The sequence below is a fragment of the Streptomyces sp. NPDC059906 genome (genome assembly GCF_042730645.1).
Taxonomy (GTDB): domain Bacteria; phylum Actinomycetota; class Actinomycetes; order Streptomycetales; family Streptomycetaceae; genus Streptomyces; species Streptomyces rubrogriseus.
The window spans coordinates 1-55232 of sequence record NZ_JBHWKU010000048.1 but is presented as its reverse complement, the minus strand read 5'-3'; the positions used below and the strand labels follow the sequence as shown (position 1 = coordinate 55232).

The 55232-nt window shown below is 68.6% G+C and carries 41 protein-coding genes and 4 pseudogenes; 21 read left to right on the top strand and 24 right to left on the bottom strand.

The features are described 5' to 3' along the window. Nucleotides 1–245 precede the first annotated feature (245 nt). On the top strand, nt 246–521 hold the full coding sequence (locus ACFV9J_RS38325) for a hypothetical protein (RefSeq protein WP_385362515.1): 276 nt from the start codon (nt 246–248) through the stop codon (nt 519–521). A 141-nt stretch (nt 522–662) separates the two neighbouring features. On the opposite strand, the gene ACFV9J_RS38320 is transcribed toward ACFV9J_RS38325, so the two are convergent. Genes ACFV9J_RS38320 through ACFV9J_RS38285 form a run of 8 tightly spaced genes read right to left on the bottom strand, consistent with a single transcriptional unit; the run spans nt 663 to nt 16597 of the window. After that, nucleotides 663–791, bottom strand: coding sequence for a hypothetical protein (locus ACFV9J_RS38320; RefSeq protein WP_385362505.1), 129 nt, complete (start codon nt 789–791; stop codon nt 663–665). 31 nt (nt 792–822) lie between these two features. Continuing rightward, nucleotides 823–1422 carry a GNAT family N-acetyltransferase gene (locus ACFV9J_RS38315; RefSeq protein ID WP_385362503.1) on the bottom strand — a complete coding sequence of 200 codons (600 nt, stop codon included), beginning with the start codon at nt 1420–1422 and terminating at the stop codon, nt 823–825. 6 nt (nt 1423–1428) lie between these two features. Next, nucleotides 1429–2748 carry an MFS transporter gene (locus ACFV9J_RS38310; RefSeq protein ID WP_385362501.1) on the bottom strand — a complete coding sequence of 440 codons (1320 nt, stop codon included), beginning with the start codon at nt 2746–2748 and terminating at the stop codon, nt 1429–1431. Then, a complete protein-coding gene (locus ACFV9J_RS38305) occupies nt 2745–4313 on the bottom strand; it encodes an amino acid adenylation domain-containing protein (protein ID WP_385362499.1) in 1569 nt (522 codons plus the stop codon). Before ACFV9J_RS38305 ends, ACFV9J_RS38310 begins: the two co-directional genes overlap by 4 nt. Beyond that, the gene (locus ACFV9J_RS38300; RefSeq protein WP_385362497.1) at nt 4303–4587 is read right to left on the bottom strand and encodes a hypothetical protein; all 285 of its coding nucleotides are present in this window, start codon (nt 4585–4587) and stop codon (nt 4303–4305) included. Before ACFV9J_RS38300 ends, ACFV9J_RS38305 begins: the two co-directional genes overlap by 11 nt. A gap of 55 nt (nt 4588–4642) precedes the next feature. Then, complete coding sequence (locus ACFV9J_RS38295) at nt 4643–5626, bottom strand: TauD/TfdA family dioxygenase (protein WP_385362495.1); 984 nt, start codon at nt 5624–5626, stop codon at nt 4643–4645. 34 nt (nt 5627–5660) lie between these two features. Then, nucleotides 5661–9677 (bottom strand): amino acid adenylation domain-containing protein, encoded by a 4017-nt coding sequence (locus ACFV9J_RS38290; protein WP_385362493.1) that lies wholly within the window; start codon nt 9675–9677, stop codon nt 5661–5663. Then, nucleotides 9674–16597 carry an amino acid adenylation domain-containing protein gene (locus ACFV9J_RS38285; RefSeq protein WP_385362491.1) on the bottom strand — a complete coding sequence of 2308 codons (6924 nt, stop codon included), beginning with the start codon at nt 16595–16597 and terminating at the stop codon, nt 9674–9676. Before ACFV9J_RS38285 ends, ACFV9J_RS38290 begins: the two co-directional genes overlap by 4 nt. A gap of 515 nt (nt 16598–17112) precedes the next feature. On the opposite strand from ACFV9J_RS38285, the gene ACFV9J_RS38280 reads away from it, so the two are divergent. Genes ACFV9J_RS38280 through ACFV9J_RS38255 form a run of 6 tightly spaced genes read left to right on the top strand, consistent with a single transcriptional unit; the run spans nt 17113 to nt 27687 of the window. Then, complete coding sequence (locus tag ACFV9J_RS38280) at nt 17113–23223, top strand: amino acid adenylation domain-containing protein (protein ID WP_385362489.1); 6111 nt, start codon at nt 17113–17115, stop codon at nt 23221–23223. 2 nt (nt 23224–23225) lie between these two features. Then, nucleotides 23226–24236 (top strand): M28 family peptidase, encoded by a 1011-nt coding sequence (locus tag ACFV9J_RS38275; protein WP_385362487.1) that lies wholly within the window; start codon nt 23226–23228, stop codon nt 24234–24236. Further along, nucleotides 24233–25009, top strand: coding sequence for a thioesterase II family protein (locus ACFV9J_RS38270; RefSeq protein WP_385362485.1), 777 nt, complete (start codon nt 24233–24235; stop codon nt 25007–25009). Before ACFV9J_RS38275 ends, ACFV9J_RS38270 begins: the two co-directional genes overlap by 4 nt. Beyond that, the gene (locus ACFV9J_RS38265) at nt 25006–26214 is read left to right on the top strand and encodes a cytochrome P450 (RefSeq protein WP_385362483.1); all 1209 of its coding nucleotides are present in this window, start codon (nt 25006–25008) and stop codon (nt 26212–26214) included. The genes ACFV9J_RS38270 and ACFV9J_RS38265 overlap by 4 nt, the downstream gene beginning before the upstream one ends. 29 nt (nt 26215–26243) lie before the next feature. Further along, a complete protein-coding gene (locus ACFV9J_RS38260; protein WP_385362481.1) occupies nt 26244–26615 on the top strand; it encodes a nuclear transport factor 2 family protein in 372 nt (123 codons plus the stop codon). 4 nt (nt 26616–26619) lie between these two features. Beyond that, on the top strand, nt 26620–27687 hold the full coding sequence (locus tag ACFV9J_RS38255; RefSeq protein WP_385362479.1) for a branched-chain amino acid aminotransferase: 1068 nt from the start codon (nt 26620–26622) through the stop codon (nt 27685–27687). A gap of 758 nt (nt 27688–28445) precedes the next feature. On the opposite strand, the gene ACFV9J_RS38250 is transcribed toward ACFV9J_RS38255, so the two are convergent. Continuing rightward, entirely contained in the window at nt 28446–29243 is a 798-nt protein-coding gene (locus tag ACFV9J_RS38250; RefSeq protein WP_385362477.1) for an IS5 family transposase, read from the bottom strand. 401 nt (nt 29244–29644) lie between these two features. On the opposite strand from ACFV9J_RS38250, the gene ACFV9J_RS38245 reads away from it, so the two are divergent. The 6 genes and pseudogenes from ACFV9J_RS38245 to ACFV9J_RS38220 form a co-directional block, all read left to right on the top strand. Then, a complete protein-coding gene (locus ACFV9J_RS38245) occupies nt 29645–30625 on the top strand; it encodes a hypothetical protein (RefSeq protein WP_385362475.1) in 981 nt (326 codons plus the stop codon). A gap of 328 nt (nt 30626–30953) precedes the next feature. After that, nucleotides 30954–32345: an amidohydrolase family protein gene (locus ACFV9J_RS38240; protein WP_385362473.1), complete on the top strand. Its 1392-nt coding sequence runs from the start codon at nt 30954–30956 to the stop codon at nt 32343–32345. Continuing rightward, on the top strand, nt 32252–32953 hold the full coding sequence (locus ACFV9J_RS38235) for an MFS transporter (protein ID WP_385362472.1): 702 nt from the start codon (nt 32252–32254) through the stop codon (nt 32951–32953). Before ACFV9J_RS38240 ends, ACFV9J_RS38235 begins: the two co-directional genes overlap by 94 nt. Then, nucleotides 32860–33489: a hypothetical protein gene (locus tag ACFV9J_RS38230; protein WP_385362470.1), complete on the top strand. Its 630-nt coding sequence runs from the start codon at nt 32860–32862 to the stop codon at nt 33487–33489. Before ACFV9J_RS38235 ends, ACFV9J_RS38230 begins: the two co-directional genes overlap by 94 nt. A gap of 7 nt (nt 33490–33496) precedes the next feature. After that, nucleotides 33497–33817 carry a hypothetical protein gene (locus tag ACFV9J_RS38225; protein WP_385362468.1) on the top strand — a complete coding sequence of 107 codons (321 nt, stop codon included), beginning with the start codon at nt 33497–33499 and terminating at the stop codon, nt 33815–33817. 92 nt (nt 33818–33909) lie between these two features. Further along, nucleotides 33910–34719: pseudogene (locus tag ACFV9J_RS38220) on the top strand (AMP-binding protein); the annotation flags it as partial. Nucleotides 34720–34805: 86 nt separating this feature from the next. On the opposite strand, the gene ACFV9J_RS38215 reads toward ACFV9J_RS38220, so the two are convergent. Beyond that, nucleotides 34806–35126 (bottom strand): hypothetical protein, encoded by a 321-nt coding sequence (locus tag ACFV9J_RS38215; RefSeq protein ID WP_385362513.1) that lies wholly within the window; start codon nt 35124–35126, stop codon nt 34806–34808. Between ACFV9J_RS38215 and ACFV9J_RS38210 the strand changes: the two genes are divergently transcribed. The 3 genes from ACFV9J_RS38210 to ACFV9J_RS38200 all read left to right on the top strand — a co-directional run bounded on the left by ACFV9J_RS38210 (nt 35119) and on the right by ACFV9J_RS38200 (nt 36974). Continuing rightward, nucleotides 35119–35484, top strand: coding sequence for an LLM class flavin-dependent oxidoreductase (locus tag ACFV9J_RS38210; protein WP_385362511.1), 366 nt, complete (start codon nt 35119–35121; stop codon nt 35482–35484). The genes ACFV9J_RS38215 and ACFV9J_RS38210 overlap by 8 nt on opposite strands. Then, nucleotides 35366–35722 carry a hypothetical protein gene (locus ACFV9J_RS38205; RefSeq protein ID WP_385362509.1) on the top strand — a complete coding sequence of 119 codons (357 nt, stop codon included), beginning with the start codon at nt 35366–35368 and terminating at the stop codon, nt 35720–35722. The genes ACFV9J_RS38210 and ACFV9J_RS38205 overlap by 119 nt, the downstream gene beginning before the upstream one ends. 310 nt (nt 35723–36032) lie before the next feature. Further along, on the top strand, nt 36033–36974 hold the full coding sequence (locus tag ACFV9J_RS38200; protein ID WP_385362466.1) for a DUF2071 domain-containing protein: 942 nt from the start codon (nt 36033–36035) through the stop codon (nt 36972–36974). Between the two features lie 1683 nt (nt 36975–38657). On the opposite strand, the gene ACFV9J_RS38195 is transcribed toward ACFV9J_RS38200, so the two are convergent. Continuing rightward, nucleotides 38658–39275: a helix-turn-helix transcriptional regulator gene (locus ACFV9J_RS38195; protein WP_385362464.1), complete on the bottom strand. Its 618-nt coding sequence runs from the start codon at nt 39273–39275 to the stop codon at nt 38658–38660. Nucleotides 39276–39445: 170 nt separating this feature from the next. Here ACFV9J_RS38195 and ACFV9J_RS38190 point away from each other — a divergent pair, with 170 nt between their 5' ends. Next, complete coding sequence (locus tag ACFV9J_RS38190; protein ID WP_385362507.1) at nt 39446–40801, top strand: carotenoid oxygenase family protein; 1356 nt, start codon at nt 39446–39448, stop codon at nt 40799–40801. Nucleotides 40802–40865: 64 nt separating this feature from the next. On the opposite strand, the gene ACFV9J_RS38185 is transcribed toward ACFV9J_RS38190, so the two are convergent. After that, nucleotides 40866–41174, bottom strand: a complete 309-nt coding sequence (locus tag ACFV9J_RS38185; protein WP_385362462.1) for a hypothetical protein — start codon at nt 41172–41174, stop codon at nt 40866–40868. Between the two features lie 647 nt (nt 41175–41821). Between ACFV9J_RS38185 and ACFV9J_RS38180 the strand changes: the two are divergent. Then, nucleotides 41822–41968, top strand: a pseudogene (locus ACFV9J_RS38180) (site-specific integrase); the annotation flags it as partial. Between the two features lie 81 nt (nt 41969–42049). Here ACFV9J_RS38180 and ACFV9J_RS38175 read toward each other — a convergent pair. Continuing rightward, nucleotides 42050–42955, bottom strand: coding sequence for a helix-turn-helix transcriptional regulator (locus ACFV9J_RS38175; RefSeq protein WP_385362460.1), 906 nt, complete (start codon nt 42953–42955; stop codon nt 42050–42052). Nucleotides 42956–43130: 175 nt separating this feature from the next. On the opposite strand from ACFV9J_RS38175, the gene ACFV9J_RS38170 reads away from it, so the two are divergent. Together ACFV9J_RS38170 and ACFV9J_RS38165 are read left to right on the top strand one after the other, a co-directional pair. Continuing rightward, complete coding sequence (locus ACFV9J_RS38170; RefSeq protein WP_385362458.1) at nt 43131–43970, top strand: SDR family oxidoreductase; 840 nt, start codon at nt 43131–43133, stop codon at nt 43968–43970. A gap of 41 nt (nt 43971–44011) precedes the next feature. Beyond that, nucleotides 44012–44788 (top strand): SDR family oxidoreductase, encoded by a 777-nt coding sequence (locus ACFV9J_RS38165; protein ID WP_385362457.1) that lies wholly within the window; start codon nt 44012–44014, stop codon nt 44786–44788. Nucleotides 44789–44886: 98 nt separating this feature from the next. Here ACFV9J_RS38165 and ACFV9J_RS38160 read toward each other — a convergent pair whose 3' ends face one another. The 10 genes and pseudogenes from ACFV9J_RS38160 to ACFV9J_RS38115 all read right to left on the bottom strand — a co-directional run bounded on the left by ACFV9J_RS38160 (nt 44887) and on the right by ACFV9J_RS38115 (nt 53780). Continuing rightward, nucleotides 44887–45753: an alpha/beta fold hydrolase gene (locus tag ACFV9J_RS38160; RefSeq protein WP_385362456.1), complete on the bottom strand. Its 867-nt coding sequence runs from the start codon at nt 45751–45753 to the stop codon at nt 44887–44889. Between the two features lie 233 nt (nt 45754–45986). Beyond that, complete coding sequence (locus ACFV9J_RS38155; RefSeq protein ID WP_385362454.1) at nt 45987–46727, bottom strand: SDR family NAD(P)-dependent oxidoreductase; 741 nt, start codon at nt 46725–46727, stop codon at nt 45987–45989. Between the two features lie 93 nt (nt 46728–46820). Beyond that, entirely contained in the window at nt 46821–47618 is a 798-nt protein-coding gene (locus tag ACFV9J_RS38150; protein WP_385362451.1) for a helix-turn-helix domain-containing protein, read from the bottom strand. Continuing rightward, complete coding sequence (locus ACFV9J_RS38145; RefSeq protein ID WP_385362449.1) at nt 47560–48756, bottom strand: epoxide hydrolase family protein; 1197 nt, start codon at nt 48754–48756, stop codon at nt 47560–47562. Before ACFV9J_RS38145 ends, ACFV9J_RS38150 begins: the two co-directional genes overlap by 59 nt. Nucleotides 48757–48913: 157 nt before the next feature. Further along, nucleotides 48914–49573: pseudogene (locus tag ACFV9J_RS38140) on the bottom strand (NADPH-dependent F420 reductase). Nucleotides 49574–49581: 8 nt separating this feature from the next. Continuing rightward, nucleotides 49582–50541 (bottom strand): SDR family oxidoreductase, encoded by a 960-nt coding sequence (locus tag ACFV9J_RS38135; RefSeq protein ID WP_385362447.1) that lies wholly within the window; start codon nt 50539–50541, stop codon nt 49582–49584. A gap of 67 nt (nt 50542–50608) precedes the next feature. After that, nucleotides 50609–51232 (bottom strand): NADPH-dependent F420 reductase, encoded by a 624-nt coding sequence (locus ACFV9J_RS38130; protein ID WP_385362445.1) that lies wholly within the window; start codon nt 51230–51232, stop codon nt 50609–50611. A gap of 85 nt (nt 51233–51317) precedes the next feature. Next, a complete protein-coding gene (locus tag ACFV9J_RS38125; RefSeq protein WP_385362443.1) occupies nt 51318–52220 on the bottom strand; it encodes a TIGR03619 family F420-dependent LLM class oxidoreductase in 903 nt (300 codons plus the stop codon). A gap of 110 nt (nt 52221–52330) precedes the next feature. Continuing rightward, a complete protein-coding gene (locus tag ACFV9J_RS38120) occupies nt 52331–52954 on the bottom strand; it encodes an NADPH-dependent F420 reductase (protein WP_385362440.1) in 624 nt (207 codons plus the stop codon). A gap of 91 nt (nt 52955–53045) precedes the next feature. Continuing rightward, nucleotides 53046–53780 carry an SDR family NAD(P)-dependent oxidoreductase gene (locus ACFV9J_RS38115; RefSeq protein ID WP_385362438.1) on the bottom strand — a complete coding sequence of 245 codons (735 nt, stop codon included), beginning with the start codon at nt 53778–53780 and terminating at the stop codon, nt 53046–53048. 227 nt (nt 53781–54007) lie between these two features. Here ACFV9J_RS38115 and ACFV9J_RS38110 point away from each other — a divergent pair, with 227 nt between their 5' ends. Next, nucleotides 54008–54919: a LysR family transcriptional regulator gene (locus tag ACFV9J_RS38110; protein WP_385362436.1), complete on the top strand. Its 912-nt coding sequence runs from the start codon at nt 54008–54010 to the stop codon at nt 54917–54919. 184 nt (nt 54920–55103) lie between these two features. On the opposite strand, the pseudogene ACFV9J_RS38105 reads toward ACFV9J_RS38110, so the two are convergent. Beyond that, nucleotides 55104–55232 (bottom strand): annotated as a pseudogene (locus ACFV9J_RS38105) (MerR family transcriptional regulator); the annotation flags it as partial.

The following is a 55232-nucleotide window of genomic DNA, read 5'->3' as shown; positions in this document are numbered from 1 at the left end:
CGTTCCCACTCCGCATCCGTCAGATCGCCCCGCCCCATGCCCGCAACAACGACCCAGGCACAGAGCGGTCACATGATCGCCCGGACAGAACCTAGACGGCCTGAACGCCCTGATGGCCGAGTCTGTCCAGTTCGACTTCGCCTCCCCCACCCAAGCCCGCCGTCCTGCGTGCTCACGACGGCGACGACCAAGCGCTCCGCTACCTCCGATCCGGCTGACCAACTGACCACAACTGGAGGCGACCCATGTCCGACTCGTCCCAGCCCACGATCCTCGAGCGTTTCCCCGCAGGCGGCCCTCGCGGTTCCTGGCTCGCCGACGAGTACGCCGCCGGCCAGCAGGACCAGGGGACGCCTGCCCGGATCGTCATGGACCTGCAGTCCGACTCGTTCCTCGTCATCACCGCCCAGCCCACCCGCCGCCGAACAGTGCCGCGACGCAGCCGTGCCCCGTCCGACAGGACCCTGCCGGGGCCCTCGTGCTCCGGCACAAGCTCAGCGCTGTTCTCCCCCGCTCCCTGACCGTCCCGTCTGGCCTGCTTGGTCAGGCACTTCCCATACCTGCGGGTCGGCCGTCGACGCCAGTCCGGCCGACCCGTAGCCCAACCGCCCACTCACCGTGGAGAACCGACACTCCATGATCGTTGCGACCGATTGATGGCGCTAGGGCAGCGCCAGCGCGTCCAGGCAGTGCTTGACGAGGGTGCCGGTGTAGCCGCCGTCGGCCCAGACCAGCTCCAACCGGTGGTGGCCGTCGGCGACCTGCCCGAGCAGCGAAAACGCAGTCTTCAAGGCCTGAAAGACAGCTACTCAGACACGTTCCTCAACTGACTGGCCGGCGCATACACACCCGGGCCGACAGATCGAGGCCGAAGTCGGCCTCGGCCTTCAGTACTGAACGGAGCCCAGGCGTGAGCTGCCCAACCTCCACATCACGGAAACCGAGGCGTCGGTAGTACGGGGCGTTCCAGGGAACCGTCCGGAACGTCGACAGGGTGAGCGCGGGCAACTGCATATCAGCTGCCCATGCGGCAGCGTGATCGATCAACCGGCGGCCCAACCCTTGCCCACGGAGGGCAGGGTGAACACTGACTTGCTCGATATGGGCGCAGCCGTCGAGGAGGTCGACAATCACAAACCCCACGGGGACATCGGTGGCGTCGACACCCACCCAGGCTCGCCCGGCACGCTGGTAGACGGCCAGTTCCTCCACGGACTGAGGCGGATTGTCGGCAATATCGGTCATCCCGATGTCGCGGAAAGCCTCTCCGGCCGCCAACTGGAGATCCGGCAGGACCGCCAGGTCATCGCGCTCGGCAAGCCGTACTTCCAGTTCCCTGATCTCTGTCGTCCGCATGAGTGGTGACACAACCACACCAACCTGTCCGAGTCCATCGCGCTCGGTCGGGACCTGATTGCCCACAGCCGGTCATCCTTCCTTGACCGGTTCGGCGCCACTGGGTCCGGGCCCGGCGGTTTCGGGCCCCGTCCGGTGCGCGGCGGTCTCCTCTTCCCTCTCCGGGGCGGCAGCCGCCGAGCGCGTCGCGAGCGGCAGCAGCAGCCCGGTCAACGCAAGGCCGCCACCCACGGCAATCCAGCCGGCGAGGCCCCACTGCACACAGGGAACGGCCAACAGGGCCGGAGCGATTGCCTTCGCGGTGCCGCGGCCCAGCGCGAACACGCCTTGGTACTGACCCTGCGCGTGATCGGGAGCAAGGTCGAAGCTGAGGCCGAACGAGGACGCGGACTGGAACAGCTCGCCAAGGGTCAGCAGGACGGTACCGAGCAGGAAGCAGCCGATTGCGAAGGGAGCCGAGAGGTTGCCGGCGGCGCCGATGACAGCACAGGCGAGCAGCAGCACCCCGCCGGAGCGACGGCCCACCAGCGCGGCGGTTCGCACCGAGGTCACACCCCTGCTTGCCGGGACCTGGAACAGCACCACCATGGCAGTGTTGATCACCAACAGGGCAGAGACGAGCCAGGTGGGTGCCACGTCTGACGCGATCAGCCAGAGTGGAACGGCGAACGTGAGCACCTCGAAGTGCAGGCTCAGCAGGGCATGCAGCGCCGTCACGACCACATAGCGGCGGTCGCGCAGCGAATCCCATCGGCCCGCGCCCTCCGGAGTGGGCACCGGCGCCAGTCGTGGTGTGCGCAGCAGGGCGAGCGCGGCCGCGACGGGTGACACGGCGACACCCAAGATCATCATGCGATACGAGGACTCGGTGTCTGCGGCGATGAAGACGCCCGAGAGGAGCGCGCCCCCCGCCACCCCCAGGTTGGTCACGGAATGCAGGTAAGCCCGCAGCCGCACCCGGTCGGTACCGCCGTATCCGGCGATCATGGCGCCCCCGGCGGCGCCGCCGCCGACATCCGCACACGCCACGAGTACTGCGGCGGCGAGGAATGTGGGGAAGGACTGCACGATGAGGAATACGAGCGTGCCCGCCGACCGCAGCAGCAGAGTGACGATGCACAGGGTGCGCGGGCCGACCCGGTCCGCCAGATGGCCGACCGGGATTCCGACACCGAGGGCGAGGAGCCCGGAGATGGTCAGTCCGAGAGCGACCTCGTGGCTGCTGAGACCGACGCCTTCCACGAAGTAGACGACGCCACCGGCCGCGAACATGCCTGTGCCCAGCGTGGTGAGGAAGGCCCACACCGAAAGCACGCGCGCTGCGGGGTCGGGCAGTAGCAGTCGGCTGAGCAGCCCGCCTTTGCGCCTTTCGGCCGCATCACTGGATGTCACAGGTCCACCTTCCGACGGAGATCCGTTACCGACTGCCCCCGCACGAGGGCGTTGTGGTCGACCTTGCCGCTGGGTGTGAAGGGCAGACGCTCCACGAACGTGATCGTGGAGGGCACCATGTGCGTCGGCAGTGACGCAGCGAGGTGGGCGCTCAGTTCCTTCGCCTCTGGCTGGTCCGTGCCTGTGGCCACCACGTAGGCGCTGAGTACAGCGCCTACGTACGTGTCCTGGACGGCGACGACCGCAACCTGCACCACCTGCGGATGCTCGTGCAGCACCGCCTCGACCTCGCCCGGCTCGACGCGATACCCACGAATCTTCACCTGAGAGTCGATGCGCGAGAGGAACTCGACCGTGCCGTCCGTGAGCTGACGCACCCGGTCGCCTGTCCGGTAGACCCGTGTCCCGTCGGCAAGAGTGCGGAAGCGCGCCGCGGTCTCCTCCGGCGCGTTCCAGTAGCCTCGTGCCAGGCCTGCCCCCGCGATGAGCAATTCACCGGGGTCTCCTTGAGGCACCGGCCGGAGCTGTGTGTCGACGACGTGTATCGCGGTGGCAGCGAGCGGACGGCCGATGGGGACGGTGGGTGCGGCTCGGTGATCGGGACCGGCCCGGCCCACCTCAAAGAGGAGAGCGCCGACGGTGGCCTCCGTCGGACCATAGTGGTTGAGAACGCGACATTTTCCCAACCGGCGTACGGTGTCGACGAGCCCCCAGCGCAAGGCCTCGCCACCGAGCAACAGTGCCTTCCGCGGCAGCACGTCGGGGTCCGGATACTCCAGCAGGGCGGCCAGGTGAGACGGAGTGATCTTGAGGTGGTCGATGGCGTGTTCTTGCATGTACTCCGCGAACTCCACCGGGTCACGGGCGACATCGGTGGACACAAGATGCAGGCAACCGCCCGATATCAGGGCCGGGAACACGGCCGTGTTGCCCAGATCGGTGGAAAGGCTGGTGACTGAGGCGAAGGCGGCGGCCGACTCGGCACAACCGAGCAGTTCGACAAGGTGCACGGCATAGTTCACCAGCCCGCCGTGTGTGACGGCGACGCCCTTGGGCGTACCGGAGGAGCCCGAGGTGTACAAGACGTATGCCAGGTCCTGCACCTCTGGAGGCGGCACGGCCGTCACCGGACCGCCCGCCGACCCTGGCAACTCCCCCGGCGCATCGAGCCCGTTCACCACGATCGGGCCGTCCGCCACCCCCGGCCGTTCGCGGTCGCTGAGGACGACGGCCGCCCGGCAGTTCGCGAGCTGTGCACGTTGCCGGGCCTCCGGTTGCCCCGTATCGATGCATACGTACGTGGCTCCGGCACGCAGTATGCCGATCAGCGCGGCGAGCTGGCGGACGCCCCGGTCCATCAGCACCGCAACCGGGTGATCGGCCGAGGCTCCCGCAACACGTACGGCACCGGCGAGACGTCGGGTGAGCTCTTCCAATTCCGCGTACGTGAGGCTGCCGTCTTCGCCGACAACGGCCGTACGCTCGGGCCAACGCGCCGCCTGTTCCTCGAAGAGCTGTACGACCGACGGCTCCTGTGCCGCGCAGGCTGTCGGTTCACCCGGCATGGCGGGCTCCTTCGGTGGGAAGCGGCAGGTCCCAGGCGTAGTAGTCCGCCACGTGCCAGAAGCCCTGCTCCGCGTTGAGGGGGTCTTCCGCCGGTGTGGCCCGGAGCATCGCCGTGGTCACGCCCGGACCGGAGCATGCGGAGAGCGCCTGCTCGGCCAGGGCGGGTTCCCAGTCCCGTCCCTGATCTCCCACGGAGGCCTCGGCAATCTGCGCTCCGGCCCGCTGCCGCCGGAACGCGCGGTGTTGGTGGAGCAGGCACTGCAACTCGATCACAAATCGCTCTCCTTCTTGGTCACGGGGCCACCACTCTTCACGACGGCGTACGGGGTCAGTCGGTGCCGACCGCGTCGACATCGGCGAACGACAGCATGTCCCCGAGAGAGACCAGCAGGGTGCGGTCCCCCGTGTAGGGCTCGCGGGCATGCGAGACCAAGACGTTGTCCACCAGGAGCAGATCACCCCGTTCCCAGTCGAAGCTGACCTCGCAATGCTCGTACACCTCCAGCAGCGAGGTCATGACGTCGTCGGGGATGCGCTCGTCGGAACCGAGGAAGCAATTGCGCGGTAGTTCGTCCTCGCCGAACAGCGATTCGAGCGCCTCGCGGGTGTCCGGATCGAGGCAGGCAGGGTGCCAGTGAGCGAGTTGCGCAAACCAGCAGGGCTCGCCGGAGCCGGGGTGCCGCACGGCCGCGGGACGATGGGCCCGGGTGCGAAGACCGCCGTCGGCCAGCCACTCCCACTCGAAGTAGTTCTCTTTGAGAATCCCTTCCACCTCAGCCCGATCACCGGTGCGGAAGATCTGCTGCCAGTCCAGCCCCACGCCGGTCCCGTAACTGCGCGCATACGTCACCCCCGCCGCAGCAAAGCGTGAGCGCAGCTGCGGGTCGAGAGCGCGCCACACGCGCCGGTTGTCCACCAGCGGTGTCTGACCGCCGGTTCGCGCGGGCTGCGCTGAGGCGAACAGCAGTCTGCTCGGCCAGCGGTGGTTGAAGGAGTTCTCGGTGTGCCACAGCAGTTTGGCGGTGGCGCTGTACTCGACGGGAGTGTAGACATTCTTCGCCACGGCGTCGTGCGCGTGCTCACCGTTGTCGTCGAAAAGCTCCGTACACAGCGCCGCCGCGGCCTCTGCCATCCGGTCGGGAGTGTCGATACCGAAGCCGCGGAAGAGCAGGGCACCGTGTTCGATTAGCGCGGCATCGAGCTGATCGCGGTGCGCGCGGGCGAACCTGGTCAGTTCCGCTCCGTTCTCGTCCGGGTGCACCATCAGCGGCAACGTCTGACCGGGCTGTACCTGGGATGTTGTGAGCGTCATGTTTCCTGCCTTCCCGGCGGGACTGATGGGGCAATCAGGGTGCGGACGACGGCTGAGGCCGAAGGGGCGAGGGCTGGTGGCCGGTCTCCGGGGCCCAGGACGAGGCCTCGGTGAGTACCTGCGCCAACTCGGGTGCGAACGCTGCGACGTTGTGCGTGTTCATCACCGTCACATGGTTGCCCGGTGCGTCGATCACCCGCAGTCGTCCCGTCGTCAGGGCCGACCAACCCAGTTGGCGGTCGCTGTCGGGGTTCTCCTGGGCTCGTACCAAGGTGGTGCGCGGCGGCAGTTTCCCAGGTGTGTACCGGCGGTAGGCCTCGTTGCAAGCTGTGTAGACCGACAGGAAACGGTAGAGGTCGGCGACTTCGAAGCCGGGTGGCAGGGTGCCCGCCTTCTTCGCCAGTTCGACAACGTGGCCGACGCGCTCCTCGGGGGCGACCGCGGTCAGTTCGGCGGGGCTCAGTCCGTCGACGTGATCGTTACTGATGAAGGTGGCAAGTCCGGACAGGAACACCGGGTCCTCGGGGTCCATGGTGCGCGGAGCGGCATCGTTCGTGCCGGTGTCAACCATGATCAGCTCAGCCACCTCCTCGCCCAGGTCGATGAGTTGTCGGGTGATCTCCAGGGCGAGCATGCCCCCGAAGGACCAACCGCCGATGATGTACGGACCGTGGGGCTGCCGGCCGCGGATGGCAGCGATGTAGTCCGCGGCCATCGCGGGTATGTCGCCGACTGCGTCCGCGCCGGGTTCAAGCCCTCGAGCCTGGAGTCCGTACATCGGGAACCGCGGGCCGAGGTGCTCGGAGATCACCGCGTAGGACAGGACATTTCCACCTGCGGCATGAACCCAGAACGAGACACGGTGTGCGCCTGAGGTGCGTATCGGCACCAGGCTGTTCCACAGGATCTCGCCCTGACTGCGCAGCATCTCCGCGATGGTCTCGATCGTGCCGCCGCTGAGCAGCGACGACAGCGGCAGTGTCCGGCCAAAGGCCTTCTTCACCTGGGCCATCATCCGTACGGCGAGGATCGAGTGCCCGCCGAGGTCGAAGAACGGGGTGCGCACGTCTACCGTGTCGAGCCCCAGCAGGTCCTTCCAGATGGCGGCGAGCCGCAGCTCCGCGGCGTCGCGCGGCTCGATCGAGCCGGAATTGTCCGCCGGGGGTGCCGAGAGTTTGGGTTCGGGCAGCCGGTCGCGGGCCACCTTGCCGTTTACCGACTGCGGCACGACGTCGATGCGCACGAAGTGGCCCGGCACCATGTGCCCGGGCAGTTGCTCACGCAGTTCCTCCTCCAGCGACGCCACCAGAGACGGCCAGTCCGTAGAGCCCCGGGTGACCACGTAGGCCACCAGGCGCTCGTCGTCCGCGGCCCTCTGCCAGCGCGCCACGACGCAGTCGCTCACCTGTGCCGTGCGACGGATCGCGCTCTCCACCTCGCCGAGCTCGATCCGGTGCCCCCGGATCTTCACCTGGTCGTCGTTGCGCCCGAGGAAGACGAGGTCACCGCCGGGCAGGCTGCGGACCAGGTCGCCCGTGCGGTACAGGCGGGCCGGCGGATCGGCGAAGGGATTCGGTACGAAGCGGGAAGCGGTGAGGTCGGCCCGGCCGAGATACCCGTCGGCGAGACAGAGGCCGCCGATGAACAACTCTCCCGGTACGCCCTCGGGAGCCGGATCACCGCGTTCGTCGAGCACGTACAGCTCGGCCCCGGGCATTGCCTTGCCGATCGGCACCTTGGACGGCACCTCGGCCTCGGGCTTCAGCTGGTACGCACAGCAGCCCACGGTTGCCTCGGTGGGCCCGTACTCGTTCACGATGAGGGTACGCGGGCTGAGCGCACGCCAGCCGTGAACGATATCCTCGGACAGTTGCTCACCGCCGACTACCAGGACGTCGACCGAGCCTTCCAGTGGCTGCGACTCGGCGGCGGAAATGAGCATCCGCAGATGCGAGGGCGTCAGCTTGATGAAGTCGAACGAACGCCCTCGGGCGAGGAGGTCGGCCACGCCTTCGACGCCCTGGCCGGTGGGCAGGAGATCGAGCGGGCGTCCGGCCGCGAGTGGAGCGAACAGGGTCGTCACCGTCAGGTCGAAGGCCACCGAACTGAACAGCGGAGCGCCGCCACCGTCGGGCCGAAGGTAGGACGAGACCGCAACGTGTACGTAGTTGGCCAGGGAGCGGTGCGGAACCACGACGCCCTTGGGCTCGCCGGTGGAGCCGGAGGTGAACAGCACGTAGGCAGTGCTGTCCGAGTCGATGCTGGGCAACGGCACTTGCTCCGCGGGGAGGTCCACAGCCTCCTGTTCCAATACCGCGGCCGCCACGCGAGGACGGGTGTTCTTCGAGGCTTGGCCGGCGTCGGCGACGACAAGCAGGTCCACGGCGGCAGTCTCGATGATCCGCTCGACACGCTGTGAGTCAGAACGCCAGTCGATGGGCACGAACGCGGCGCCGGCACGGAGCACGGCGAGGATGGTCTCCACCAGCGTGTGGCTGTGGTCAAGCTGGACGGCGACCCGCGAACCCGGGCCGATGCCGCGACGGCGCAGCGCCCGTGCGGTCCGCAGGACGGCCGTATCGAGTTCGGCGAAGGTCCGCACCTTCTCGCCCTGGCGCAGTGCGATGCCGTCCGGGTTACTGCGCGCGGCCTCAGAGATCTGCGACGGAACGTCCACGAGCTCCTGGGGGGCGATCTGCGCGGACACCGGCGTACGCGTGGCCCACGCGGCGCTGAGCAGTGCGCCCACAGAGCTACCCGCGGACTCCCCGGCCAGATGGCCGAGCAACTCTGTCAGGTGCCCGGCGATGCGTTCGATGTCCGTACCGGCGAAGCGCCGTGTGTCGTAGTTGAACCGCAGTTGCAGCGCCTCACCTGGGACGACGGTCAGGTTGAGAGGGTAGACGGTGCGGTCGTACGCCTTCGCCTCGCTCAGCAAGAGCGCGGGATCGGGCGCGGTGAGTGACCGGTCGAAGGGGTAGTTCTCCACCGTCATGAAGCTGGAGAACAGCGGTTCGCCCACGGGAAGGCTGCTCCAGCGCTGGACCTGAGCCAGCGAACTGTGCTGGACAGCGGTAACCGCGGCGATCCTCTCCTGGACGTGCCGTGCCCAGTCCCCGGTGGACAGGGCGTCGTCCACTAGCACCCGCACGGGCAGTACGTTGACGAGGTTCCCGACGATCGAGTCGACACCAGGCAGCTCCGCGGGCCTGCCCGACATAGTGACCCCGTACAGGATGTCCCGCAGTCCGGTGAAGCGGTGCAACAGCAACACATACGCGGCGTGCAGAGTACTGCTCGTCGTCACGCGCTCCCGCCGCGCCCAGGTCTCCAGGGCCGCGGTCTGCTGCGCGGTGAGAACAGCGGCATATTCACCGTCCGCGAAGCCGTTGCGCCAGTCCGGCACATTCGCGTGCCGGTCGGTGCCGAGATAGGCACACCCCGTGAACCCCTCCAGCTCCCGGCGCCAGAATGCCTCCGTGTCCGCTTCATCCTGCCCAGCCACCCACTTCACGTAGCTGTGGAAACCTACGGAGCCCGGTGGTTCCAGGGTGGGTGTGCGGTAGAAGTCGAGGAGCTCCTGGAAGAGGACGCCCATACTCCAGCCGTCGATGATCAAATGATGGATCGTCAGCACGAACAACCACTGGCCGCTGCCGGTCCGCAGCAGACGCACGCGGTGCAGTCCGGGCCGGGCGAGGTCGAGTCCGCAGCCCCGGTCTTGCTCCAGCCACTGCTCAACGGCCTGGGGCGAGGCATCGGCAAGGTCCACCTCTTGCCAGTCCGGGGTAAGTTCCCTCACTACCAGTTGCAGCGGCTGGTCGAGAGACTCCCATCGGAAGCAGCTGCGAAGCGCGTCGTGCCGCTGCACGCTTGACTGCCAGGCCCTGCGCAGCCGGTCCGGGTCGAGAGCACCGTCTATACGGACGGTGAGCTGATTGAGGTACGCCTCGGAGTCGGGCGTGTACAGAGCGTGGAAGAACATGCCCTCCTGCCCGGGGGTGAGCGGCAGCAGGTTCTCGAGCTTCGACTTGTGCTGGGGTGTGCTCACAGGTCCTCCATGAGTGCGTCAAGGGCGGACTGGTCCACGTCGGCGAGCGGGAAGTCGGCAGCCACCGGCGCGCCGCCGGACGTGGTCAGACAGTGGGCGCAGAGCTTGCGGATCCGCTCCGCCCAGCGGTCCGCAAGCGCCGCCACCTGTGCGGCGGTCATGCGGTCGCTGCGGTAGTCCCATCGCACATGTACGCGACCCGCGAGGGTGAATGTGGTGATGTTCAGGGCCGGCCCCCCGTCCAGCGGTCGGCTCGCATGGTCTCCGAGCGTGTGGGAGGACAGGGAGACGCCCTCCGCCAAGGACTGGAGTGCGTCGAAGCGGCCCAGGTAGTTGAAGCGGATGTCGCCGCCGCTGGGGAGGTCCTTCCCCGCCAGAAAGCGCAGCGCGCCGTACCCCTGGCCCGATCCCGGCAAGCTGCGCACCGCGTTCTTGGTGGCTTTGAGCAGTTCCTCGGGCTCGGCAGGCGCGGTGAGCAGCATCGGGTAGAGGCTGGTGAACCAGCCGATGGTGCGGTCGAGGACGAGCTCCTCCCTGAGCGCGTCACGGCCATGGTGCTCCAACTCGACGAGGAGTTCGCGCTGCGCGCAGTTCTCGAGGACGGCACTGTTCAGTGCGGCGATCATCAACTCCACTGGTTCGACGCTGTAGCCGGCCGGCACCTCACGCAGGAGCTGCTGTGCGAGTTCCTCGGACAGCTCGGTCGTGTGGACCTCCCGCCTGGGCTCCGAGGAGGCCGGAACAAGCCAGGGGATGCCACGCCCACGTTGCGCTTGCCAGTACTCCAGCTGGCGCGTGGCCTCCGGGCTCTCGGTCCACTCCTGCAGCGATGCCACCCAGTCCCGGTAGGGGCTGGTCTTCGCCGGGAGCGCGATCTCCTCGTCCTCCGGAGTTCGCAGCCCGCGCAGCAGGTCGTCAAGGAGCACGTTCCAGGAGTATCCGTCGATGCACACGTGGTGGCCGACGAGGAAGAGTTTGCCGTGGCCGCCCGGGCAGTCGATCCAGAGCGCCCGGAAGACGGGGCCCGTGCTGAGGTGGATACGCCGGTGTGCGGTGGCGACGAACTCCTCGATCTGCTCCGCCTCGGAGCGTGCGGGATCCAGCACCTCGCGGGTCAGCGGCACGCTTTCCCCGGTTGGCCCGTATTCCTGGGTCCAACGGCCATCCTGCTCGGTGTAGCGGGCGCGCAGCATGTCATGGTGATTGACCACCGAGTCCAGAGCACGCTGCAGGACCCGTTCACCGGGGTCGGCCGTGAAGTCGAGCAGCAGCGACTGCGGAAAGCGGTGCACGTTCTCCAGGCCCAGTGCGAACATCCACCGTTGGATCGGTGCCAGCGGTACCTTCCCGGTCAGAGCGAGCCGGCTGCTGTCGCCCTCGGCGCCGGACTCGGTGACGGCTGAGGCCACTGCGAGGACGGACCGAACGGTCTGGTGAGTGAAGAGGTCCTTGGGATCGAACTCGATCCCGGCCTCACGTGCTCGTACAACCACCTGGATGCTGGTGATCGAATCGCCGCCGATGTCGAAGAAGTTGTCGTCGGGCCCGACCGTCTCCAGACCCAGCACCTCGGCCCAGATCCCCGTCAGTTCCCGCGATCGCGCGTCGTTGTCCTCAACCGCTGTCGAGGTTGCGGGGGTGGTGTCGCGCCACACCGGTTCGGGAAGGGCCTCGCGGTCGATCTTGCCGGTCGCGCGCCGAGGGAGCTCGGACAGCACCGCTGTCGCGCCCGGGATCATGTACGAGGGCAGGCTGGTACGCAGCTGCCTGTGCAACTCGGCGAGTAGATCCTCGTGTTGCCTCTGCGGCGTGGTGGGCACCGTGACATACGCGGCGAGGCGGGACGTGCCCTGCTTGTCCGTGTGCAACACGACCGTGGCCGTGTGCACCGCTGGGTGGGCCGTCAAGGCTCGTTCGATTTCCTGGAGTTCGATGCGGAAACCGCGCAGTTTTACCTGGTCGTCGTTGCGGCCGAGAAACTCCAGGAGCCCGTCGGTGCGCCGACGCACCCGGTCTCCGGTGCGATACAACCGGGTGCCCTCCATCTCCAGGAAGCGCTCCCGCGTGAGGTCTGGCCGGTTGAGGTAGCCGAGTGCCACCGCGTCGCCGCCCACGCAGAGTTCGCCGGGTACTCCCGGTGGCACCGGGTGGCCCATGCCGTCCATGATCCAGACCTGGCGGTCGCCGACCGGTTGCCCGATCGGCACCGAGGTCTCGTGCTTCGGCATATCCTGCGGAACGGCGTAGCAGGTGGTGAACACCGTGCATTCGGATGGTCCGTATCCATTCACAAGCACGGTTTCGGGGTAGTAGCGCCGGAACGTCCGCACATGGCGGACCGAGACGGCCTCGCCGCCGATCAAGACCTGGCGCAGCCCCGAGAACGCCGCAGGCTCCGCGTCAACGAGTGCGTGGAAGAATGCGGCGGTCAGCCACGCGGTGTCGGCTTGCCCCTCCGTGCAGTGCCGGACGAGATCCTGGGGGCCGGACAGGGAACCGGGTACGAAGTGACAGCGTCCGCCGGCGAGCACCATCGACCAGAACTCCAGAGTCAGCGCGTCCCAGGAGATCGAGGAGTGGCCGAGGAACACGGTGCCCCGGCCGAAAGTGGCGTACTCCGCGTCGCGCCAGAACCCGGCAACGCTGCGGTGGGGCACCAAAGTGCCTTTGGGGGACCCGGTCGTCCCGGAGGTGTACGTCACGTACGCGATGTCGCCAGGCGCGGGTGCCGCCCCTACCGGGAAGAAGGCCGCCTTCGTGTCCATCACACCGACGTCGAGGATGTCGAGACCACTGCTCTGGAGCTGAACGCTGCCTGCCTCGTCGGTGAGGACCGCTTTGCATCCAAGGTCCTGAAGCATGAAGTCGATGCGGGCCTGCGGCAGCGTCCGGTCCACACAGGCGTAGAACGCGCCCAGCTTGACCGTTCCGAGGATGGCCGCGGCAAGTTCGAGGCCGCGGTCCAGCATCACGGCGACCGGCGCACCACGTCGCACACCCTGTTCCTGGAGAGCAGCGGCCACCGCATCGGAGCGGTGGTCGAGCTCCTCGTACGACCAACTCACCTCACCGCAGGACACGGCGCCGTCGGTCGGGTGGCTGTGTACCGCCTCATGGAACAGCTCCGGGATCGTGGTGGCGGGCCGAAACGGCGCTCCGCTCCGGTACGGCTCGTGGACCACCTCGCCGGCCACGGGGAGGGGTTCATTCGCGGGTGGCCAGTCGCTGAGGAAGGCCTGCAGCGAGGTGACGAAGCGCTCCAGCAGCTGTTCGGCGGTGGTGGCGTCGATGACCGCGGTGGCGTGGTCCAGCTGGAGCTCGATGCCGTCAGGGCGCTCGGTGGCGACCAGCCGGAGGTCGTACATCGACATCCCGGTCTCCAGCGGCAGCTGCGCGATCTCCACGCCGGGAAGCGCCACCTTCGGCATGGGCGCGTTGTGCAGGACGAAGGCCACCTGGGTCAATGGCAGGGCAGCGAGGTTTCGCGGGATCTGCAGGACGTCGACGACGCGGTCGAATGGGACCTCCGCCGCGGCCATCGCGTCCAGGGTGGCCTCGTGCGTACGACGCACCAGCTCGGCGAAGGGCAGCTGCGGATCGAAGCTCAGCGGGATCGGCAGCGTGTTCACGAAGACGCCGATCATCCGCTCGGTCTCGGGAGTGTTGCGATTGGCGGTGGGAGCGGCAATCACCATCTCGTCATCAGCGCCGTGCCGGTGCAGCAGTGCTGCGTAGGCGGCGAGGAGTACGGAGTGGACGGTTCCCCCGCACTCTCGCGCCAGCCGTGCAACCGCCGTTGTCAGCCGGGTGTCCAGTCGCGCGCGCACGGTGCCACCGGCGACGCTCTGCCGTTCGGGGCGGGCGCGATCGAGGGGGATGGAGGTGGCCGTGGGAAAGTCGGCCAGTCGCGCTGCCACCTCCGCCAGCTGCTGGTCGAACGTGGGGTCGCTCGCATGCTCCCGTTCGGCGTGGGCGTATGCGCGGTAGCTGGTTACCGAGGGCAGTGTGCTGGGCCTGCCTTCCCGTACGGCGGCGTAGTGGTCCATGATCTCCGTGGCGACGATGCCCATGGACCAGCCATCGGTACAGATGTGGTGCATGCAGAGGTAGAGCAGATGTTCACGCTCGCTGATGCGGAACACCTCGAAGCGGAAGAGGGGTGCGCTGCGCAACGAGAAGGGTTCGAGGAAGGAGGCTCGCATGAACTCGCGGGCGATGTGCAGCCGTTCGCTGTCGCTGCCGCCCTCGACTGCGGTGACCAAAAGCTCCACCGGCACCCGGTCCATGACGCGCTGCACAGGTCGTCCGTCGATCTCGGCGAAGACGGTACGCAGCGGTTCGTGACGGTCCACCACCAGCCGCAACGCGTCCTCGAGCAGAGCCGTGTCGAGAGGACCGGTGATCCGATACGCGGCCTGGACATGATGCTCAGGTCCAGTGGTGCCCAACTGGTCCTGGAACCAGAAACGTTCTTGAGCGAAGGACAGCTGAGGCTGCTCGGGGACAGGGCCGCCGGCGCGGCTGGGCGTGATCTCACGGCCCGAGTTCGCCTTCGCGGCGAGCCCAGCGATGGTCGGTGACTCGAACAGGTCGCGCAACGCGAGATCCATGCCTGCTCGGCGCAGCCGTACGACGACCTGGTGGGCCTTGAGCGAGTGGCCTCCGAGGTCGAAGAAGTTGGCGTCGGTCCGGATGGTGTGCTTCAGCCCGAGTACGTCACCGAATACTCCGGCGACTGCCTTCTCCGTCTCGGTCACGGGCAGCTGTTCCGCTTCGGACTGCCTGGGGAGCGGAGCGTCGGTACGAGCCAGGGCCGCACGGTCGGTCTTGCCACTGGAGGTCAGCGGGAAGCTGGCCAGGACGCGGCACACATCCGGCACCATGACATCGGGGAGCATCTGGGCGCAGCGGGCGAGCAGGGCCGACGGCTCGGGCCGGGCCCCCGGGGCGGCGAGCACGAACGCGGCGAGCCGGTGATCGGTGGAAGTGTCGCCCTGGACGAGGGCGACCGCGTCGGCGACGTCCGCGTCGGCTCGCAGGGCTGTCTCGATCTCTCCGAGTTCGATTCGGTGTCCTCGGATCTTGACCTGCGTGTCCTGGCGACCGTGGAATCGCAGTGTGCCGTCGGGCAGCAACTCGGCGAGGTCGCCGGTGCGGTAGACCCGCCCCTCTCCGGTGAACGGGTCGGTGAGGAACCGTTCGGCAGAGAGTTCGGGGTCGTCGAGATAGCCCTCTGCCACGCCCGAACCACCGATCCACAGTTCACCTATCATGCCCGGAGCAAGGCGTGTCCCTCGCTCATCGACGACATACACGCGCTCGCCCGGAAAGGGGCGGCCGATCGGCAGTCTTTCCGGCAGCGGCGCGGTGACCTCGTAGGCGGTGCTCCAGATCGTGCTCTCTGTGGGACCGTAGACGTTCCAGACTTTGCCCGCCCGATCGAGGAGCCGCGCGGCGAGGTCCGAGGGCAGCTCTTCGCCGCCGCACAGCACCTGAAGTCCAGTGCCTCCGTGCCAGCCGGACTCGACGACTGCCCGCCACATGGTCGGTGTCGCCTGGGCAAGCGCGAGTCCCGGCCGGTCTAGTCGCGTGGCGATCGCCGACGGATCCCGAGCGTCCTGGGCGGAGGCGATCTCCACCGTGGCGCCATTGCACAGCGGCAGGAACAGTTCGAGGGCGGCGATGTCGAAGGACGGTGTGGTCAGGGCGAGGCAGGCCTGCCCCGGCTGGAGGCGTACGACCGCCTGTGCGGCCGCCATCATGTGGGCGAGCGCCGAGTGCCCCACGCGAACGCCCTTGGGCTGCCCGGTGGAACCCGAGGTGAAGATCACGTACGCCGTCCGGGCGGGCTCCCACTGGTTGCCGTCCACAGCGCCGTCGGCGCCTGGCCGGCAGTCCTCCACCAGGATCCTCTCGTGACCGTCAGCCACCGGACCGTCCCCCGTACCGGCGAGCAGCAATCGGGAATTTATCCCTCGCAACACCATCCGATTGCGGGCCTCGGGACTACGGGGGTCTAGGGGGACATAGCTCCCACCTGCTCGCATGACGCCGAGGAGCGCCGCCAGCAGACCGGCGTCGCGCTCCACGCTCACCGGTACGAGCTCACCGGTGCGGCAGCCCGCTGCTCGCAGCGCCGAGGCCACGTTCTGGGCCCAGTCGTCCAGTTGACGGTAGGTCCACTGGCCGTGTCGGTCCGTGCAAGCGACGGCCTCAGGCGTGCTTGCGACGTGGCGGCGGAACAGCGCGTCGACCGTGGCTCGTTCGGGCACGGGCGGCGGTCCGGAGTAGGTCAGCCGGTCCAAGGCCGCCGCGTCGACCACCGGGAGATCGGCGGCTGCTGTGCCGGGCGCGGCCACCGCCGCGGTCAGTAGAACGCCGAACGACCGCAACAGTTCCTCGACCTGCGGACGGTCGAAGAGTGTGGTGTCGAAGCCCAGTTCCCCACCACGGGCAAAGCCCTGTGCTGACAGACGCAGAGACAGACCGGGAATACTTGTACGTCCGGTGGGGGCGGTGGGCGCCTGCTGAAGCTCTCCGAAGATGAGTGCCACACCGGATGGACCGGCGGATCCGGTGGCATTGCTGCCGCCCGTACCCGTGTCGTTCTCCGCTGCGAGGGCACGGTCCGTCCACTCCGCCAAGGAGCGGAAGTCTGCCTCCGGGTCCCATTCTGAGGTGATCGGAGATGCACTGGAGCGTGCGGGCAACGACACGTCAAGGGACACTCGCCAGTCCCCACTCTGGCGGGCCAGCAGGATCCGGTACGCGGTCGCGGTGACCGCCTCCTCGGTGACTCCCCACGCGACGGCCAGCTCTGTGGTCGCCCGCGCCAAAGAGGCGGCAGGTGTGTAGGGGACCACGTCCCCCTTCACCGAGTCCTTGTCGGCGAGACCGTCAGGCCATGAAGAAACAGACACGTGAGCACCTCTCGAACAAATCATGAGAAAGTCGACAAGGAATGAGGATTACGGTCAGTAAATCCCCATCTTTCAGCTCAGATCCAATTGCGCGGCAAGTAATCGCAAATTCTGGCCATCAAACGGTAAAGTGCGATCGAGTGGTATACGGGCCCGCCCATCAGGAAGCCTGCATAGATCCCCCGCCACTCCGCGACCAACTCGTAGGTAACGAGCGCTCACTGCATTAGTCGTGATCGATCAGCACCGAGACAGCCAAACACGGAGCTCGCAGCGTTTCAAGAACGCGAAAGTGTGACCCAGTTCACATTGCAGAGAGCAGTCTGGGCGTGACACGGTGTCTCCGAGTTCACGGGGCCTCTGCCGAACACTCCCGATGAAATATTTGGGCAAAGCCCGTAAAAGGCGCAGCCTATTTAGTGGGAGCTCATCTTTCAGGCATTTACCAAAATTATCGTGATGGGGCGCCCGCAATGCGTGGATCGCGAATGAACGCAACAGTGCGAGCAGAGTCAGTGCAGCATGAAACGACTTGGCCGCTGCAACCGCAGCAACGTGGTATCTGGTACCTGGAAAACCTGTATCCAGGCGCCGGCGTCAACAACATCGGTTTCCGCGCCTGGGTCGAGGGGCCGCTTGAGAGTGCAGCGCTCTGCGCGGCCGTCGAGGAGTTCGGCAGGCGGCACACGGCGCTCAGGGTTGCTGTTGTCGTCGAGGAAGACGGACCCGTACACGTACTCGGCGAGTCCTCGCTGCAACTCCAGGAGCACAGTTGCGTAGTGGAGTCCGAGGCACTCGCTCACAGCGATGAGTTCATACGGCAGCCGTTCGACCTCACCAGAGCACCGTTGGCCCGCATCGCCCTCACCCGCGTGCGGACGGGCCGCCACCTGCTCACTTTCGCGGCGCACCACGTAGTCTGCGATGGATCCTCGCTCACCCTCGTGATGAGCGAACTGGGCGCCCTCTACGGAGAGAACACCGGCAAGGGCGAAGGCGCACTCGGCATCTGTGCCCCGTCTTTCCTGGAACATCTCCCGGCCGAACCCGACCCGCAAGACCTGGCCTGGTGGCGGACGCAGCTGCGGGACATCTCCCCATTGCAGTTGCCGACGGACAGGCCCCGTACCCACGACCGGGACATGGCAGCCGACTGGGTACCGCTGGAGCTCACCCGGGAGCTCACAACATCCCTCCGTGCACTCGCCCGCCGGGCCAAAGCCACACCGTTCGTGGTTGTCATGGCGGCGTTCCAGACCATGCTCCACCGGTTCACCGGACAGACTGACATCACCATTGGTGCCCCGCATGCGGGCCGCCACCGCGACAACCGCAACGTCATTGGCATGTACGCCGACATGCTCCCCTACCGCGGTTCGGTGGACCCCGATCGCACGTTCCTCGACTTCCTCGAAGCCACCCGCGACCAGGCGCGCGAGGTCTCGGCCCACCGCTGGGTCCCCTTCCCCTCTCTGGTCGAGAGCATCAGTTCTGCGGCGGACCTGGGCCGCACCCCCATCTTTCAGGCCGCGCTCGTATTCCAGAACTTCCCGGTTCCCCTGGACACGCTGCCTGGTCTCCTCCTGAAACCGGCCCCCGTGCCCACGCTCGCCACCCGTTACGACCTCGAACTCGAGTTCTGGGACGGCGAGTCGCTAAGCGGCAGGCTGATCTTCTCTCCCGCGCTGCACGACACCGCCACCGCCCGCGCGTTCGCCGATGGTTTCCTCGCCCTCCTGGAAGACGCGGTGCGCGCCCCAAGCACACCGCTGTCCCAGCTGGCGGTCGTGCCAGACATCGTCCGACGTACCCTGAGCAGTTGGTCCGCCGGGCCGCGCTGCGCACTGCCGGACGTGTCAGTGCCGGAGCTCGTCGACGCCTTCGCGCAGGAGCAGCCCGAAGCGACGGCACTCACCGACGGCACACGGCGACTCAGCTACCGCGAACTCGTCCAGGACGCGGACCGCTTGGCCGCAAGGTTGGCCGCCGCCGGAGTCACCCGCGGCACGCGGGTGGCGCTGTGTGCCGAGCGGTCCCTCGACGTCATCGTCGCTCAGCTGGGAATCATGAAGGCAGGAGCCGCGTACGTACCCATCGACCCCTCCTTTCCGGCGGACCGCATCGCATTCATGCTGGACGACGCCGAGATATCCCTGGTAGCGGTGCAGACCTCGCTCGCCGGCAGATTCGCGGACTCAGACCGAGACCTCCTCCTGTTCGACGCAACGGCCGCCCCCGGCGTGGACACCTCCGGACCGGCGCCCCAGGAGCAGCCCAATCCCGACGACCTGATGTACGTGCTCTACACCTCCGGGACGACCGGGCGCCCCAAGGGCGTCATGGTGGAACACCGCAACGTCATCCGCCTGGTGACTTCCCCCACCTATGCCGACCTGCAGGGCGAACGCGTACTGCTCTACTGCTCGCTGGCCTTCGACGTCTCCGTCTTCGAGATCTGGGGCCCGCTCACGAACGGTGGTAGCGTCGCGGTGCCGCCCGCGCACCAGCTGTCCGCGCAAGAACTGGCGGATTGGGTAAAACGACTCGGCGTCACCACCATGTGGCTCACTGCAGGTTTGTTCGTGCAGGTGGCGGATGCCGGCGTGGATCTTTCCGGGGTACGCCAACTACTGGCCGGTGGCGACGTCGTGCCGCCTGCCCAGTGTGCCAAAATCTTGGAACGCTTTCCCGGCATAACGCTGATCAACGGTTACGGCCCCACAGAAGCCACTACCTTCGCCACCAGCCACCGCATCACCGCCACGGACCTCGACCGCAACTCGGTGCCCATCGGGCGGCCCATCGGTAATACCACCGCCTGGGTGTTGGACGCCCGTATGAGCCCGGTACCACCCGGCGCTCCGGGAGAGCTTTACCTTGGCGGCGCGGGGGTGGCGCGTGGCTACCTGAACCGTCCGGAACTCACTGCGGAACGCTTCGTCCGAGACCCTTTCGCCACCGAACCGGATGCACGGCTCTACCGCAGTGGCGACCTGGTGCGGTGGCGCTCCGACGGCACGCTGGAGTTCCTCGGCCGGATAGACCAGCAGGTCAAGCTGCGCGGCTTCCGTATCGAACTCGAGGAAGTGGAAGGGGCCCTTGTCCAGCACCCCAGCGTCCAGCAGGCCGCCGTCGTCGCACGCGAGGATCTCCCAGGCGACAAGCGCCTCGTGGCCTATGTGTGCGGGCTCGATCCGCTCGACGCCGGTGAGCTGAGCCGGCATGCGGCCTCGCTGCTGCCCGCCTACATGGTCCCCTCCGCCGTTGTGGTCCTCGACCGGATGCCGCTGACAGCCAACGGCAAACTGGACCGACACCGCCTGCCTGCACCGCAGTACACCTCCTCGGCCGTAGCACCGCGCTCAGAACTGGAGTCGGTACTGTGCGGTCTGTTCGCCCGAGTGCTCTCCGTACCGGAGATTGGTGTCCGGGACGACTTCTTCCTGCTCGGCGGCCATTCGCTACTCGCGACGCGGCTGATCAGCGCTGTCCGTGACACGCTCGGAGTGGACGTGCCGCTTCGCACGATCTTCGAGGCACCAACCGTCGAAGCACTGGCTGCCCGGGTATCGGACGGTTCCGACCACCGCCCCCCGCTGCGCGCCGTCGAGCGGCGACCGGACAGGCTGCCCGTTTCCTTCGCCCAGCAGCGACTGCTCTTCACCCACGAGTTGGAGGGCCCCAGCCCCCTGTACAACATTCCCATCGCCATCCGACTGCGCGGTGCCGTGGATCAGGAGGCGCTTGAAGCGGCCTTCGCCGACGTAGTGGCCCGGCACGAGTCCCTGCGCACCGTCTTCGGCACCATCGGCGAAGAGCTGTGCCAGAACATCCTCGGCAGCCCTGCTGGGCACACCGTGCTCACCCGAGCCGCCGTGACCGGGGAGGAGCTGGCCTGGCGGCTGGACGCCGCCGCCCATCACGTCTTCAACCCCTTCACGGACCTGCCGCTGCGAGCCTGGCTGTTCGAACTGAACTCCGAGCAGCACGTCCTTGCTATCGTTTTGCACCATATCGCGGGCGACGGTTGGTCGATGTCGATTCTGGGGCACGACCTTTCCGTCGCCTACGCTGCCCGGTGCCTCGGCCGTGCACCTGACTGGCCGCCGCTGCCCCTGCAGTACGCCGACTACGCTCTGTGGCAACGGGCGCTCACCGGCAGCGACACAGTGGCGGCCACTCAACTGGCCTACTGGACAGAGGCACTCAGCGGCATCCCAGTGGAACTGGCGCTGCCGCACGCGGAGGTCTCCGGCGGCGAGCTGCCCAGCCACCTCGGCGCCCACGAGGAAATTTCCGTCGATGTGGATACCTGGGAGCAGCTCGCCGCACTCGCCGACGGCTGCGAGGCCACCCGCTTCATGGTGCTGCAGGCGGCCGTGGCGGCGCTCCTCTCCAGCCTTGGAGCGGGGGACGACATCCCGCTGGGGGTTCCGGTCGCCGGACGTACCGAAGCCGCTCTGGAGGGGCTGGTCGGCTACTTTGTCAACACGCTGGTGCTACGCACCGATGTCTCCGGTAACCCGACGCCGCGGGACCTGCTGAGCCGCATCCGCCAGGCGAACCTGTCCGCCTATGCGCACCAGGACCTCCCCTTCGAGCAACTGGTGGAAGCGCTTCGCCCGCCTCGCTCCGCTGCACGGCACCCGCTCTTCCAAGTGATGCTCTCCTATGACAACAACCCCCCCGCGCATGTGAGCCTGCCCGGGGTGGAGGCGACGACCGAGGAACTTCCTCTGCGGGTCACCAAGTTCGCCCTGCAGTTCGCCTTCCGAGAGACCGCGGTCGGAGGACACGGCGGGCTGGTCGGAACACTGAAATACGCTCTCGACCACTTCGCCCCGGCTACCGCGGCGCGGGTGGCCCAGCAGCTGCCGGAGGTTCTCAAGGCACTGGCCACCCATCCGGACACCCCCCTCTCCGCACTGACCGCCTTCGTCGAGCCGCTGGTCATCACGCGCGGCCCGGCCGGCGCGGAGCGGGTCCCGGAAGCATCCGCCGTGCGGGTGGCGCCGCGGTCGCCGCTCGAACTGACCATCGCCGGAGCCTGGGCCGAGGTACTCGGCATGGAGGAGGTCTCCGTCCACGACAACTTCTTCGACTTGGGCGGGCATTCGCTGATGGCGACACGGGTCGCCGGACGCCTGCGTGAACGGCTCATCAAGCCCGTTGCGGTTCGGCTGCTCTTCAACCACCAGACGGTGGCTTCCCTGGCCGAGGAGTTGGAGCGGCGTGGGAACGAGGTGGCACAGGCCCTCTCCCCCATCCCGCTGCTGCCACGCCCCGACGAGGGGAAATACGTTCTGCCGGCCTCCTCGGGACAGCAGCAGCTGTGGTTCCTCGACCAGCTCGACCCCGCGGGGGGAGTGGCTTACAACCTCCCCGCCGCCTTCCGTATCGACGGTCCGTTGGATGTTGCGGCCCTGGAGGGCGCTCTCAGGTTCGTGAGCGGCCGTCACGAGGCCCTGCGCACGAGCTTCGCTACGACTGACAACGGGGAGCTGCGCACCGTGGTTACGCCTGACTCCGGCACGTCCCTTTCCGTCGTGGAGCTACCGGGCGCCGGCCAAGCCACCGTTGAGCGGCTCGTACAGGCTGAGGGGCGGCGGCCATTCGATCTGACCCGCGGTCCGCTGCTGCGCACCCGGCTACTGCGCCTCGGCGAGCAGGAGCACGTTCTGCTAGTGACGACCCATCACATTGTGGCCGATGGATGGTCACTGAGCGTCTTCACGAGGGAGTTGGCCGTCGCCTACGCGGGGATTGTCGAGGGCAAATCACCCAAACTGGAGGCTGCCCCACTTCAGTTCGCAGACTTCGCAGCCTGGCAGCACGAGCAGCTGAGTAGTCCGGAGATCGATCCTCAGCTGGCCTACTGGCGCAAGCAACTGGACGGCGTAGCGCCTTCGGCCCTCCCCACCGACCGGCCCCGCCCGGAACAGATGAGTTTCGCCGGTGCCACCACTACCTTCGAGATCGACGCACCCCTGGTCGCACGGGTCGAGGCGCTCGGTCGCGAGGAGGACGCGACCGCCTTCATGGTGTCCCTGGCAGCCTTCTACAGCTTGCTGAACATGCTCGGCGGTCAGGAGGACCTCGTGGTCGGCACCCCGGTCGCGGGCCGCACCCATCCTGAAACAGAGTCACTGATCGGCTACTTTGCCAGCACTCTGGCGCTGCGAACCGACCTGTCGGGGAAGCCGGTCTTCCGCGAGCTGATCCGTCGGGTCCGTCAGACCTGTCTGGACGGCTACGCCCACCAGGACGTCACGTTCGAACGTCTCGTCGAGGCCTTGAAGCCGCCCCGCGACCCTGGCCGTAGCCCCATATACCAGGTGATGTTTGCCTACCAGAATGCCCCCGGCGCGCTCCTCGAACTCACTCCGGAGGTGACTCTGACCCGGCTGCGCACGGCTCGGACCTCATCCATCCTCGATCTCGCGTTGATCCTCCGAGAGGACGGCGAGGGCGGTCTGCAGGGCAGCGTGGAGTACAACACCTCACTGTTCGACGCCGTCACGGTGGAGAGGCTGGCCGACCTCTATCTCCATCTGCTGCGGGCGGTCACCACCGACCCCGACCGGGTTGCCTGGACTCCCGCCGCTGCCGAGAGCGGGAGGGACTGACCGTGCCCGACCAGTCGACACGACACATCCGGCGTATCCGGGAGGAAGCGAGCTCGGCCAGGCTGTGGGAGACGCTCGTGAGCCTGCCTGGCCCACGCAGCAGGATTCACCACCCGCAGGCGATGGCCGACACCGATCTGCTGCTGACCGAGGCGTGGCGCAAGGCAGGGTGGTGCGTGTCGGCGCTCCCGTTCTCTCTCCAACAGGCACAGGGAATAGAGGACTTCGATGACTTCGCGGCGACCGTCTACCAAGACGTCGAGGGCGTCAACCTGGTGGCGGTAAAGGCGGGCATGGGCGACGGCGCGCTGGTGATCGGCGCTCATCACGACACCGTCCGCGACAGCCCAGGCGCCTGTGACAACGGGGCCGCCCTTGCCGCTCTTGTCGAAATCGCCCGCCTGCTCGCCCCGGTGAGCCTGCACAAGACGGTGATTCTCGCGGCCTTCGACATGGAGGAACTCGGCGTCCTCGGCTCGCCCCAGCTCGTCCCCGAGCTGGCGCGGCAGCACCGTATCGACTGCGCACTGATTCTTGAATCCATTGGCTATGCCAACCCTGCTCCCCGCAGCCAGCGCATACCGTTCGGCTTCGGTCTGCTCTTCCCCCGCCAGACCGGCAGGATCCGGCTGCGGCGGCGCCGCGCCGACTGGACCGCCGCGATCTACCGCGGCTCTGCCGCCGGTCCCATGGAGGTGCTTCGCGGCGAACTGCGGGCGGTCGCGGGACGGGACTCTGTCATCGCCCTACGGGATCCACTGGACCGCCCGGTCACCGGGCCCGTACTGCGGCGGCTGATGCCCTCGCTGAAACACCTGGCGCGCAGTGATCACGCGGCATTCTGGCAGGAGGGCCTCCCTGCAATTCAGCTGACCGACACCGCCAACTTCCGCAGCAGCCACTACCACCGTCCCTCGGACACGGTGGAGACCCTTGACCTCACGCATCTGCGCAAGATCACAGCGGCCGTGGCCACCACCGCCGTGCAGCTGGCCGGCGAGGCGTCTTCATGACCGGCTCCCGGTTCAGTGCCCTGTACTCGGCTCCCGCCCCGCACGCACCGGCACAAGCTCCGCACCTGGTGTGCGTGCCCTACGCCGGCGGCAGCGTACGGTCCTTCTGGAACTGGCCGGACGGTCTGCCCGGCGTCAAGGTGCACCTCGCCCAGCTCCCAGGGCGAGGGCGCAACGCCGCCCAGCCGCTGCCGGAGAGCATCGAGGAGGTCGCCGACGGCCTCGCCACGGCGGTATGCGCGCTCCCCGAGGGCGAGGTGGCGATATTCGGACACAGCCTCGGCGCTCTTATCGCTTTCGAGCTGGCTGTCCGAATGACCGATTCCGGTCGGCCGCCCGCCCGGCTGTTCGCCTCCGGATGCGTCGCACCGGACATCTCCAGACCGCGTCGCCATCACCTTCCCGACGAGGAGTTCCTCGTGCTGCTGCGCGGACTCGGGGCCACTCCGCGGGAGTTCTTCGAGGCGCCCGAACTGCTGGAGCTCTATCTGCCGGTGCTGCGTTGTGACTTCCGACTGGCCGAGACCTACCGCCCGGACCCCCGCACCGCAGTCGGCTGCCCCTTGGACGTACTGTCCGGGCGGCTGGACGACGCCGTGTCAACGGCGGACCTGGAGGGGTGGCATACCCGGTCCACTGGTCCTGTGGCTCGTGCCGCTTTTCCCGGCGACCACTTCTTCCTGCACCAGTGTGAACCCGCTGTCCTTCGGCATGTGGGCGCCGCACTCGCTTCCCACCGTCCCCAGCTCCAGGAAAGGGAGGAACACTCGTGAGTGCCTTGCGTCACACCATTCCGTTCGCCCTCATTGACCCGGCTGTGCACCCCGACCCGGACGCCTGCGAGGCCTGGCGCACGTTGCGCGTCGAGCACCCGGTCTGCTGGGTCGAGGCACAGGACGGCGCTCCCGGGTTCTGGGTGGTCACCCGGTACCAGGACATCGCCGCCATCTACCGGAACACCGCCCAGCTCAGCTCCGCTCAGGGCAACATGCTAGGCACACTGCTCACCGGTGGCGATTCCGCCGGGGGCAAGATGCTGGTCGTCACCGACCCGCCGCGCCACAGTGAGGTACGGCGCATTCTGCAGGGCGGTTTCTCCGCACGGGCCATGGCGACCATCGTCGACAGCGTCCGGGTGGCCACCCGGCACTTGGTCTCCTCGCTTGCCGACGCCGGCGGTGGTGACTTCGCCGAGGACGTCGCCGCGCAGATCCCACTGATCGCCATCTGCGAGTTGCTCGACGTACCCGAGGCCGACCGGACGAAGATGCTCGACCTGACCATGGCCGCCATGGGCGCGGACGGATCGGCGGCTGCCGCCGCCGATGCGGCGGCCGCACAGCGCGACATCCTCTTCTACTACGCAGGCCTGCTGCCGCAACGACGCAAGGCACCCGGCGCCGACATCGTCAGCCTGCTGGCCACTCAGGAGGTCAACGGGACCCGGCTCAGCGACGCAGAGGTGCTGCTGAACTGCTACAACATCATCATCGGCGGGGATGAGACGACCCGGCTCTCCTCGGCGGGTGCGGCACTCGCCCTGATCGAGCACCCGGACGCATGGCAGAGGCTCAGGCAGGAGGAAGACCTGCTGGACTCTGCTGTCGAAGAAGTCCTGCGCTGGACCACCCCCGCGACGCACATCGGCCGCACCGCGAAAACCGACATCACGATCCGCGACTGCGAGATCCAGGCTGGAGACATCGTCACGCTGTGGAACGTCTCGGCCAACCGCGACGAGGACGTCTTCGCCGACCCCTATCGCTTTGACATCGCCCGTAAGCCGAACAAGCACCTGACGCTGGGCCATGGTCCGCACTTCTGTCTTGGCGGCCCACTGGCCCGCATCGAACTGCGCGTGATGCTGGAGGAATTGCGCACCCAGATCGCGCACCTGGAGCTCGCCGGACCGGTCGAGCGTCTGAGGTCAAGCTTCCTCACAGGTGTCAGCCGGCTCCCTGTCCGCGTAAAGCGCTGAGTGCCCACGGATCAGAAGGGAAAAGTTCCATGTATTCACCCAAGTCGGAGGAGCTCGCACACCGGGTGCACCGCTACTACGCGCTGGTGGATGAGGGCGATACGGCGGGAGTCGTCGGGCTGTTCGCCCGGGACGCCGTATACATGCGCCCGGGATACGACCCCATTGTCGGCCGCGATGGACTTGATGCCTTCTACGGCACCCAGCGGGTTGTCGGCTCCGGATGCCACACGATCACGCGACTCGTCGTCGGCCGCCGTGACGTGGCTGTCGAGGGCGAGTTTCGTGGAAGGTTGAAAGACGGCAGCGAGGTCGACCTGCGCTTCGCCGACTTCTTCCAGATGGACGAGGACCTGCTCTTCGAGACCCGCAACACCTACTTCTTCGCTCCGATGGTGTGAGCCCGTGACGACCACAGATTCTGCTGCCGCCGATGCCGCTGATGCGCTCGGGTTCGGACAGCACTTCACCCCTCATCTCGTCAGCGGTACATGGTCGGACGAGAACGGCTGGAGCGAGCTCGCGCTGGAGCCGTACGGCCCACTGGTGGTGGACCCCGCCACGGTGGGTCTGCACTACGGGCAGGTGGTCTTCGAGGGCCTGAAGGCCTACCGGCAGCAGGACGGCCGCGTCGCGGTCTTCCGTCCGGACGAGCACGGCCGCCGGTTCGCCGCATCCGCTCGCCGTCTCGCGATGCCGGAACTGCCGGTGGACAGCTTCGTGAACGCCGTGCGCACTCTGGTCACGGCCGACTGGGAGAGCGTCCCCGAGGCCGAGGGGCAGAGCCTCTACCTGCGACCGCTGATGTTCGCCTCCGAGGCGAATCTCGCCCTGCGCCCTGCCCGCAGCTACCGCTTCGTGACGATGGCCTTCCGTGCAGGCTCGTTCTTCGACCCGTCCGCCCCTGCGGTCTCCGTGTGGGCCAGCCGCGAGTACGCACGCGCGATCCCCAACGGCACAGGCGCTGCCAAGTGCGCGGGCAACTATGGTGCGACGCTGCTGGCCCAGGCCGAAGCGGCTGAGCATGGCTGCCAGCAGGTTCTGTGGCTCGACTCCCGCGAACACCGCTGGGTCGAGGAGTTGGGCGGCATGAACCTGTTCTACGTGCGTGGCAGCGGCCCGTCGGCCAGGGTGATGACCCCACCGCTGACCGGCACCCTGCTCGCAGGGGTGACCCGTGCCTCACTTCTGACACTCGCGACCGATCTCGGCCTCGAGATCGCCGATGAGCCGATCACCCTGGACGCGCTGCGGCAAGGTTGTGAGAGTGGCGAAATCACGGAGGTCTTCGCCTGCGGCACCGCAGCCGTGGTCTCCCCGGTCGGTGAGGTGCACACCGACGACACCTCGTGGAAGGTCGGAACCGGCGGGCCGGGCCCGGTGACCGAGCGGCTCCGTCAAGTTCTGGTCGATACCTACTACGGCAGGGCGCCTGATCCGCACGGATGGCTTCTGCACGTGCCGACGCCGTAGGGCGGGAGACCTGACCGACTCGTAGAACGCTGAGGCCCGTGTCCCGCGATGTCGCGGGGCACGGGCCTCTTTGTGTTTCTGGCCTCCAAGCCGCGGCCGGATCCGCTCGAGCAGCTGGACCCGGTCCGTCTCAGGCCTCCGGGACACTGGCGGCCGCGTGTTCGCGGCGGGCAGTTGAACCGACGTGGGCCAGAGGCGTGCTCAGGCATCCTGAGGGATGGCCGACTACTCGTCTTCTGGAACTCGGCCATCGCCGGCGTACTTGTTGACGGATTTGAAGATCGCATCACGGGTGACTCCGAGAACGGACGCGATGTCGGTCTGGGCTTGTCTGGGCTCCCCTGTAGGACTGCTTGAGTTCGGCGATCTCGGTCCAGAAGGTCGTCTCAGCCTGCCGGACAGCTTTGTCACGTTGCCGCTTTGCCGCCCTGACGGCCTCTTCCAGCCTCTTCTCGGCGCCCTCAGGTCGGCTGTGTCGAGGGGTCACTGATGAACTCCATCCGCGTTGCAGGAGGGTGGACAGGCCCGCCGGCAAAGCGGATCGCGTGGTGCGTGAACTGATCAGCCAGCGGTGACGATCTGGTAGCAGCTCCCGGCTCTCACCGTTCCAGAATATGCAGAGTGGGACTATGCATCTGGAGATGATGCTCTATTCGCTCCGCGGCGTCGACCACCCGGCATGCTGCGACCCTCGCCCCTCGAGCAGACCGGGCGGCGGGCGAGTGGATCGGACGTCTTAGAGAGCATCTGATCAACATTCACGCAGATGTGGGCGGGATGTCTGTTTCGATTCGCCACGTTGGTGTGGATTCTCCGGTCAGTTCGCGGGCCATTTTGTTAGCCATCGCCCAGTGGATCATTGCCCTCGACCTCTCGGGGAGTGCTTCGTAATCCCGCGCGAGACGGCGGTGCTGCATCAGCCAGCCGAAGGTCCGCTCGATCACCCACCGCTTCGGCAGCGGCTCGAACCCCTTTGTCCGTGGCCTCTGTACCACCTCGACGTCGATGCCCAGCCGGGCGCCGTGGTTGAAGATACTGTTCTGGTAACCGCCGTCGGCCCAGACCTTGGGCACGCCGGGATGCGCTGCGGCCACCAGGACAGCCAGGACCAAGCCGAGCGTGTCGGTGATCACGTGCCGCTTGCGTCCTTTGATCTTCTTGCCGGCGTCGATGCCCTGACTGGTCTCGGCGACATTTGCCGAGGTCTTCACGCTCTGCGCGTCCACCACGGCCGCAGTGGGCTGCACACTGCGGCCATGAGACTGGCGGGTCCTGTCGCGTAACAGATCGTGGACCTGCTGGGTGGTGCCGTCGGTTTCCCACTTCGCGTAGTAGTCGTAGACGGTCTTGTACGGCGGGAAGCCGTGCGGCAGGTATTCCCACGGGATGCCGGTGCGGTTGACGTACAGGATGGCGTTGACGATCTCCCGCAGTTCGTGGACCCGGGCTGCCGTGCCCGGTCCGGTCCGTTTCGCCCTCCAGTCCGTGAAGACCTGCTCAATCAGAGCCCAGCGGGCATCAGACACATCACTGCGGTACGGACGACGAGGATTCACACCCGGTGCAACGACCGCTAACGCCGCCCGTCACAAAATCATCCCAGAACACCAACTACCCAGATCAGACGCTCTCAAGTGCCGCACCGTCTGCTGACCGACCCTGCGTTCGTCCGGGCACTGCGTGAGCGGGACTTCCCCACGGTGTTCGCCATGGCCCACGACGTGGGGATCTCCTTCAACCGGATCGCCGAAGCGTGCGCGCTGAAAGCCGAGCGGGTCAGCCAGATCGCCCGGGGTACCACATCCGTCACAGCCCTCACGACTGTCGAGCGAATCGCCGGCGGACTGCGTTCCCGGTGCCCTACTGGGGCTTGCTGCGCAACCCTGGGAGGACACCGCCGTTCACAGCCCGGAGTCCGACCAAGGAGAAGATCCGATGAAGCGCCGCAACCTGCTGCGTGGCGCGCTGGCCGCCGGCCTCACCGCACCGGCAATCGTCGCGCTCACCGCCGCCCGGACCCACGACCCACGTCGACCAGACCCTCTCCCCCGGCATTCCCCAGGACCTGGCCGACCTGGAGGCCGCCGCCGAAAGCTACGGGTACGGCTACCGCGGGCAGGCACCCACCCGCGTGCTGGCCGACCTGGTCACCGACTTCACGACCCTGCGTCCGCTCCTCACCGTCCCGCAGCCCGCCCCGGTGAGGGCCCGGCTGTGCCGGACGGCCGGGCAGATGGCCGGGATGACCGCGATCGTCCTGCACGACCTGGGCAGCCGCCGGGAATCGCGTGCCTGGTTCGCCACCGCCGCCCGTGCCGCCGCCGAATCCGGCGACCCCCAGCTGCACGCCTGGGTCCTCGCCCGCGAGGCAATGGTGCCCCTCAACTACGGCGCCCCGAAAGCGGCGGCCGACCTCGCCGACCAGGCCCGGCACGCCGCCGGCACCCGGCCGACCGCCGCCGCCGCGCTGGCGGCAGCCGTCGCCGCCCGCGCCTACGCCCTCAACCACCAGAGCGAGCACGCCCGCCAGGCGCTGACCGCCGCCGACGCCCTCATGGACCGGCTCCCCGCGTCCGAACGGTCGGACACCTGGCTGACGTACGGCGAGCAGAAGCACCACGTCCACCTCAGCCACGCCTTCACCACCCTCGGGGACACCCGCCGCGCCCAAGAGAGCCAGCAGCGCGCCCTGGAGCTGTCCGCGCCGACCAGCACCATGACGCGCACCCTGCTGACCATCGACGGCGCCGCCTGCTCCCACCACGACGGCGACACCGAGCAGGCGTGCCGCCGTACGGTCGCCGCCCTCACCGCGCTGCCCGTCGACTACCGCACCGGCCTGGTCCGCCGCCGCGCCCTGGACCTGTACGAGGCGATCCCCGCCCAGCACCACCGCGAACCCGCTGTACAGGCACTACGCGACGTCGTAGCCGGCTGACAACGACGGCTTCCACAACGGGCGGGCCAGGCCGGTCCCTCCGCAGTGACAGCAGTTCCCCTCCCCGGGGCCACTGCCCGCGCCGATGCTGCCGAGGGCGTCCCGCACGAGCCGGGTGAAACCCTCCACATGCGCCCATCGGCGCCCCCACAGTCCCGATCCTGGGTGCGCGGCACCTGGGGAAGCCTCGGCCTGGTTGCCGTAGCGGGCGGGGCCGATGCTGGTGTTCGAGCAGACTCGGCCGCCCCGGCGACCCACTCCTCCCAGCTCTCTCCCGCGGACGGCCCCTTCTTCCAGCCTTGTCCGCCGTACGGAAAGAAGATCTCTCATGAACGTCAACGACACCGCCAGCGGCGCCATCCGTGAAGAGCTCCGGCGCCGACCCGCCCGTCAGCGGCGCATCCTGTTCACCGGCGCGACCATCGTCACCATGGACCCCGACCTCGGCGTCATCGAAGGCGGCGACCTCCTCGTCGAGGGCGACACCATCACCGCCGTCGGCCGTGACCTCGCCGCGGGTGATGCCGTGGTCGTCGACGCCACCGGCACCATCCTCAGCCCTGGCTTCGTCGACACCCACCGGCACGCCTGGGAGGCGCAGCTGCGCCGGATCATGCCGGACGTCGACGACCTCGGCGGTTACGTCATGTCCACTCTGGCCGGCTACGCCACGGTCTACCGGCCCGAGGACATGTACATCGGCACCAAGCTGGCCGCCTTGACCGCGATCGACAGCGGCATCACGACCATGCTCGACTTCTCCCACAACTCCCGCACCCGAGAGCACTCCAACGCCGCCATCGAGGCCCTCGTCGACACCGGCATCCGCGGCGTGCACGCCTCCATGGGCCCGCACTTCGGCGACTGGGACCGGCAGTGGCCCGGCGACCTGGCCCGCGTCAAGGACCAGTACTTCAGCAGCGACGACCAGCTGCTTACCCTGCGCCTGGCGACGCTAGCCACCGACGAGATCGCCGGACCGGCACTCGCCTACGGTGCCGAACTTGCCCGCGTCGCCAAGGACCTGGGCATCGGAGTGAGCGTCGACGCCGTCTTCGGCACCTCCTCCTCCGAGGCAATCCTGCGCTGGGCCAAGGACGGCCTCCTCAGCCCCGACGTCACCCTCATCCACGCCACCGGACTGACCCCCGAGGCATGGAAGGCGATGGGGGACACCGGCACCACCGTGGCGCTGGCCCCCACCTCCGACGCCCAGATCGGCCTGGAGACCGCCATCCCCGCCGTCGACGAGGCCCTGTCCGTCGGCATCCGCCCCGGACTGAGCATCGACGTCGAAGTCGCCCTGGCCAGCGACTTGTTCACGCAGATGCGGACCCTGCACGCCATCCAGCGGATGCGCGCCGTCAACGCCGCCTACGGCACCGACCAGCAGCCCTCCCGCATCACCACCCACGACGTCCTCGACTTCGCCACCCTCCAGGGCGCCCACACCAACGGCCTGGCCGCCGTCACCGGCTCACTCACCCCCGGCAAGAAGGCCGACCTGCTGGTCATCCAGGCCGAGGACCTCAACAACATGCCGCTCAACGACCCGATCGGCACCGTCGTGCTGGGCTCCGACGCCCGCAACATCAGCGCCGTCCTCATCAACGGCGAGCCCCGCAAATGGAACGGCCACGTCCTCGACGTCGACCTGTCCGCCCTCCGCCGCGAGGTCCACGCCTCGCGCGAGTACGTGCTGAACACCCCGACTGCCTGAGCAGCCCCCTGCATCGTCCCCCGGCCGGGGGAACCCATCGCTCCTGGCGGTGCCATCGGCCGATCGCGTCGCGCGCAAGCACATGGGGCCGCCACCAGTCGCCCCCCTTCGATTGTTCCCATGTCCCACCCCATCACAACCCCCAGGCACACAGTCACGAGCAGCACGCCCGGCCAACCGCCGGGCTGTGCCTCGGCCGACCCGACCACCCTCCTGCTGACTGCGCTCGGCGTACTGATGGTCGGCCGATCCTCGTCTCCGGTCCGCTCTCCGACCGCTCCGCACGCGCCGTGATCAGCGCAGGACTCGTGGCCGCCACGGTATCCACCGCCGCGGTCAGCGCCGCCCCCAACCTCCCTACGGCCATCGCCCTGCGCAGCCTGCAGGGACTGACCGCTGCGACCTTCGCGCCCTCCGCGCTCTCCTACGTCGTCCACCACATCGGGCCGCGGCTCCGCGGCACTGCCCTCACCTGCATCACCTGCATCACCTGCATCACCTGCATCACTGCGACATGCTCGCCACTGCCGTCGTCATGCAGATCGGCGCTCAGGCCGTCGTGGCCGGGCTCGGCCGGCGCGCGGTCTTCTCACTCGGTTCCGCCCTGATGGCCCTGGGCCTGATTCCGATGCGCCCAGTGCTGCGGCCCACCCCGCGCCACGGCACCGGCGGCGGGCTGCTTCAGGCATTCGCGGCGATGCGACGGCTGCTGCGCCGGCCTCGGCTGAGCGCCGTGCACCTGTCCACCGTCGCCCTGATGTCCGCCTTCGTCACCCTCTACACGGCGATGGTCATCGTCGGCAGCGGATTGTCGATGAGTTTCCATCAGTGGCGCACGCTGCTGCAGATACAGCGAGCACTGCTCGAACTCAGTGAGGGCCCCTCGGTCACCGACACGGCGGTGCGGCTCGGCTGGGCGAACCCCGGCAGCTTCATCAGCGCCTTCACCGGTCTCGTCGGCCAGACGACGCCCGGGCCGCTACCGTTCCGCGGCGGGTGCAGCCCGCAGCTGAACTCTGCCCTCGGGCACCCAACTTCGGTGGCACGCCTGCTCGCTTGGCGGCATGGCCCACTACCTTCCAGGTCGCGGCACTGCGGTTTCGGCCACCACCGCGACGGCGTCCTCCGGAGTCACACTGGGTGACCTGATCGTGCAGGCGCTGAGCCGGCACAGTTCGTCCGAGGCCTTCGTGGCCGGTGACCGGCGGCTGACCCATGCGCACGTCAGGGACCTTCTTGCGCAGTACGTGGCCGCGCCGGCCCATCGGGGAGTGGAGTCCGGCGTGGGGGGCGCGATGCTCAGCCCGAACAGGCCCGAGTCGTGGATCGTCCAGGCCGCGGCGTACCTCCTGGGCGGCCACTTCACCGGGCTGCAGTCCCTGGCCTCGGTCACGAACCACATCACCGTCCGCGAGGACGCGGAGGCCACCGTGCCCAGATCCCGGGCGAGGTCGATGCCCTGCGGCGTCTGATGGTGATCCCCCGCCGCCGGCGGTCCGCCCGACGGTGAACGTCCGGCGGCTCGGCCGCTCGACCGCGGCCCGGCTACGGAGACGGATGTCGCCTGGCTGCAGTACACCGGGGGGCGACCGGCCGGCCCAAGGGCGTGATGCAGCCTCATCGGTCGATGGTGCAGATGGTCCATGCGCACATGGCGGACTTCGAGCAGCCGCATCTGCCCCGGTGCCTCGTGGCGGCTCCGCTCACCCAGGCGGCCGGGCTGGCCATCGTCCCGGTACTGCTGCGGGGCTGCACGGTCGTGATCGAGCAGGGCTTCGAGCCCGACCAGGAGCGTCCGGAGACCAGAGACCTCTCCAGCCATGAGGTCATCTGGTAATCCGCCGGACCGATGTCGCCGGCGCGTCTGGCGGAGGCCCGTGAGCGGATCGGTCCGGTCTTCTCCCAGATCTACGGGCAGACGGAGTCGGCCGGCCTCGGGACGGTCCTGAGCAAGGCCGCACACGACAGTGCGAGCCTTAAGCAACTCGTCTCCTGCGGCCGTCCCGTGGTCGGCAATCACATCCGGCTCATCGACGACGACGGCCACGACGCGGCGTTGGGCGAGGTGGGCGAGATCGCCATGCAGGGCCGCGGGGTGATGCTGGGCTGCAAGCCCCCCCCCGACGAAACGGCAGCAGCACTCGCAGGGGGACGGCTCCACACAGGGGACCTCGCCCGCCAGGACGCCGAGGGCCTGATCTACATCGTGGACCGCAAGAAGGACCCGATTGTCTCGGGCGGTTTCAACATCTACGCCAGCGAGGTCGAGGCCGTTCTGACCGCGCACCCTTCGGTGGGCTCGGCCGCCGTCATCGGTGTGCCGGACAGCCGCTGGGGCGAGCTCGTCACCGCGTTCGTGGCCCCGCGGCCGGGGCGACAGATCGACATTCCCGGGCTTCAGTCCTACGTGAAGCAGGTCAAGGCCCGATGTACGCCCCCAAGAAGGTCGACGTCGTGGACTCACTCCCCACCACGCCGGTCGGAAAGATCGACAAGAAGCGCCCTTCCCTTCCCAGGCCCCTGCCGAAAGGCGCCCAGCGTGAACGCATCGCCGACCCGACTGGAGGATGGAAAGGAAGCCCGTACGAGACCGCCGAGGACTGCGAGGCGCTGCGGGGATACTTCAAGTGGGACATGCACTTCGTCAGCGACGAGGAACAGACCGCCCGGTTTCGCCGCGCCAACCTCCGGGCGATGCTCGACTTCGCGTTCACCCACACCATGGACGCCGGTGCGCTGCACGACCAGCACGACTATGTTGAAGATCTCGACGATGCTCATCTACGGCACCGACCCGCGCGAGGCCGCCGACCACGTCACCCGGCTGGAAGTCGCCGGGCTCGACACCGTCTGGGTCGCCGAGGGGTACGGCTACGACTCGCCGACCCTGATGGGCTACCTGGCGGCCCGCACCTCAACCGTGGAGATCGGCGCGGCCCTCCTCAACGTCTACTCCGGCACCCCGACCATCCTCGCCTCGACCGCGGCCGCTCGACCGCGTGTCCGGCGGCCGTGCCGGCATCGGCCTCGGCGCCTCCAACCCGAAGATCGTCGAGGGGTGGCACGGCATGCCCTTCGCGCAGCCGACCGGCCGTATCAGGGAAACCGTCGGCATCCTCCGTGCGGTCCTAGCCGCTGAAGATCATGACCCAGCCGCTGCATCCCTCGGTTCCGCTCCACATCGCCGCGCTGGGAGCGGAATCGGTCGAAGGCGCGGAAGAGTACGCCGACGGCTGGCTGCCCTTCCTCTACTCCCCCGAGGGCGCCTCAGAGGTGTGGGGCGACGCGCTTGCTGCGGGAACCACAGAAGCGCTCGGAGGACCTCGCGCCCCTGGAAGTCGTCGCCGGCGGCATCGTCGCCATCGGCGAGGACGTGAAGGACGTCCTCGACCTCGCACGGCCGACACTCGCGCTCACCGACCTGTTCGAGGAGTCGGAGTGGGACCTTGGCCTCGGCTTCTTGCCGCGGGCGCCCATGCCTCCGATGCAGCTCGTCGGCCCGGCCTCCTACGTCCAGGAGCGAATCGAAGCCTTCCGCGCCTCCTGCGTCAGCAACCTCCAGGTGACCCCGGCCGGCGGCGACCCCGCCGCACTCGTGCGCGCAGACTCCGGGACCCGGCACATGCGAGCGGGGCGCCGGGTCCTGGGTGGCGAAGGCCGATCAACCGCGGTTGCCATACTGCTGTCATGCTCATACTCCTCGCCGTACTCGGCGTTGTCCTGTCGGTCTGCTCAGTCATGTGGGCCGCTGAGCATTCGTTGCGTCGTACACGCCGGCAGACCGGATACGGGCGGTACGCGCCGTGGGTCCACCCACGGGGCCGGCTCGCCGCACCGCTGAACTGGGTGGCCGGCAGCCGGTTGCTGCGAAGAGTGTGCGAGCCCGTCCCACCGGTGGTGTTCGTCAGCGACCTGACCGACGTCATCTACGTCAACTACGTGGTCGAGGCACACCGCCTCGCGCCCCTGGTCCCGGCCGGCCTGGAACTCCAGCGCATCGGCGAGCACGGTGACCGGGCGATGCTGACCTTCCTGAGCTACCGTCATGGGCACCTGGGGCCGGCGTTTCTCGGCCGGTGGCGGCGGCTTCTGCCCTCTCCGGTGCAGAGCAACTGGCGGATCTACGTGCGCCATCGCCGCACCGGCGCCCTAGGCGTCTACTTCATCAGCACCGCCATCGACCGCACATGGCACGCCGTCGGCGCCCGCATGGCCGCCGAGGGGCTGCCCATGCACGTTCTGGAACGGGCTTGCCTGCATACGTCGGAGGACGGCCGGATCGAACTCCTTCTCGCGCCGGGCAGAGGTACCGCACCGGATGCCGAAGCCCACCTCACGCCGCTGCCCGCGTGGCCGACCGAGGGGCCCTGGCGCTCTGCCTTCCCCGGCTACGGGCAGATGCTCGCCTACTGCGTGCCCCAGGACCGCGCCCTCTCGGTCCAGCCCTGGTATGAGAGGGTGACGCGGCAGGAGATTTCCCTTGGTATTCCTCTCGGCGACTGTACAGCCCTTTCCGGACCCGTTGTCTCCTCAGCGGCAACCGCCGTCATCGGGGATGCCGAACCCTTCGCCTTCCTGGTACCGCGCGTCAGGTTGCGCTTCGAGAGCGAACAACGTGACTCGGTCTGAGCGAACGACAGCCACCCCAGCGACTCGCCTCCTCCACCACATGTGGCCGACGGTCCGCTCTGCGGGCTGGCTCCGGTGCGGTCCGGTGCGGTGCGGTCCGCGCAGCTGAACTCTGGCCGAAGCGCCGCCCAACACCGGGGCCTTGGCGCTCTTCTTCGGGCACCGTCTCCCACATGGCCTCTCCGCCCCGGCGCTTGACGCTGCGAGAGGAGTTCAGCCGATGCCCTGCTCGCGGACCTGGAGGTCTGGACGCCCGGGCCGGAGCCCGTTGGTCTGCGCCGATGGCTTCGGCACCGCCGCCGGGAAGCGCCGGCACTGCACAGGGAAGCTCTGACCGAGCTCGGCCTCCTGCTCAAGCCGACCTCGCGCCAGTGGCTCGAATGGTCCTGGCGCAGGGGCGTGCTGGACTCCGTGCCCGACGAATGGGAGTTCCCTAGCCCGGCGACCGGGCCTTTCCGCTGGTGCGGTCGTCGTGCCGCGACGAGGCACCGCCCTGCGGGACCACATTCGCGGTACCCGCCCGCCGGTCAGACGATGTCGTCTCGGCGGTCCTGAGGGCGCGGCCGACGATCTGCTCACCCTCGCTGTATCCGTGGACGTCGGCCCTACGGAGTCCGGTTGACCTCGATGCCGTGGCGTCAGGGAAGGGGCCGGCCGTGATCACTGTGGTGGCCATCGGCGACAGATCGCCCGACTCCGCTCCCGACCCGCTCGGCGTGGACCCCACGGCATCCGGACAGCAGGAGACGGTGAACCCTCGGCACCATCGCGGACAGCACGGCGGCTTCCTACGCCCGCGGGCGCAGACGTCAGTCCGGCCCAGCCGGGGCCGCGACCGTGATGCGGGCAGCGGCACGGCCTGGAAGACGGTCTCAGGGTCCGTAGGCGTGTGCGGTCTGGTCGGCGTCGTCGGATGCGAGCAGGTTGGCGTAGCCGCCCGGCAGCGCGTGGGGGGCCATGAGGTGTGCTGCCCCGGTTGCCGAATGCCGTGGCGGTGGCGGTGGCGGTGGCGGTGGCGGGCACCCTGGTCGCGGCACCGTGCAGACTGAGCGCCGACAGCGGCGAGGTCAGTGTGCGTCCGCCGGTGACCACGGCATCGCGTATCGCGGGAGTCGGACCTCCGTGTCCTGATCTCGGCATGGCGGCCAACGGGGAACGCAGCGTTCATTGCCGCCAGTGAGTCGGCGAGCGTGGGGGGGACCGGTCTGCGCCGTCAGCGGGCTGCCGAGGCGGGTGAGTGGTGCCGTGGCCCGTTCGCCCGCGGCCGCGTCACCGCACCGGGTGGGCGCGACGAAGAGCAGCGGCGCCCCGTCCGGCCTGGCGACTAGGCCGGTCGGCCCGACAGCAGCGGGCCGTAGCCACCGCCGAGAGCCAGGCCCGCCATTCCCGACCGTGCCGAGGGCGCATGCCCGACAGGTCCAGGGTCGGACCGCCGTCGGCCAACGCGCGCTCCCGGTCCAGCCATGGCCTCCGCCGCGTACGGACAGCGGTACACCCGCCTCGTGCGCGGCGCGCACGTCGGCAGCGCGCAGTCGAGCGACGCGCCCGTCGTCGCCGAGTCGCTCGAACGCCAACTCCGGCGAATGCGCGAGCCCATGGGGCCGGCCACGTGCAGGTGGGCGGCCAGGCGACTCGGGCGGCGTGGGGGTGCGGGGGGCTGGTTCTCCGCGCTCGGCGCGCCGTTCACCCACCGGCCGCCTGGTGCTGCCCGGGACGTACGCCGGCCAACTCCGAGGCCGAAGGGGAGCGTGGGTCCACCGCGTCGGCGCCGCGCTCGGTGATCTCCGCCCAGAAGGCGATGGCCAGCCGCTCGAACCGCAGCCCGTAGGCCAGCGCGGCGGCCTGGGGAGTCGCGAGGCGTGCGCCGGACCCGGTGGTGTCCGGTGCGGGCGTGTCCGGGCCTGCGGCCGCGGTGAGGATCGCCTCGTACTCGGCGAGCTTGCGGCGGTGTGCCTCCAGTTGCTGCGCGGCGAGCCGGCGCACCTGCGCCGCGCCGGACGGGCCGTCCTGCTGGAAGAACAGCCGCAGCAGACCTTCGTCGCGGATCTGCGTGCCGTGGTCCGCCGGGCCGGTGAGCCACCGGGCGAGTACGTCCCGTCCCGCCTGGGTGATCGACAGCGTCCGGCGACGACGGCCGGCGCCCTCCCGTTCTTCGAGGGCGAGTCCGTGGCGCACGAGCCGGGCCGCCTCGGCGTAGATCTGGGACCGCGGGAAGTCCCAGAAGTATCCGATGCTTCCCTGGATCTCACGATCGAGCGCGTACGGCGTCGCGGAACCCGACTGTTCCAGAAGGCCGAGCACAACGTAGGCGCTAGCGGGGAGCGTTGGCATCTCATATCCCGATCCGGACGGTCTGCATCTCAGCGTTGCGGGGCCCGGCTCCGAAGCCGGACCATCTGAACAGTACAGGCTGCACGGTCACATCCGACGGTCGGAGTCATCGATGACCCACAAAGACCAACAACCCCTATCTGTCCGGCAACTTCGGCCCCGTCACCGACGAGGTGAGCGTCGACGACCTGCCGGTGACCGGGACTCTGCCTCCCGAGCTGAACGGTCGCTATCTACGCATCGGCCCCAACCCCACGAGCCCGGACGAAACCGGCCCGGGCCACCACTGGTTCGTCTGCCGGGGCATGGTGCACAGCGTCCGCCTGCGCGAGGGGCGCGCCGAGTGGTACCGGAACCGGTTCGTCCGGGGCGACGCTCCCGAGGACGTGCCCAACACCAACGTCCTCGCCCAGGGCGGCCGGCTCCTCGCACTGGTCGGGGGCGGCGGAGCCCCGGTCTGCGTCGCCCCCGACCTGGACCGGATGTCGACCTGGGACGCCGACGGCGCGTTGCGTACCGGCTTCACCGCCCACCCGAAGATCGACCCGGTCACCGGTGAGATGCACTCCGTCAACTACCTGATCAAGCCCGGAGCGGAGTCCTTGCGCTACCTCGTGCTGGACGCCGCCGGGAAGCCGACGCACGCCGCCGAACTGCCCGTTCCCGGGGTGCCTATGGTCCACGACATGGCGATGACCGCCACCCGCGTCGTGGTGCTCGACCTGCCGGTGACCCTGTCCGTGGACGCCGCGAGCCGCCTGGCGGCGGGCGTACCAGAAAGCGGCGACGCGCTCCCCATGCGCTGGAACGAGGAGCACCCGTCCCGGGTGGGAGTGCTCCCGCGCGGCGGCACGGCGGAGCAGCTCAGTTGGTTTGACGCGCCGCGGTGCTACGTGTTCCACGTCCTCAACGCGTACGACGCCCCGGACGGCTCGATCGTCATGGACGTCGTCCGCTACGACACCGTGTTCCGCGACGTGTTCCGCGGGCCCGCCGACGGACTGCCCGCACTGGCCCGGTGGACCGTCCCCGCGGACCGGGGCGCGGTCTCCGAGCAGATCATCTCCGACTACGGCCTCGAATGGCCCCGGATCAATGAAGCGTGGAGCGGGCGGGCCCACCGCTACGGCTGGTTCGGCGGCACCGGCCCGCACAGCCTGCGCCTCTCCGACGACGTCGACCGCGACCTCGGCGGCAGCTTCGAACCCGGGCCGCTGGTCAAAGTCGACACCACGACCGGTGAGGTCCTCACGCACCACTTCGGAACCGGGCGCGTGACCCAGGAACCCGCCTTCGTGGCACGGCCCGGCGCCGAGGCCGAGGACGACGGCTGGATACTCTCCGTCGTCTACGACGGCAACACCGACCGCAGCGAACTGGTCGTACTCGACGCCGCCGACGTCACGGCCCCTCCCGTCGCCCGCGTACACCTGCCGCGACGGGTCCCGTTCGGGTTCCACGGCAACTGGATCGCCGACGACGAGATCGGGGCGTAGCGGCACGGCCGGCCATGCGGGGCAGGCGGGGCACTGCGGGCACTGCGGGCACGCGGAGGGGACGTCACTCGCCGTCGCCGTCGCCCCCGAGGACTGCTGCGTACGCACGTCCTCCCCGGCGCCGCAGCAGGCCCGTGCAGTACCACGCCAGGTAGCCGGCGATGCCCAGCAGGACTGCGCCCTGTGCCAGGTCACCCCCGTACAGGGAGAAGGCCCCCGCCACGGCGAGGCCCAGGGCGAGGGGGACCAGAAGGAGGAGGGCCAGCACGACCCAGGCCCGCCACACGGTCCGCGCCGTGCCGCTCGCGGCGTCCCCCAGCGCCCGCGCCACGGCCGCGCCGCCCGTGTCGGGGGCTGCCCTGCCCGCTGTCACGCCGCTGGGTGCCGCCGAGGACGGCGAGTAGCCCGGCTGCGGTGGCGGCGGCCACGACGGCATCCCCGAACCGGCGGCAGGGGGATGCGGGGCGACGGGGGGCGACGGGGGCGGGCCGGGACTCTGCGCCTGCAGGAGACCCGCTCTCCCCCGGAGCGCTTGTAACGCCTTCCAGAGCGAGACTCCCGCGCCGCACCACAGCGCGAGCGACCCGACCAGGCCGACTCCCAGGGCGTCCCAGTTCCAGGCCAGCAGGCCGCACACTCCCGCCATGCCGCACAGCGCCAGAGCCAGGAAGACTCGGAACCTCCGCATACGCACTCTCCCTCGCAACAGGGTCACGGTGGAAGACGCACTTGCCGGGCCGTCAGTTGCGACCGGCCGGTCCGCGCAGCCGGGACGGATTCAACTGATCGGCGCAACAACAGGACCGTTGTGAGAGGTCACTTGACGGAGCCGATGCCCAAGCTCAGGACTGCCGGCCGGATGATGCGGCGCGACTGGGGCAACGAGGCCGGCGTCCGGGGCCTGAGCCGTGTCCGCTGAGGCCTGTGGGCCATGAACTACCTCCCGCGTCCGTCCAGTCCGGTCTCGCCGACCTGACCATGCTCGGTGCGGCGATGGCATGTGACCGTCCCGAGGGCGATCAAGGCCGTACCCGGGGCCCGGTGTTCGTCACCTGCCGGCGGCCCGGCCCGGGAAGGGTCGTCAACCCGCGCCACGTGTGCCTGAACACCGGCCTGGCCCGCCTCTCCGACCACCAGGCCCGCGCCCTCCGTGGAAGGCCCCGGGCCGAGCGATAGCGCCTGTCGTGGGGGAAGACCGGTCTGCGTCGGATCCGTCTCGCGCGTCTCGACGACCGGAGCGAGCCTGTGTCAGTCGTGCGCTCCTGGGGCTTGCGCTGTGACGCTGCCGGTATCGGTTGCCGTTCTGCTCCATTGGGCCAGCAGGCGCAGGGAGGTCTCGGACGGGCTGCCGGGTTCGGTGCCGTAGATGAAGAGGATCTGGTCGGGGTCGTCTGCGGGGGTGAGGGCCTGGTAGGTGACGGTGAGGTCGCCGACGAGCGGGTGGTGGTAGTCCTTGGTGCCGGTGGTGCGCCGGTGGACTTTGTTGTCGGACCAGAAGCGGCGGAATTCCTCGCTGTGTATGGACAGGTCACCGATCAGGGCACTGAGGGCCGGGTCGTCGGGGTGGCGGCCCGCGTCGAGGCGGAGCATGGCGGCCGTGTCGGCGGCGACTCGGGACCAGTCGTGGTACAGCTCGCGCGCGTGCGGGTCGAGGAAGACGAAGCGGGCCTGGTTCCGCTCGGCCGCGGGCAGCGCGCGGAAGTCGGTGATCAGGCGTCCGGCGAGCGGGTTGTGGGCCAGCACGTCGAGGCGTCGTCCGAGGATGAAGGCGGGGCGGCCCGCCTGCTGGAGGGTGTCCAGCAGGCCCCAGGTGGCGGGGTGGACGCGCTGGGGGCGGGGGCGCCGGCGGGCCGGCCGGGGGCGTGGCCGGGCGAGTGTGTGCAGGTGGCTGCGCTCTGCGTCGTCCAAGTGCAGGGCGGTGGCGAGGGCGTCGAGGACCTCTGTGGAGGCGCTGCGGCTGCGACCTTGTTCGAGGCGGGTGTAGTAGTCCACGCTCACCCCTGCCAGGCGGGCGAGTTCCTCCCGGCGCAGGCCGGAGACCCGGCGGCGGGCCGGGCCCGGGTCGTCGAGCCCGGCTTCCCGCGGGGTGAGGCGGGTGCGGGCGGAGCGGAGGAATTCCGCCATGGGTGCGCTGCTGGGGTGCTCACGGTCCATGTATCCAGGGTCGCGCGTTCACTGAGGATTCGGTGGCGGGAGGGTGGCCCACTTTGTCCCCCGATCAGGTGGGCCCTTTTGAGGCCTCTTTTGCCTGCTCAGAGTTGGTTCAGTGGATGCCGGAGCCCACCACCGCAAGGGGTGGCCGGGCGAAGCGAACGTATGGAGACATCCCATGGCAACGTGGTTCATCACCGGCGGCTCCCGCGGGCTGGGAGCGGAGATCGCCCGGGCGGCGCTGAACGGTGGCGACAACGTCGTGGTCGCTGCCCGTGACCCGCGGAAGCTTCCGGACGAGCTGCGCCGGCACGACCGCGTCCTCGGTGTCGCCCTCGACGTCACCCGCGGCGAGGACATCACCGCCGCTGTCGAGACGGCCGTGGAGCGCTTCGGCACCATCGACGTCCTCGTCAACAACGCGGGCCGTGGTCTGCTCGGTGCGCTGGAGGAGATCACGGACGCCGAGGCGCGGTCCTTGTTCGATCTCAACGTCTTCGGGCTGATCAACGTCACCCGCGCGGTCCTGCCCGCCATGCGGGCGGCCGGAGCCGGAAAGATCGTGCACATCGGCTCCCGCTCCGGCTTCGAGGGCGAGCCCGGGGTGAGCATGTACAGCGCGTCGAAGTTCGCGGTGGCCGGTATCAGCGAGGCGCTCGCGGTGGAGCTGGAGCCGTTCGGGATCCAGAGCATGGTCGTGGAGCCCGGGGTCTTCCGCACCGACTTCCTGGACTCCAGCTCCCTGTCGACCGCGGCCGAGCGTATCCCCGCCTACGACGGCACACCGGCCCACGCCACCCTGGACTGGATCGACACCGCCAATCACACCCAGCTCGGGGATCCCGCCAAGGGCGCCGCCCTGATCTACGAGGTGACCTGCCAGGACAAGCTGCCCGGGCACCTGGCCCTGGGACGCGACGCGATCGAACGCCAGCTGGTCAAGATCCGCAGCCTTCAGGACGACCTCGCGGCCTGGCAGGACAAGTCCGCCGCCACGGCCTGCGACGACGCCGCCTGACCGCCCCGACCGATCCCGAGCAACAGGAAGTATCTCTCATCATGACGTACCTGCTTACCGGACAGCCGTTGGACGGCCGTGTGGCCGTGGTCACCGGTGCCTCCAGCGGCATGGGGGCGGCTACCGCCCGCCGACTCGCCGAACTCGGAGCCTCTGTCGCCGTCATCGCACGTCGCGAGGAAAAGCTCGCCTCCCTCGCCGCCGACATCACCGCGGCCGGGGGAAAGGCCGTGCATCTGTCCGTCGACGTCACCGACCGGGCAGCCGTCCGTACAGCCGCCGAGCAGGTGGCGGACACGCTGGGACCGGCGGACCTGGTGTTCAACAACGCGGGCGTCCAGCTGATCTCCGCCATCGACGAACTCAAGGTCGACGACTGGCAGCGGCAGATCGACCTCAACGTCACGGGAGTGATGAACGTGATCGCCGCTTTCCTCCCGCACCTGGCTGCCGCCGCCGAGCGCGGGGATGCCGCCGACCTGATCAACACCTCCTCCATCGCGGCGACGCGCATCCTGGAGAAGTTCTCGATCTACTCGGGAACCAAGGCGTACATCAGCCACCTCACCCGTCTCATCCGAGTCGAACTGGGCCGGAAGAACGTGCGGGTGAGCGCCATCGAACCCGGCATGGTCGACACCGAACTGCCCGACCACGTCACCGACCCCGACGCCAGCGCCCTGATGGCAGGCCTGCTCCACGACATCGAGTGCCTGCGCAGCACCGACATCGCAGAGACCGTTGCCTTCACTGCCGCTCTGCCCCGACACGTCAACATCAGCGAGCTGACCATCCTGCCCACGGCCCAGCCCGTATAGCGCAACAAGCAGGCGGTGCAACTGCGCTGCCGTCACGCAGCTCCCTCCGCAGCGACGGCTTCGAGGTCCGCGACGAGGACGTTGCCCCCGGGTCCTGTTCAGGCCAGGACGCGCCCGAGGAAGCCGCGCAGGTAGCCCGCGACGACGTTCAGGTGGCTTTCCAGCAGGAAGTGCCCACCGTTGATCAGGTGGACTTCCGCGTCCTTGGCGTCGCGGGCGAAAGCCAGCGCGCCGGCGGGGCCGAAGATCTCGTCGTTGCGGCCCCACACAGCGAGCACCGGGACCTCGCTGGTGCGCAGGAACTCGTGCAGTAGCGGGTAGAGCGGGCGGTTGTTGCGGTAGTCGCGGAACAACGCCAGCTGGATCTCATCGTTGCCCGGGCGGGAGATGAGGGCGGCATCGTGCTCCCAGGTGTCCGGGCTGACCAGGCTTGGGTCGGGCACGCCGTGCAGGTACTGCCAGCGGATGGCGTCGACACCCAACGCGGCACGGACGGCGGGTTCGGTGTCGGGGCCGGGGTTCGCGGCGTATGCCCATACGTCGGTCCAGAACGACTCGACGAAGCCGTCCTCGTAACCGTTGCCGTTCTGGGTGACGAGCGCGGAGATCCGTTCGGGGTGTTTGAGCGCGAGGCGCCATCCGATAGGGGCGCCGTAGTCCTGGACGTAGAGGGCGTAGCGGTCCAGGCCGAGTTGGTCGAGCAGTGCGGAGGTGAGTTCGGCGAGGGCCTCGAAGGTGTAGGTGAACTCCCCTGCGAGGGGGGCGTCGGAGTGGCCGAAGCCGAGGTGGTCCGGCGCGATGACGTGGTAGTCGTCGGCCAGTAGCGGGATCAGCTCGCGAAACATGAACGAGCTGGTCGGGTAGCCGTGCAGCAGCACGATTGTGGGTGCGTCGACGGGGCCGGCTTCGCGGTAGAAGATCTGATGGCCGTCGACGGTGGCGGTCCGGTGGTGAACCGAGCTCATGTCTAACCCCTTTGGATTCTCATTCCGGTTACTACCTCGCCATGCAAGCACCATGCGAACTAACCTGTCAACCGGCCGTATCTGGTTAGATGACGTTTCCACGCCCCGCCCGCCTGGACGCACACTGCGACGGTGTGACCACCCTTAGTGATGATGCGTACATCGACACCGACCTGCTTGGTAGACAACAACAAGGCAGAACGACCCCGTCAGGTGCCGCACAGAGCTGCGCGTCAGAGGCTTTGGCCGCCGGAAACGTCGATGATCGCGCCGGTTGCCCATTGGAAGGCGTCGGAGAGGACGGCGGGAACTGCAGCTGTGATTTCGTCGACCGTGGCGATTCGGCCCTGGGCTATCGTGCGGGCGGCAAGCTGCTGCGCCTCCGGCGAGCGCATGATGCCTCCGCCGAAGTCAGTCAGGACCGCCCCTCCCATGAGGGTGTTGACCCGGATGGACCGGTCAGCCAGTTCGACGGCCTGGTAGCGGGTCAGGACCTCGATCGCCCCCTTGGTCGCGGCATAAGCGGACATGCCTGGCACGACACCTCGTGTCAGAGCGGTCGACACGTTGAGTACCCGGCCCCCCTCGTTGATCAGGGGCAGCAGCGCCTGGGTGAGGAAGAACGGCGCCTTGAGATTGATCCGGACCAGTTCGTCGAACTGGTCCGGAGTTGTCGTCGCGTACGGAGCGTAGGTGCCGATGCCAGCGTTGTTGACCAGGTAGTCGAAGGTCTCCACGCCGAAGCTTTTCCGCAGCGTGCTCCGTACCGTGGTGACGAAGTCCGCGAACGTCTCGATGCGGGAAACGTCGAGTTGACAGAAGACAAGGTCCGGCCCAGTGGCCTCGGCCGCCGTGGGCTCACTGGTGAGATAGGTGCCCAGAACCGCGACGCCCGAGCGCCTCAAGTGTTGCACCATACCCATGCCAAGTCCGCGTCCAGCACCGGTGACCAGGGCAATCTTCCGGTCCGCCATAAGAGTCCCTCCGTCGGTGGATTGACCCTCCCCACGATGAAGGAAGCATTCCGCCGGAACGGGATGTTGTCCGCTGGGCGGACAACCGACAGGTCACAGCACGGACAGCCTGCGTTCCAGTGCGACGGCTGCTCGGTGAACCGGCGCCGCGAACCTCTCCGCAGGCCGCAGGGCCGTGGTGGCGATCTGAAGCGACGCCCGCCGCCCACCGGGCAGGCCGACCGGCACGGCGTGGCAGGTCAACCCCTCGAGTACGTCCTGGTCGTCGATCGCGGCACCGAACGGCCGCCTCCGTGCCGCCGGCGGGGCGCCCGGAGCCAGGACCAGCGCGGCGGCGGTCGACGCGGGCATCCGCGCCCCACTGCGCGCGTCAATTGGCAGCGTCTCGCTGCCCGGAACCATCTCCAGAGCCACGAACGAGTCCTCCGACGGCACGACCAGGGAGACCGCGGCACCGGTCTCCTCCCGAAGACTCTGGATGACCCTTGAAGCAGCCGCCCGTAGACCCGGCAACGGCTCCACGTGCTGTGCCAGGCCCAGCAGCGAGGCCGACAGGACCCAGTGACCGTCAGCCCACGTCACCACGCCGGAGTCGCGCAGTTGACCGAGCAGCCGGTGCACCGTGGGACGCGGCAGCCCGGTCAGGTACGCCAGACGCGCCACCTGATGCTCCCGCCCGGCTTCGGGAAGAGCCCGCAGCACGCGAAACGCACCGTCAACGACACTGCGCGGCTTCCTCTGCAAAGCCACACCCCTGCCTCTACCACGAGCACACCGTTTCAGCGCTGTCGCTCCAGAGTGTCCGTAGCCACCAGGAGCTTCGCGTGCTTGTCTACTCGTCGTCGATCGACCTGTCCAGTCGCACCCTGCGCTCTCCTCGCGCCGGCCCATATACGCGAGGCCGTCGATGTGCCGGCCGCCCTCGCACCGACCCTGGCCGTTGGCGGAAGAACTCGGTGATGTCGTCGGCGAGCAGTTCGGGCTCTTCGTGGGCGGCGAAGTGTCCGCCGCGTGGCATCGACGTGTACCGGGTGATGTTGTAGGTGCGTTCGGCCCAGGAGCGCGGGGGCCGGGTGAGGTCGGCGGGGAAGACGGCGACGGCGGTGGGTACTTCGACCCTTTCGACGCGCCGGGTCAGGCCGCGGGCGTACTCGTAGTAGGGCCGGAACGACGTCGAGATCGTGCCCGTGAACCAGTACAGGGACGCCTGGGTGAGGACGAAGTCGTCGGTGAACCGGGACGACAGGTCGCCGCCCGAGTCGCTCCAGGCGCGGTACGTCTCGACGAGCCAGGCCAGCAGGCCGGTCGGAGAGTCGGACAGGGCGTGGGCCAGGGTGAGCGGGCGGGTGCTCTGCTGGTGCTGGTAGCCGCCCTCCTCGGCGCTCCAGGTGGCGACCTGGTCGAGGTAGGCCTGTTCGTCCGGGGTGAGGCTGGTGGCGTCGTACTCCTGGGGTGCGGCGACGGCGAGCAGGTGGATGCCGGCCAGCGACTCCGCGTAGGCCTCCCCCAGGCGCGAGGTGATCCCCGCGCCCAGGTCACCGCCGTGGGCTGCGTACCGGTCGAAGCCGAGCTCGTCCCGCATGAGCCGGTGCCAGACCTGGTGAGTCTGGAGCGTCGGCGGAAGGGCCGGGCGTTGCGGCGAGAACGGGTAGCCGGGCAGCGAGGGGACGACGACCGTGAACGCGTCGGACGCGTCGCCGCCGTGCTTCGACGGCTCCGCGAGACGCCGGGCGAGGTCGGTGAGCTCCAGGAAGGTGCTGGGCCAGCCGTGGGTCAGGACGATGGGCAGGGCGCCGGGCTGCTCACCGTCGAACCGGAGGTAGTGGACGGGCGTGCCGCCGATGGCGGCCGTGTGGTGCGGCAGGGCGTTGATCCGCGCCTCGTGGGTGCGCCAGTCATAGCCGGTGGCCCAGTACTCCGCCAGGCGGCGCACCTCCGTGGTGTCGGCGCCCGCTTCCCAGCCGTCGACGGGCCACCGGGTGGGCCACCGGGTGGCCCGTAGCCGCGCGCAGGTCTTCGAGTTCTGCATCGCTCACCGCGATCATCGGCAATCGGTCGGTCATGTGTCCCTCCTGGCCGTGTCCACGTGTCCACGTGCTGGTCGTGATGCTGTCTTCGCATCGTTGGCAGTCGGCGCAGCATGATCGCGACCGGGCCACCTTACGGCGGCCCGTGCCGACTTGCGGTTATCGCGTTGCGGTGGCCAGTGCCGCGCGGATGGCGTCCGGGCCGGTCGGCCGGCCCTTCTCGTTCGAGGGCGGCCCGTACGGGGTTCCCCACACCGGTGTGCCCGTCTCCTGCCGCCAGCTGTCGGCCAGGCCTCCCGCGTCCACCACGCCGTACCCGATGGAATCGATGAACTCGGTGGCTGCCGCCTTCGCCTGCGCGGAGTCCCCGGCGATCGGCAGGTATGAGCGGTCGGCCGCTCCCGCCGGGCGGGCGAGCGACAGCAGGTGCTTGAAGTAGATGTTGTTGAAAGCTTTTACGAGCACGGCGTCCGGGACCTATCGCAGCAGCAGCTCGCTCGATGTGAGCGACGTGCCGTCAAGCTCGGGGATGTGCCCGTCACGCTCGGGGCCGTAGTTGCACGTGTCGATGACCGTCTTCCCGGTCAGCGGTGCGGCGGGCAGGTCGGGGAAGGCCGTGACCGGCACCGTGACCACGACGATGTCACCGGCCGCCGCGGCCTCCTCGCTCGGCGCCGCCGACGCCCGGGGCCCCAGTCGCGCGACCGTGTCCGCGAGCGACCCGGGACCGCGCGAGTTGCTGAGCACGACCTGGTGTCCGGCCGCGACGGCGAGCCGCGCGATCGTGCTGCCGATGGACCCGCTTCCGATGAGTCCCACAGTGGTCATCAGATTGCCGGGACGTCGGTCGACGGGAAGTAGTGGCCGTTGTCCAGGTCGGCGAGGAGGCCGGGCTGGGCGGGTTCCCAACCGAGGGTCTTGCGGGTGATGAGGTTGGACGTCGGGTAGCTCTGGGTGACGATGTTGGTGAGGAACCCGAAGTGTCCCGGCAGCATCAGTTCGTCCAGGGGCACGCTCACCGCGGGCAGGCCCAGGCGGTCGCCGATGGCCTCCGCGATCTCGCGGACGGGGATGCCCCCGTCCTCGACGGCGTGCCAGTAGCTGCCGGCCGGGCCCTTCTCCAGCGCCAGGCGGAACAGGGAAGCGACGTCGCGGATGTGTACGGCGTTCCACAGGTTCGCGCCGTCTCCCGGGTACCCGGCGAAGCCTCTCTCCTTCGCCAGGGCGATCAGGGTGGGGAGGAAGCCGGCACGGTCGGCCGTGCTGTGCGCGATGTTGGCAATCCGTACGACGGAAGACCGCACTCCCCGCTCGGCGAGGCCGATGACCGTGCTCTCGACGACGTTACGGGCCCGGAGGGTGCCCTTGTGCTCGTCGCCGACGGGGAGGGCAGGGTCCTCCTCGGTGGACGGCCGGCCCAGGTCCCGCCCGGTCCCGGGCGAGCCGATGCTCCCCGCCGCGACCAGCGGCTTTCCGGTTCCCGCGAGTGCCTCGCCGTAGGCGAACACGATCGGGAGCTCGGCGGCGGCCACGGCGTCGATCCCGCCGGACGGGAGCAGGTCCTGCCTGTGTGCGACGTGGATGACGCCGTCGGAGTCCGCGGCCGCCTCCTTGAGCCCGTCGAGGTCCTGGAGGTCGCCGCGGCGGACCTTCGCGCCGAGCGCGGACAGGGTCGCCGCGGCCGTGTCCGACCGGACCAGGCCGGTGACCTCGTGCCCTGCGGCGACGAGTTCGGGGATGATGTGCGAACCGGAGTGGCCGGTCCCGCCAGTGACGAAGACGTGCACGTTACTCCTCCTTGTGAGTGATGCGGCGTGAGTGGTACGGCCGAAGAAGCGGTGGTACGGGGTGCGCTCAGCCGGGCAGGTCGACGTTGAGGGCGACGTCGAAGGTGCCCGCGCCGTTGCGGGCCAGGCCCATCAGCAGCGGCCCGACCCCTTCCAGCCAGCGGGCCATCTCCAGGCCGCCGACATCGAGCGGGCGCAGTCCGAGGCTCTCGATGAACGCCGACACGTCCGCCTTGGCGCCCGCGTCGTCTCCGGCGAAGAGCACGTCCAACGGGCGCTCCTGGACCAGGACGTGGCCGAAGACGGTGTTGAACGCCTTCACGACGTGCGCGCTCGCCGGGGCCGCCTTGGCGATCTCCTGCGCACCGGATGTGCCGTCGGGGGTGACGAGCCCGGTGGCGTCGGCGTTGAAGGTGTTGGAGATGTCGATGACGACCTTGCCGGCCAGGGCGTCTCCGTACTGGGCGACGACCGGCACAGCGCTGGTGTACGGCACGGCGAGGACGACGATGTCGCCCGCGGGGACCGTGCCGAACGTCCCCGCCGTGGCACCGGCGCCGAGTTCGGATGCCAGGCCCTTGGCCTTGGCCGGGACGCGGCCGATGAGCTCGACGGAGTGGCCGCCCGAGACCGCGCGTGCGGCGATGGCGTGGGCCATGCCCCCGAGGCCGATGAAACTGATGCTGCTCATGGTGAGTGCTCTCCTTCTTGGTGGTCGCTACTTGGGTGATCGGTTCTTGGGTTGTCGTTTCTTGGGTGATCGCTTCTTGGGGCTGTCACAGCCGGCCGGTGCGCTCGATCACCTGGGCGGCGAAGTCGAGCAGCTGGTCAAGGCTGGTGAACATCGCGAAGGCATCGACGTACGCCTCGTCGACGCCGGAGTCGGCGTACCGCTTCAGCTGGTCCGCGACCGAGTCGACGGACGTGCCCGGCTCGAGGTTGATCCGCATGGCCGTCTTGAGTGCGTCGGGATCGCGGCCGGCGTCCTGCGCCGCTCGGCGCGCGATCGACCACAGGCGGCTTGCGCCCTCGTCCTGACTGCTGATCGACGCGGCGGGCGCCGGCCCTTCGACCCCGAGCCAGCCGACCCCGCTGCGGCCGACTCGGCACATCGCGGCCTCGCTTGCACCACCGATCCAGATGGGCGGCCCGCCTGCCTGGACCGGCCGAAGGCCGACGTGGACCGGTGCCATGGTGAAGAACTCGCTGTCCCAGGACACGGGACTGGTCGTCCACCACACGTGCAAGAACGCCAGCGTGTCATCGAGCATCCTGCCGCGCCGCTGCCAGTCCGCGTTGCGGGCGACGTCGTACTCCTGCTTCATCCACCCCAGCCCCACACCGAGGCCGAGGCGGCCGTCGCTGAGTACGTCGAGCGTGGTCAGCTGCCGGGCCAGGTGCGGCGGCTCGTAGTAGAACGTGCTGAGCGTGCTGGTGTTCAGGCGCACCCGGCCGGTCGCCGCCGCGGCGACGGTCAGCAGCAGCACGGGGTCGAAGGAGCGGGCCATCTGCGGCCCTCGGGCCAGATAGTCGCTGCCCACATCGACGGGCGTGACCAGGCGATCGCCGACCCACAGAGCGTCGTAGCCGAGGTCCTCGAGTCCGCGAACGAAAGCGCTCAGCGCAAAGGCGTCGCTGACGGAGGGTCCGACAAGGGGAATCATGAAACCGAGCTGCATTGCGATGAGCCTCCTCAGTCGTAATTTCTTCGCCGCTGTTGGTTTCCGACGTCTGCGAGTCGGCGGTCCGTCACCCCGTCAGCACGCACGGCGTTCTGTCCGCCGACTGCTCAGGCGTTGACTTCGTTGACGCCGAGGGCGAAGTCTCCGTGGCCGACTCCGTTGCCGGCGAGGCCCACCGTGAGCACGCCCGCGCCTTCCAGCCAGTGCGCCATCTTCAGGCCGCCGACATGCATCGGGCGCAGTCCGAGGCTCTCGATGAAGGCCGCCACGTCCGCCTTGGCCTGCGGGTCGTCGCCGGCGAAGAAGACGTCGGGCCGGCCGTTCTCCAGGACGCCGCGGAAGATGGTGTTGAAGGCCTTGAAGACCTTGGCGTCGGCCGGGGCGACCTTGGCGACCTCCTGCGCGATCGACGTCGGCTCGCTGTGGGCCAGGCCGTCGAACGCGGCGTTGAAGGGGTTGCTGATGTCGACGATGGTCTTGCCCGCGAGTGCGTCTCCGTACTCGGCGACGGTGGGGACGACACCGGCGTACAACATGGCCGTGATGACGATGTCCCCGGCCGGGACAGCGCCCCACTCGCCTGTCGTGGTGCCGCTGCCCAGAGCCTTGGCCAGGGCGTCGGCCTTGGACTGATCGCGCGCCATGATCTCGACGGTGTTGCCGCCCGCCACCGCGCGCGTGCCGATCGTGCGGGCCATGTTCCCCGCACCGATGAAGGTGATGCTGCTCATGAGCCGTGCCTCTTTCCGTTCTCGGGGCGCCTGTACCTGTCCCTCAGGCGCTGCCATGACTCGTGCGTGTGTGGCTCGGTTCGTGTGTGGTTCAGATGGCGGTCGTGCCGCCGTCGGCGACCAGTTCCAGGCCGTTGACGTAGCTGGAGTCGTCGGAGGCGAGGAACAGGGCGATGGTGGCGATCTCTTCGGGGCGGCCCATCGTTCCGCGGGGAATGAGGGACTCGAACGAAGCCCTGGTCGCCTCGTCGAACAGTTCTTCCTGCTTGGCCGTGGCGACCTGTCCGGGGGTCAGGACGTTGACCCGGATCTTGCGGTCGCGCAGCTCGTTGAGCCACACGCGGGCCCATGCCTGCTGCACAGCCTTGCTGCCCGCGTAGAGACTCCAACCGGGGAAGGCGCCGAGGGAGGCGTTGGAACCGGTCATGAGGATCGAGCCGTGATCGTTGATCAGCGGCAGGGCCTTCTGCACGGTGAACAGGGTGCCGCGCGCGTTGAGCGAGAAGGCGCGTTCGAACTGCTCCTCGGTGATCTCGCCGAGGACTCCGGGCTCGCCCGACCCGGCGCTGGCCCACAGCACGTCGATCGAGCCCTTCTCCCGCTTGACGGTGTCGTACAGGCGGTCCAGGTCGTCCAGATCGGACGCGTCACCCTGGACGGCGGTGACGTTGCGGCCGATCACCTTGACGGCCTCGTCCAGGGCTTCCTGCCGCCGGGCCTGGATGAAGACGTGCGCTCCCTCCGCGACGAACAGCTTGGCCCCGGCCAGCGCCAGGCCGGTGGATCCACCGGTGATCACCGCTACCTTGCCATCGAGCTTTCCCACGACAACTCCTTTGAATTACGAATTGATGGATTTCCAAAACGGAAACGGAATAGGCTCAACCCTTGATGCACTCATCCTGGTTCTGAACCCCGCCGTCAAATGCAGATCGTGAATTCTTGTGCCGATTTCTCCCGGCCCAATTAACGATGCCACCGGCCAGATCGTGTGTCCAAGACCTATTTCAACCGTGGTGATACCTTGGAGGCATTGCCGGACCGGGAGGCCCCATGGATCTGGACCTGCGCAAGCTGCGCTACTTCGTCGCCGTCGCCGACCGGTTGCACTTCGGCCGCGCCGCCGATGAGCTGCACATCGCGCAACCGGCGCTCAGCCGGCAGATCCGCGCACTGGAACAGGATCTCGGCGCCTCGCTGTTCACCAGGGACAGTCACGGCGTCACGCTGACCGACGCGGGCCGACAGCTGCTGGACGACGCGGGCCCGCTGCTCGCCTCCGCGCACGCGGTCCGGCGCCGAGTCTCCGTGGCAGAACGCGGCGGCCGGCGGCTGGTGGTCGGCTTCCGGGCAGGCATCCCGGTCATCCCGGCGACGCGGGTGTTCGAGGCGCAGCATCCGGACGTGGTCGTGGACGTGCAGCGCATGGAGTGGGACGACCAGGCCTCGATGCTGCTCGACGGCCGCGTCGACGTCGCCTATGTGCGGCTGCCCATCGACGAGACGGGCCTGCGCCTGACTCCGCTCTACACCGAGCCCCTCATGGTGGCGCTGCCCACCGATCACCGGCTGGCCGGCAAGGATCAGGTCACCGAGACCGACCTGGCCGGTGAGCCGCTGATCTGGCATGCCGACGCGAGCACGCAGCCCACCCGGCGCCCGCACCCGGACTCCGGACTCCGGGTGCGCGGCGTGGAGGAGAAACTCGAGCACGTCGCGGCCGGCCGCGGCATCTCGTTCGTGGGGCGTTCGGAGACCGTCTTCTTCTCCCGTCCGGACATCAGCTACGTGCCCGTCCCGGACTTGGCGCCCGACCAGGTATTCGTCGCAATTGCGGCGTCGCGCACCTCGCCGCTGGCCGACGACTTCTTCGCCGCGGCTCAGACGACGGCCGAGATCACGGCAGAATGCGGTAACTACGAAATGTGGAAGCTTGCGACCGACGCCGCTTCAAAGCGCGATTGAGCAGCTCGGCCGACAACAGCCGGACCCGGCCTCCAGTACCCGCATGCCGTGTTCGTTCCCGGCCTGATGCACCATTCTGCGTGTCTGCCCACCGGCGTCGGCAGCAAGACCGGTGCGCTGGGGCGGATGCGCGGTGCCCGCACCCGGCCGATCGCCGGCTGAGTGCGAGGGCGCGCCCCCGCACTCAGCTGTAGTAGGCGATCTTCTCGTCGAGGACCGTCATGGCCTGACGCAGCGCCACCACCCGCTCCTCCAGTGCGGCGCGCCGCTCGCGGAGGAAGGCGACCCGGTCCTGCGGAGAATGATCGGCGCG

Excerpts from the sequence above, each read along its gene's own strand:
- ACFV9J_RS38130 (WP_385362445.1), bottom strand. The coding sequence starts at position 51,232 with ATGAGCAGCATCAGTTTCATCGGCCTCGGGGGCATGGCCCACGCCATC.
- ACFV9J_RS38210 (WP_385362511.1), top strand. The coding sequence starts at position 35,119 with ATGCTCATCTACGGCACCGACCCGCGCGAGGCCGCCGACCACGTCACC.
- ACFV9J_RS38260 (WP_385362481.1), top strand. The coding sequence starts at position 26,244 with ATGTATTCACCCAAGTCGGAGGAGCTCGCACACCGGGTGCACCGCTAC.
- ACFV9J_RS38145 (WP_385362449.1), bottom strand. The coding sequence starts at position 48,756 with ATGCAGAACTCGAAGACCTGCGCGCGGCTACGGGCCACCCGGTGGCCC.
- ACFV9J_RS38175 (WP_385362460.1), bottom strand. The coding sequence starts at position 42,955 with ATGGACCGTGAGCACCCCAGCAGCGCACCCATGGCGGAATTCCTCCGC.
- ACFV9J_RS38200 (WP_385362466.1), top strand. The coding sequence starts at position 36,033 with ATGCTCATACTCCTCGCCGTACTCGGCGTTGTCCTGTCGGTCTGCTCA.
- ACFV9J_RS38240 (WP_385362473.1), top strand. The coding sequence starts at position 30,954 with ATGAACGTCAACGACACCGCCAGCGGCGCCATCCGTGAAGAGCTCCGG.
- ACFV9J_RS38230 (WP_385362470.1), top strand. The coding sequence starts at position 32,860 with ATGCTCGCCACTGCCGTCGTCATGCAGATCGGCGCTCAGGCCGTCGTG.
- ACFV9J_RS38215 (WP_385362513.1), bottom strand. The coding sequence starts at position 35,126 with ATGAGCATCGTCGAGATCTTCAACATAGTCGTGCTGGTCGTGCAGCGC.
- ACFV9J_RS38150 (WP_385362451.1), bottom strand. The coding sequence starts at position 47,618 with ATGGGCCGGCGCGAGGAGAGCGCAGGGTGCGACTGGACAGGTCGATCG.
- ACFV9J_RS38110 (WP_385362436.1), top strand. The coding sequence starts at position 54,008 with ATGGATCTGGACCTGCGCAAGCTGCGCTACTTCGTCGCCGTCGCCGAC.
- ACFV9J_RS38325 (WP_385362515.1), top strand. The coding sequence starts at position 246 with ATGTCCGACTCGTCCCAGCCCACGATCCTCGAGCGTTTCCCCGCAGGC.
- ACFV9J_RS38235 (WP_385362472.1), top strand. The coding sequence starts at position 32,252 with ATGGAACGGCCACGTCCTCGACGTCGACCTGTCCGCCCTCCGCCGCGA.
- ACFV9J_RS38125 (WP_385362443.1), bottom strand. The coding sequence starts at position 52,220 with ATGCAGCTCGGTTTCATGATTCCCCTTGTCGGACCCTCCGTCAGCGAC.
- ACFV9J_RS38120 (WP_385362440.1), bottom strand. The coding sequence starts at position 52,954 with ATGAGCAGCATCACCTTCATCGGTGCGGGGAACATGGCCCGCACGATC.
- ACFV9J_RS38165 (WP_385362457.1), top strand. The coding sequence starts at position 44,012 with ATGACGTACCTGCTTACCGGACAGCCGTTGGACGGCCGTGTGGCCGTG.
- ACFV9J_RS38305 (WP_385362499.1), bottom strand. The coding sequence starts at position 4,313 with ATGCCGGGTGAACCGACAGCCTGCGCGGCACAGGAGCCGTCGGTCGTA.
- ACFV9J_RS38160 (WP_385362456.1), bottom strand. The coding sequence starts at position 45,753 with ATGAGCTCGGTTCACCACCGGACCGCCACCGTCGACGGCCATCAGATC.
- ACFV9J_RS38295 (WP_385362495.1), bottom strand. The coding sequence starts at position 5,626 with ATGACGCTCACAACATCCCAGGTACAGCCCGGTCAGACGTTGCCGCTG.
- ACFV9J_RS38270 (WP_385362485.1), top strand. The coding sequence starts at position 24,233 with ATGACCGGCTCCCGGTTCAGTGCCCTGTACTCGGCTCCCGCCCCGCAC.
- ACFV9J_RS38155 (WP_385362454.1), bottom strand. The coding sequence starts at position 46,727 with ATGGCGGACCGGAAGATTGCCCTGGTCACCGGTGCTGGACGCGGACTT.
- ACFV9J_RS38170 (WP_385362458.1), top strand. The coding sequence starts at position 43,131 with ATGGCAACGTGGTTCATCACCGGCGGCTCCCGCGGGCTGGGAGCGGAG.